55 protein-coding genes, 2 tRNA genes and 1 pseudogene (2 of these 58 running past the window's edge) are annotated in these 56775 nt (G+C 67.2%); 37 read left to right on the top strand and 21 right to left on the bottom strand.

The window, feature by feature from the left end; translation table 11 throughout:
* The 10 genes from QZ258_RS05220 to QZ258_RS05175 all read left to right on the top strand — a co-directional run.
* On the top strand, positions 1 to 585 hold the 3' portion of the coding sequence (locus QZ258_RS05220; RefSeq protein ID WP_294179624.1) for a ParB N-terminal domain-containing protein. The gene continues 396 nt to the left of window position 1, outside the view; 585 of the gene's 981 nt are visible here — the last part of the coding sequence; the start codon falls outside the window, past its left edge; the stop codon is at positions 583 to 585.
* Positions 586 to 621: 36 nt separating this feature from the next.
* Positions 622 to 1347, top strand: coding sequence for a hypothetical protein (locus QZ258_RS05215; RefSeq protein ID WP_294179623.1), 726 nt, complete (start codon positions 622 to 624; stop codon positions 1345 to 1347).
* A 16-nt stretch (positions 1348 to 1363) separates the two neighbouring features.
* The gene (locus QZ258_RS05210) at positions 1364 to 2998 is read left to right on the top strand and encodes a M23 family metallopeptidase (protein WP_294179622.1); all 1635 of its coding nucleotides are present in this window, start codon (positions 1364 to 1366) and stop codon (positions 2996 to 2998) included.
* Positions 2999 to 3008: 10 nt separating this feature from the next.
* Complete coding sequence (locus tag QZ258_RS05205) at positions 3009 to 3275, top strand: DUF6112 family protein (RefSeq protein ID WP_183622372.1); 267 nt, start codon at positions 3009 to 3011, stop codon at positions 3273 to 3275.
* Positions 3276 to 3384: 109 nt separating this feature from the next.
* The gene (locus QZ258_RS05200) at positions 3385 to 3654 is read left to right on the top strand and encodes a DUF6112 family protein (protein WP_017883434.1); all 270 of its coding nucleotides are present in this window, start codon (positions 3385 to 3387) and stop codon (positions 3652 to 3654) included.
* 40 nt (positions 3655 to 3694) lie between these two features.
* Positions 3695 to 5062 carry a conjugal transfer protein TrbL gene (locus tag QZ258_RS05195; RefSeq protein WP_294179621.1) on the top strand — a complete coding sequence of 456 codons (1368 nt, stop codon included), beginning with the start codon at positions 3695 to 3697 and terminating at the stop codon, positions 5060 to 5062.
* 6 nt (positions 5063 to 5068) lie between these two features.
* Positions 5069 to 6538 carry an SCO6880 family protein gene (locus tag QZ258_RS05190; protein WP_294179620.1) on the top strand — a complete coding sequence of 490 codons (1470 nt, stop codon included), beginning with the start codon at positions 5069 to 5071 and terminating at the stop codon, positions 6536 to 6538.
* A 52-nt stretch (positions 6539 to 6590) separates the two neighbouring features.
* A complete protein-coding gene (locus tag QZ258_RS05185) occupies positions 6591 to 7394 on the top strand; it encodes a hypothetical protein (RefSeq protein ID WP_294179619.1) in 804 nt (267 codons plus the stop codon).
* On the top strand, positions 7391 to 8893 hold the full coding sequence (locus QZ258_RS05180; RefSeq protein ID WP_294179618.1) for an ATP-binding protein: 1503 nt from the start codon (positions 7391 to 7393) through the stop codon (positions 8891 to 8893). The genes QZ258_RS05185 and QZ258_RS05180 overlap by 4 nt, the downstream gene beginning before the upstream one ends.
* Positions 8890 to 9345 (top strand): hypothetical protein, encoded by a 456-nt coding sequence (locus QZ258_RS05175; protein ID WP_294179617.1) that lies wholly within the window; start codon positions 8890 to 8892, stop codon positions 9343 to 9345. Before QZ258_RS05180 ends, QZ258_RS05175 begins: the two co-directional genes overlap by 4 nt.
* Here the strand turns inward: QZ258_RS05175 and QZ258_RS05170 are convergent.
* Positions 9342 to 10304, bottom strand: coding sequence for an IS481 family transposase (locus QZ258_RS05170; protein WP_294179616.1), 963 nt, complete (start codon positions 10302 to 10304; stop codon positions 9342 to 9344). The genes QZ258_RS05175 and QZ258_RS05170 overlap by 4 nt on opposite strands.
* Complete coding sequence (locus QZ258_RS05165) at positions 10304 to 10888, bottom strand: TetR/AcrR family transcriptional regulator (RefSeq protein WP_158052111.1); 585 nt, start codon at positions 10886 to 10888, stop codon at positions 10304 to 10306. The genes QZ258_RS05170 and QZ258_RS05165 overlap by 1 nt, the downstream gene beginning before the upstream one ends.
* A 42-nt stretch (positions 10889 to 10930) precedes the next feature.
* Between QZ258_RS05165 and zapE the strand changes: the two genes are divergently transcribed.
* The 7 genes from zapE to QZ258_RS05130 all read left to right on the top strand — a co-directional run bounded on the left by zapE (position 10931) and on the right by QZ258_RS05130 (position 21290).
* Positions 10931 to 11929 carry a cell division protein ZapE gene (zapE, locus tag QZ258_RS05160; protein WP_158052112.1) on the top strand — a complete coding sequence of 333 codons (999 nt, stop codon included), beginning with the start codon at positions 10931 to 10933 and terminating at the stop codon, positions 11927 to 11929.
* Between the two features lie 124 nt (positions 11930 to 12053).
* Complete coding sequence (locus QZ258_RS05155) at positions 12054 to 12524, top strand: hypothetical protein (protein WP_294179615.1); 471 nt, start codon at positions 12054 to 12056, stop codon at positions 12522 to 12524.
* The gene (locus QZ258_RS05150; RefSeq protein ID WP_294179614.1) at positions 12521 to 14311 is read left to right on the top strand and encodes a type IV secretory system conjugative DNA transfer family protein; all 1791 of its coding nucleotides are present in this window, start codon (positions 12521 to 12523) and stop codon (positions 14309 to 14311) included. The genes QZ258_RS05155 and QZ258_RS05150 overlap by 4 nt, the downstream gene beginning before the upstream one ends.
* A gap of 227 nt (positions 14312 to 14538) precedes the next feature.
* A complete protein-coding gene (locus QZ258_RS05145; RefSeq protein WP_294179613.1) occupies positions 14539 to 15087 on the top strand; it encodes a hypothetical protein in 549 nt (182 codons plus the stop codon).
* Positions 15088 to 15146: 59 nt separating this feature from the next.
* Positions 15147 to 20156 carry a helicase gene (locus tag QZ258_RS05140; protein ID WP_294179612.1) on the top strand — a complete coding sequence of 1670 codons (5010 nt, stop codon included), beginning with the start codon at positions 15147 to 15149 and terminating at the stop codon, positions 20154 to 20156.
* A gap of 61 nt (positions 20157 to 20217) precedes the next feature.
* Positions 20218 to 20676 carry a single-stranded DNA-binding protein gene (locus tag QZ258_RS05135; RefSeq protein WP_294179611.1) on the top strand — a complete coding sequence of 153 codons (459 nt, stop codon included), beginning with the start codon at positions 20218 to 20220 and terminating at the stop codon, positions 20674 to 20676.
* A gap of 14 nt (positions 20677 to 20690) precedes the next feature.
* A complete protein-coding gene (locus QZ258_RS05130) occupies positions 20691 to 21290 on the top strand; it encodes a hypothetical protein (RefSeq protein WP_294179610.1) in 600 nt (199 codons plus the stop codon).
* Positions 21291 to 21328: 38 nt separating this feature from the next.
* Here QZ258_RS05130 and QZ258_RS05125 read toward each other — a convergent pair whose 3' ends face one another.
* Positions 21329 to 22276: an integrase core domain-containing protein gene (locus tag QZ258_RS05125; protein ID WP_294179609.1), complete on the bottom strand. Its 948-nt coding sequence runs from the start codon at positions 22274 to 22276 to the stop codon at positions 21329 to 21331.
* Entirely contained in the window at positions 22273 to 22590 is a 318-nt protein-coding gene (locus QZ258_RS05120; protein ID WP_294179608.1) for a helix-turn-helix domain-containing protein, read from the bottom strand. Before QZ258_RS05120 ends, QZ258_RS05125 begins: the two co-directional genes overlap by 4 nt.
* Positions 22591 to 22844: 254 nt before the next feature.
* Between QZ258_RS05120 and QZ258_RS05115 the strand changes: the two genes are divergently transcribed.
* Positions 22845 to 23261 (top strand): sulfate permease, encoded by a 417-nt coding sequence (locus tag QZ258_RS05115; RefSeq protein WP_294179607.1) that lies wholly within the window; start codon positions 22845 to 22847, stop codon positions 23259 to 23261.
* Positions 23262 to 23323: 62 nt separating this feature from the next.
* Positions 23324 to 24433, top strand: a pseudogene (locus QZ258_RS05110) (recombinase family protein); the annotation flags it as partial.
* Between the two features lie 559 nt (positions 24434 to 24992).
* On the opposite strand, the gene QZ258_RS05105 reads toward QZ258_RS05110, so the two are convergent.
* The 9 genes from QZ258_RS05105 to dnaA all read right to left on the bottom strand — a co-directional run bounded on the left by QZ258_RS05105 (position 24993) and on the right by dnaA (position 35105).
* Positions 24993 to 25065: transfer RNA gene (locus QZ258_RS05105), tRNA-Ala, on the bottom strand.
* A 14-nt stretch (positions 25066 to 25079) separates the two neighbouring features.
* Positions 25080 to 25153: transfer RNA gene (locus QZ258_RS05100), tRNA-Ile, on the bottom strand.
* Between the two features lie 79 nt (positions 25154 to 25232).
* Positions 25233 to 25637, bottom strand: coding sequence for a DUF3566 domain-containing protein (locus tag QZ258_RS05095; protein WP_294179606.1), 405 nt, complete (start codon positions 25635 to 25637; stop codon positions 25233 to 25235).
* The gene (gene gyrA / locus QZ258_RS05090; protein WP_294179638.1) at positions 25634 to 28174 is read right to left on the bottom strand and encodes a DNA gyrase subunit A; all 2541 of its coding nucleotides are present in this window, start codon (positions 28172 to 28174) and stop codon (positions 25634 to 25636) included. Before gyrA ends, QZ258_RS05095 begins: the two co-directional genes overlap by 4 nt.
* A gap of 40 nt (positions 28175 to 28214) precedes the next feature.
* Entirely contained in the window at positions 28215 to 30188 is a 1974-nt protein-coding gene (gyrB, locus tag QZ258_RS05085; RefSeq protein ID WP_294179605.1) for a DNA topoisomerase (ATP-hydrolyzing) subunit B, read from the bottom strand.
* Between the two features lie 143 nt (positions 30189 to 30331).
* Positions 30332 to 30880, bottom strand: a complete 549-nt coding sequence (locus QZ258_RS05080) for a DUF721 domain-containing protein (RefSeq protein WP_294179604.1) — start codon at positions 30878 to 30880, stop codon at positions 30332 to 30334.
* The gene (gene recF / locus QZ258_RS05075; protein ID WP_294179603.1) at positions 30877 to 32046 is read right to left on the bottom strand and encodes a DNA replication/repair protein RecF; all 1170 of its coding nucleotides are present in this window, start codon (positions 32044 to 32046) and stop codon (positions 30877 to 30879) included. The genes QZ258_RS05080 and recF overlap by 4 nt, the downstream gene beginning before the upstream one ends.
* 36 nt (positions 32047 to 32082) lie before the next feature.
* Positions 32083 to 33228 (bottom strand): DNA polymerase III subunit beta, encoded by a 1146-nt coding sequence (gene dnaN / locus QZ258_RS05070; protein ID WP_294179602.1) that lies wholly within the window; start codon positions 33226 to 33228, stop codon positions 32083 to 32085.
* Between the two features lie 449 nt (positions 33229 to 33677).
* Complete coding sequence (gene dnaA / locus QZ258_RS05065; protein WP_294179601.1) at positions 33678 to 35105, bottom strand: chromosomal replication initiator protein DnaA; 1428 nt, start codon at positions 35103 to 35105, stop codon at positions 33678 to 33680.
* A 293-nt stretch (positions 35106 to 35398) separates the two neighbouring features.
* Between dnaA and rpmH the strand changes: the two genes are divergently transcribed.
* The 8 genes from rpmH (at position 35399) to QZ258_RS05025 (ending at position 40415) form a co-directional block, all read left to right on the top strand.
* A complete protein-coding gene (gene rpmH / locus QZ258_RS05060) occupies positions 35399 to 35536 on the top strand; it encodes a 50S ribosomal protein L34 (protein WP_022881903.1) in 138 nt (45 codons plus the stop codon).
* Positions 35475 to 35876 (top strand): ribonuclease P protein component, encoded by a 402-nt coding sequence (gene rnpA / locus QZ258_RS05055; protein ID WP_363182074.1) that lies wholly within the window; start codon positions 35475 to 35477, stop codon positions 35874 to 35876. The genes rpmH and rnpA overlap by 62 nt, the downstream gene beginning before the upstream one ends.
* Positions 35873 to 36190, top strand: coding sequence for a membrane protein insertion efficiency factor YidD (yidD, locus tag QZ258_RS05050; protein ID WP_294179600.1), 318 nt, complete (start codon positions 35873 to 35875; stop codon positions 36188 to 36190). Before rnpA ends, yidD begins: the two co-directional genes overlap by 4 nt.
* 9 nt (positions 36191 to 36199) lie before the next feature.
* Positions 36200 to 37180 (top strand): membrane protein insertase YidC, encoded by a 981-nt coding sequence (gene yidC / locus QZ258_RS05045; protein WP_294179599.1) that lies wholly within the window; start codon positions 36200 to 36202, stop codon positions 37178 to 37180.
* The gene (locus QZ258_RS05040) at positions 37177 to 37695 is read left to right on the top strand and encodes a R3H domain-containing nucleic acid-binding protein (RefSeq protein ID WP_294179598.1); all 519 of its coding nucleotides are present in this window, start codon (positions 37177 to 37179) and stop codon (positions 37693 to 37695) included. Before yidC ends, QZ258_RS05040 begins: the two co-directional genes overlap by 4 nt.
* Before the next feature lie 78 nt (positions 37696 to 37773).
* The gene (gene rsmG / locus QZ258_RS05035) at positions 37774 to 38364 is read left to right on the top strand and encodes a 16S rRNA (guanine(527)-N(7))-methyltransferase RsmG (RefSeq protein ID WP_294179636.1); all 591 of its coding nucleotides are present in this window, start codon (positions 37774 to 37776) and stop codon (positions 38362 to 38364) included.
* Between the two features lie 135 nt (positions 38365 to 38499).
* A complete protein-coding gene (locus QZ258_RS05030) occupies positions 38500 to 39462 on the top strand; it encodes a ParA family protein (protein ID WP_294179597.1) in 963 nt (320 codons plus the stop codon).
* Positions 39462 to 40415 (top strand): ParB/RepB/Spo0J family partition protein, encoded by a 954-nt coding sequence (locus QZ258_RS05025; RefSeq protein WP_294179596.1) that lies wholly within the window; start codon positions 39462 to 39464, stop codon positions 40413 to 40415. Before QZ258_RS05030 ends, QZ258_RS05025 begins: the two co-directional genes overlap by 1 nt.
* Positions 40416 to 40445: 30 nt before the next feature.
* On the opposite strand, the gene QZ258_RS05020 is transcribed toward QZ258_RS05025, so the two are convergent.
* From QZ258_RS05020 to QZ258_RS04995, 6 genes are all read right to left on the bottom strand, one after another.
* A complete protein-coding gene (locus QZ258_RS05020; protein WP_294179595.1) occupies positions 40446 to 41396 on the bottom strand; it encodes a D-alanine--D-alanine ligase in 951 nt (316 codons plus the stop codon).
* A 7-nt stretch (positions 41397 to 41403) separates the two neighbouring features.
* Positions 41404 to 42720 carry a PLP-dependent aminotransferase family protein gene (locus QZ258_RS05015; RefSeq protein WP_294179594.1) on the bottom strand — a complete coding sequence of 439 codons (1317 nt, stop codon included), beginning with the start codon at positions 42718 to 42720 and terminating at the stop codon, positions 41404 to 41406.
* Positions 42721 to 42817: 97 nt separating this feature from the next.
* Positions 42818 to 43141, bottom strand: a complete 324-nt coding sequence (gene trxA / locus QZ258_RS05010) for a thioredoxin (protein ID WP_294179593.1) — start codon at positions 43139 to 43141, stop codon at positions 42818 to 42820.
* Between the two features lie 30 nt (positions 43142 to 43171).
* On the bottom strand, positions 43172 to 44146 hold the full coding sequence (gene trxB, locus QZ258_RS05005; protein ID WP_294179592.1) for a thioredoxin-disulfide reductase: 975 nt from the start codon (positions 44144 to 44146) through the stop codon (positions 43172 to 43174).
* Between the two features lie 78 nt (positions 44147 to 44224).
* Positions 44225 to 45928 carry a murein biosynthesis integral membrane protein MurJ gene (gene murJ / locus QZ258_RS05000; protein ID WP_294179591.1) on the bottom strand — a complete coding sequence of 568 codons (1704 nt, stop codon included), beginning with the start codon at positions 45926 to 45928 and terminating at the stop codon, positions 44225 to 44227.
* On the bottom strand, positions 45921 to 47663 hold the full coding sequence (locus tag QZ258_RS04995; RefSeq protein WP_294179590.1) for a DUF6049 family protein: 1743 nt from the start codon (positions 47661 to 47663) through the stop codon (positions 45921 to 45923). Before QZ258_RS04995 ends, murJ begins: the two co-directional genes overlap by 8 nt.
* A 104-nt stretch (positions 47664 to 47767) precedes the next feature.
* On the opposite strand from QZ258_RS04995, the gene QZ258_RS04990 reads away from it, so the two are divergent.
* The 8 genes from QZ258_RS04990 (at position 47768) to QZ258_RS04955 (ending at position 53749) form a co-directional block, all read left to right on the top strand.
* Positions 47768 to 49201, top strand: a complete 1434-nt coding sequence (locus tag QZ258_RS04990) for a CCA tRNA nucleotidyltransferase (protein WP_294179589.1) — start codon at positions 47768 to 47770, stop codon at positions 49199 to 49201.
* 122 nt (positions 49202 to 49323) lie between these two features.
* A complete protein-coding gene (gene rpsF, locus QZ258_RS04985) occupies positions 49324 to 49722 on the top strand; it encodes a 30S ribosomal protein S6 (protein WP_294179588.1) in 399 nt (132 codons plus the stop codon).
* A gap of 3 nt (positions 49723 to 49725) precedes the next feature.
* On the top strand, positions 49726 to 50232 hold the full coding sequence (locus tag QZ258_RS04980) for a single-stranded DNA-binding protein (protein WP_294179587.1): 507 nt from the start codon (positions 49726 to 49728) through the stop codon (positions 50230 to 50232).
* Between the two features lie 36 nt (positions 50233 to 50268).
* Entirely contained in the window at positions 50269 to 50532 is a 264-nt protein-coding gene (gene rpsR, locus QZ258_RS04975) for a 30S ribosomal protein S18 (RefSeq protein WP_294179586.1), read from the top strand.
* Positions 50533 to 50541: 9 nt separating this feature from the next.
* Entirely contained in the window at positions 50542 to 50994 is a 453-nt protein-coding gene (gene rplI, locus QZ258_RS04970; protein ID WP_294179585.1) for a 50S ribosomal protein L9, read from the top strand.
* 439 nt (positions 50995 to 51433) lie between these two features.
* The gene (dnaB, locus tag QZ258_RS04965) at positions 51434 to 52810 is read left to right on the top strand and encodes a replicative DNA helicase (RefSeq protein WP_294179583.1); all 1377 of its coding nucleotides are present in this window, start codon (positions 51434 to 51436) and stop codon (positions 52808 to 52810) included.
* A 52-nt stretch (positions 52811 to 52862) separates the two neighbouring features.
* Positions 52863 to 53510 (top strand): DUF308 domain-containing protein, encoded by a 648-nt coding sequence (locus tag QZ258_RS04960; RefSeq protein WP_294179582.1) that lies wholly within the window; start codon positions 52863 to 52865, stop codon positions 53508 to 53510.
* Complete coding sequence (locus QZ258_RS04955) at positions 53507 to 53749, top strand: hypothetical protein (RefSeq protein WP_294179581.1); 243 nt, start codon at positions 53507 to 53509, stop codon at positions 53747 to 53749. The genes QZ258_RS04960 and QZ258_RS04955 overlap by 4 nt, the downstream gene beginning before the upstream one ends.
* Positions 53750 to 53765: 16 nt before the next feature.
* Here the strand turns inward: QZ258_RS04955 and purB are convergent, their stop codons facing one another.
* Both purB and QZ258_RS04945 read right to left on the bottom strand, forming a co-directional pair.
* The gene (gene purB, locus QZ258_RS04950; RefSeq protein ID WP_294179580.1) at positions 53766 to 55172 is read right to left on the bottom strand and encodes an adenylosuccinate lyase; all 1407 of its coding nucleotides are present in this window, start codon (positions 55170 to 55172) and stop codon (positions 53766 to 53768) included.
* Positions 55172 to 55693, bottom strand: coding sequence for a low molecular weight protein-tyrosine-phosphatase (locus QZ258_RS04945; protein WP_294179635.1), 522 nt, complete (start codon positions 55691 to 55693; stop codon positions 55172 to 55174). The genes purB and QZ258_RS04945 overlap by 1 nt, the downstream gene beginning before the upstream one ends.
* Positions 55694 to 55832: 139 nt before the next feature.
* Between QZ258_RS04945 and QZ258_RS04940 the strand changes: the two genes are divergently transcribed.
* Together QZ258_RS04940 and QZ258_RS04935 are read left to right on the top strand one after the other, a co-directional pair.
* Positions 55833 to 56084, top strand: a complete 252-nt coding sequence (locus QZ258_RS04940) for a hypothetical protein (RefSeq protein ID WP_294179579.1) — start codon at positions 55833 to 55835, stop codon at positions 56082 to 56084.
* A protein-coding gene (locus QZ258_RS04935; protein ID WP_294179578.1) for a hypothetical protein crosses the window boundary here: on the top strand, positions 56077 to 56775 show its start. 780 nt of this gene lie beyond the right edge of the window; only the first 699 of its 1479 coding nucleotides appear in the window; the start codon lies at positions 56077 to 56079; its stop codon lies off the right edge, out of view. Before QZ258_RS04940 ends, QZ258_RS04935 begins: the two co-directional genes overlap by 8 nt.

The following is a 56775-nucleotide window of genomic DNA, read 5'->3' as shown; positions in this document are numbered from 1 at the left end:
AACCAGCCCGGAAACGACGGTGTGGGAAAGTTTCCCGCACCGTCCGAAGCCGCGGGCCGAGCAAGCGAGCAAGCCGCCGCAATGATCCCCGGCGGTGCGTCGTACAAGACGCTCGACAAGATCGACTACCTGCGGCAAGTCGCCGAAGATCCCGATCTGCCCGCGACAGTGCGCGCCGAGGCGGCAGCGGAGGTCGAACGCATCAACGCCGGTGCTCCGGTGCATCCCGGCTTCGAGCGCACTCGTGCCGCTGTCGCCGAAGTGACCAGCGAGGACGCCGATCTGGAGGCCACGGCGCGTGAGGCCGTCGCCCGCGCTCAGGCGGCGCAAGCCAAGCCCGTGCCGGTCATCTCCGCGAGTGAGACCGAGCCTGCGCGGTGGCCGGTGCGCGCGTTCGTCGCCACCTGGACGGAGCTTGCCGACTGGTGGACGCACTACGACGCCGACGTGCTGGCGAACGATCTCACCGACGAGCAGATCGCCTCGTTCCTCGCGACCGCTGATGGCACCAGCACGTTCGCCGACGAGCTACGCGCCGCCCGGCAGTCGCTGGACAACCCGCGTAGGCACCTCCGAGCGCTCTGACCCTCATCGGGTGCGTGGGCGGCGCACCTGGGGGTTATGAAGACGACTCCCGATGAACCCGCCCGAACCCGCCGCCGATTGATCTCCCTCGTCTGCGCCGGGGCCGCGTTCCTCGTCCTGGCTGCGATCGGCGTCTATGGGCTGGTGACCGGCCCGAACGACACCGGTCCGTCACCCGATAGGCCACCGGTACCGACTCGCTCCACTCCCGATCAGCCGACTCCGCGCCTGCCCTACATCCCCCCGTCGACCGACCCCGAAGAGTTCGCACGCTCGGCCGCGCACGCGCTATTCACCTGGGATACCACCAGCGGGTTCCTACCGCTGGACCACACCGCCGTGCTGCTCGACGTAGGTGACCCGACCGGGAATGAGCAAGCGGGCCTGGCCTCCGACGTCACCTCCTACCTGCCGGACCGTGACGCCTGGGTCGATCTGCGCCAGTACAGCACGAGCCAGCACCTGATGATCACCGACGCCTATGTGCCCGAGCAGTGGGCCGGGGCAGTCGAGCAAGCCCGGCCCGGCCAACTCCCGGTCGGGGCGACCGCCATCACGATCGAGGGCACCCGGCACCGCGACGGCATCTGGAACGACGAACTGGTGACTTCTGAGCACCAGGTGGTGTTCACCATCTTCCTCGCCTGCCCACCCGAGATCCCGCCGACCGGCAGCCAGAGCACGACCGACGCACCGGATGCCGGTGCGGTGCCGTCGTGCTACCTGCTGCGTCTGTCGCTCCTCGACCAGCCGCTGCGCTGACACGGAGGCCATGACCATGAAAAAGGTAGCCATCGCGCTGGCCCTGCTGCTCCTGCTCGGCCCATTCGTCGGCCTGCTGGCGATCGGCGTGCTGATGAACCCCGCCGCGAACGCCGCGTGCACCATCGACGGCACCGGCGTCACCATCGGGAACATCCCCGACTCGCTCACGGCGACCACCGCGAACGGCGAGACCATCACGCTCAACCGGCAACAACTCACGCACGCAGCCACCATCATCGAGATCGGTTCCGCCATCGACGGGGTGGGGCGCGACGGCATCCAGATCGCGCTCATGGCAGCACTGACCGAATCCACCCTGCGGATGCTGTCGAACACCTCCGCCTACCCCGAGAGCGCCGACTACCCGAACGACGGCAATGGTGGCGACCACGACAGCCTGGGCCTGTTCCAGATGCGCCCGCAGTCGGGGTGGGGAACGGTCGCCGAACTCATGGACTCCACCTATCAAGCTGAGGCGTTCTACGGCGGGCCCGACGGCCCCAACTACCCGAGTCCGCGTGGCCTGCTCGACATTCCCGGCTGGCAGCAGATGAGCAAGGGCGAGGCAGCTCAAGCCGTCGAAGTCAGTGCCTACCCCGACAGGTACAACAACTACGAGCCGGTCGCACTCACCATCCTGAGCACGCTCACCGGAGCGGGTGGACCGATCAACCCAGCACCGCTCCTCCCCACCGTCGTAGTGGCTGAGGTCGCGGAGTCATCGCGCGTGGTATTCCCCTTGCCGGAGGGCACCTGGGTTCCCACGTCACCGTTCGGATCGCGCATCCACCCAATCACCGGGGAGCAGAGCTTCCACACGGGCGCCGACTTCGCCGCCCCGGACGGCACCCCGATCCTCGCCGCCGCCTCCGGCACGGTCACCGTCGCCGAGTTTTCCGGCGGGTACGGCGGCCTGGTCGTGATCGAGCACCGTATCGGCGGGCGCACCGTGGCGACCGCGTACGCGCACAGTTGGCAGCACGGCATCCACGTCTCGGTGGGCGATCAAGTACGTGCCGGGCAGCACATCGCCGACGTCGGTTCCTCGGGCATGAGCACGGGGCCGCATCTGCATTTCGAGGTTCGTGACGGCGGCACCAACGGCGAGTTCATCGACCCTGCCGCATGGCTGAACCAACACAACGCCGCCGACCTCCCTGAAGCCTCAGTCGGGTCTCCGACCGGATGTGAGAGCAGCACCGGCACCGCCGGTGACCCGGCACCGTTCGACAGCGATGACCCGAACCGGATGGTCGACGACCCGACCTCGACCGGGCAGATCACCGCCCGGATGCTGCACCTGTACGAGCAGACCATCGCCTCGTTCCCCGACACCGGGTGGGGCTGCTACTCACCCCGGCCCGGCACCCAATCGGAGCATCCCCTGGGCCGTGCGTGTGATCTGACGTTCGGCAACGCGATCGGCCAGTACCCGACCGCTGAGCAGCTCGCCTACGGCTGGCAGGTCACCGAGTGGATGCAGACCCACGCCGAAGCGCTCGGCGTCGAGTACCTGATCTGGCAAGGCAAAATCTGGTCGCTCTCGCGCGATTCCGAGGGTTGGCGTCCATACAACGGCGGCGGGATGCACGACCCCGGCAACGTGACGGGTGGGCACTACGACCACCTCCACGTCACAGTGAAGTAGCGGGTGCGTCATGAACGTGTTTCCCGACTTCGACGGACTGGCAGGCATCGGCGATCTACGGGAGGTCGTCGGGGCGCTGCTGATGTTCGCTCTCGTGATCGCCGTGCTGATGCTGATCGTCTCGGCGATCATCTGGGCGGTCTCATCGAGCACCGGCAACTATGCCGCCGCATCCAAAGGCCGCGTCGGGGTGCTGGTCTCCCTCGGCGGCGCAGTCCTGGCCGGGGCCGGTGTCGCGTGGATGAACTGGCTGATCGGCATCGGCCAGCAACTCTGACCCCTACGGCTTCTGAGCGCCCGCCCTCTGGGGCGGGCGCTCTCGTACGTGTGGCGGCGGGGTGCACCTGACGGCAGAACCACCCAACGCTTCATGAAGGAGAACTGCCGTGATCGACATCGACCCCAACTCCAGCGGCTTGCCGGGAATCGAACAGCTGCGCATCATTGTCGGCGCAGTCATGACCGTGGGCCTGATCCTCAGCGTTCTGGCGCTGATCGTCTCCGCGATCATCTGGGCCTACGGCTCCAACTCATCCAACCCGCACCTGGCCGGTCGCGGCAAGATCGGCGTTCTGATCTCGTGCGGTGCCGCTGTTGTGTGTGGCGCGTCCGTCACGCTCATCAACTTCTTCTGGGGCGTCGGCCAGGCCGTCTGAACCCACCCATCAACAACTCCGAACTACAAGGAGGCTCGTGATGGGCGTGTGCGATATCCCCGTCATTTCCAGCGTCTGTGATGTCGCTGGTGAAGCTGCCGCGACGCTGATCTCGGCACCGTTCGACTGGCTTGCCAGCGCGATGGGCGAAGCCGCCGCCTGGCTGTTCGAGGCGGTCTGGACGGTCTTCGACACCACCACGATGGTCGACGTCACCAGCGGCGAATACCTCGGTGTCTACAACCTGATCTTCGGGATCGCCGTGTTCGTCATGCTGCTGTTCTTCTGCCTGCAACTGATCACCGGCATGATCCGCCGAGAACCCGCCGCCCTCTCCCGCGCCGCCCTCGGCTTGGCCAAGAGCGTGCTCGGGTCGTTCGTGGTCATCACGCTGGTGGCGCTGCTGCTGGAGATCACCGACCAACTCGCGATCGGGATCATCCAAGCCGCCGGGGAAACCACCGAAACGATGGGCGACAAGATCGCTATTCTCGTCGCCGGACTGACCGCACTGAACGTCGGCGCTCCCGGAGTCGGGGCGATCCTGACCATCTTCCTCGCGTCCTTGGCCATCGCTGCCGCCGCCATCGTGTGGCTGTCGCTGCTCATCCGCAAGGCGCTGCTGCTAGTCGCGGTTGTGCTCGCCCCGTTTGCGTTCTCCGGTGCTTCCTGGGATGCCACGCGCGGCTGGATCTCCAAGTGGGCGATGTTCGTCATCGCTCTCGTGTTGTGCAAGCTGGTGCTTGTCGTGATTCTGCTGGTCGCGGTGACCCAGGTGTCGGCCCCGATCGACGCCGACCTATCGAACATCGCCGACCCGCTCGCCGGGGTCGTGCTGATGGCACTGGCCGGGTTCGCGCCGTACATGACCTACCGGTTCCTGTCGTTCGTCGGTTTCGATCTCTACAACTCGATGGGCACCGAGCAGGAGGCCAAGAGCGCCCTCAACCGACCCGTGCCGACACCGGGCAGGCCGCAGGGCGGCGAACCGAAGAAGGTACTCGACGAGGGCGACAAGAGCGGCGACAAGAAGGCAAGCGGCAGCGCCGGTGGCGGCCCCAACGCGAAGCCGACACCGCCACCGTCCTCAGCGGGCGGTGCTGGCGCGCGCACGGGCGGGGCGGGTGGTTCCGCGGGAGCCGCAGGCGCCGGGGGTGGTGCAGCGGCGGCAGGGCCGATCGCCGCAGGAGTCGTGGCCGGTGCTGCTGTGGTCAAGGCAGCCGCGACCGCCGGGCCTAAAGCGGGTCAGGCGCTCGCTGGTCAGGCGGATCAAGCGGCGTCCGGTGCCGAGCAGTCGGGGCAGGCTCCGGTCACGCCCCACGCACTGCCTCCCTCCGGGCCGTTGCCGAAGACGCCGGACAGTTCCCCGCCACCACCGTCTCCGAAGCCCAAGCCGACGAAGGAGTGACCTGCGATGCCGAACACTGAAACGGCCCACGAGCGCGGTGGCGAGCTGGTGCCCGTGAAGTTCTCCCGCCTCACCAGGCGCGGCATCTTGCTCGGCCTGTCTCTGTCTCAGCTGATCACCCTCGGTGTCGGCGGGGCGAGCCTCGTGGCCGCGTTCTACGGAGGCGGAGGTGTCCTGTTCCTCATCACCGCGCCGATTTGGATTGTCGCTGCCGCGATCACTTGGATTCCGGTCGCGAGCCGCCCGCTGGTCGAGTGGCTGCCGGTGGCGTGCTGGTGGCTGTGGCGCACCACCGGCGGGCAACTGGCCTACCGGCGCAGGATCGTCACCCCACGCCCGGAGGGAACACTCGCGCTACCAGGCGACATGGCCCGGTTGCGCGAGTACGTCGATCCCGAGACCGGGGCTGGGATGGTGCACGACCCGACCGCCGGCACTCTCACTGTCGTCACCGAGATCACCCATCCCGCGTTCGTGCTGCTCGACCCCGGTGAGCAAGAACGACGCGTGACCGCGTGGGGCAGGGTGCTGGCGACCGTGTGCCGCTCCGGGCGCATCGCCACCTTGCAAGTGCTGGAACGCACACTGCCGGACTCCGGCCAGGGCTTGGCCGAGTGGTGGGCCGCGCACGGCACCGCTGACGGCTCGTGGGCGGCGACGACCTATCAGGAACTCATCGAACGGGCCGGTCCTGCCGGGGAACGCCACGCGACCACCCTCAGTCTGAGCCTGGATATGCGTGCTGCCGCCCGTCAGATTCGCACCGCAGGCGGCGGAGTCAAGGGCGCGGCAAACGTGCTGCGGCAGGAGATGGGCACGCTGTCGGCGGCGTTGCGCTCGGCGGACCTGACGAGCAAGGGCTGGCTCGGCACCGGACAGATCGCAGTCATCCTGCGCTCGGCGTACGACCCGGCGATCGCCGCGACACTGGAACGCCACGGCGACCTCGGGCACGACCTCGCCACTGCCGGGCCGGTCGCGGTCACCGAGTCGTGGGGGCATCTGCGCAGCGACTCGGCCTATCACTGCGTCGTCTGGATTTCGGAGTGGCCGCGCTCGATGGTGCATCCGGGGTTCCTCTCTCCCGTGCTGCTGTCCAGTGGTATCCATCGGGCGTTCTCGCTGGTCTGCACCCCGCTGCGCACCGATCAGGCTGCCCGCGATATTCGCCGCAAGAAGACCGAGTACATCTCCGATGCCGCCCAGCGTGCCCGCATCGGGCAGATCGAAGACGCCTCGCAGACCGCCGAGTACCACGATGTGCTCCAGCAGGAGGCGGACTTGACTGCCGGGCACGGGGTGCTTCGCTACACCGGGCTGATCTCGGTGTCTGCCGACTCGCTCGAGGAACTGGAAGCGGCAGTCGCCGCGATCGAGCAAGCCGCGATCCAAGCCTCGTGCGAGACCCGCGTGCTGGTCGGACAGCAGGCGCAGGCATTTGCCGCCGCCGCGCTGCCCCTGTGCCGCAAGGTCTGAACCGTCGGGCGCACCTCGAAACCATCCCCACTGATTCACCTGGAGGCCCGACATGCCGACGTTCAACGACCCGACTGCCGACGCGGAGGAAGCCCGCCAAGCATTACGTGGTCTCGCGCACGCTACCCGTCGCATCGAGGACCCTGACAAGCTCTACGGCATCGTCGGGGAACTCCTCGGCGCGACCCGCTCCCTGGAGCAATCGCTCATCCAACTCGCCGGGGCCAGCCTCACCCACCAAGGCAGCGCCGCCCACCACGACGGTGACCGTAATCTCGGGGCTGCCGACGCCTGGGCCGCCGCCGACGCACTCCGGCACACCGCTAGTCACGTCAGTGCCGCCGAGAGCGTGCTCGATCAGGCATCCGGGCATCTGGGGCGCATCGCCTGGCATCTCCCGCAGCGGCAATGGGTGACGGTCGTGTTCTTACAGGGCGACGACGCCGGGCATGTACTCGACCTCATCGACCGCGACGGCACCGACGCCGCAATCGAGCATCTGCGCGGCTACGACTACGGCGACGAGACCACCAGCGCCGCGCTCACCAACGGGCACCTCTACGACGAACCGCCCACCGATACGCACTCGCAACGAATCGATGACGGCGACTACGCCCTGATCTACAGTCACGCCCTCGGGCACACCGGGCTGTACCGCGCCCACACCCCACCGCCCGACAGCAGCACGCCGGAGAGCGACGGTCCGCAGAACGTAGGGCCTGCGCAGGACGCGGCGACCGCCGAGGCCGCGCGGCGGGCGCTAGATGAACGCCGCGACCGAGTGCGCGGCGACGGGTCATGGTTCATCCCCGACCGCATCGCGGACATCAAACGCAACCGGGGGCTGGAACGATGAACCGCAACGATGGTGAGAAGCTGCACGCCTCGGTGCTGGTCGCCCCCGCGAAAGAGCGGCGACGCTACCGCAAACAGCGACGCCAGGCCGCGAACCAACTGCACCACGAACAGCAACAACGGAAAAACGCAGAGGCGAAAGCTCGCGCCGAAGCGGAGAAAGCCGAACGCGCCGCACGCCAGTACCTGCCCGCCGCAGGCGAACCCGGCCCATCCATGCTGCGCACACCAGGCCGCTTCCACCTGCCCCGACATCAAGACACCTCCGCCACCCTGTCGGGCGCGTACCCGTTCGTCGCAGAGGGCGGGCTCGGGTCCAGCGGAGTATTCGTCGGCCAAGACCTCTACAGCGGCGGCTCGTTCGTCTACGACCCGTGGGTGCTGTATGCCAACGGCGTCATCACTGCACCCAACGTCGTCCTGGCCGGGATCGTCGGCTCAGGCAAGTCAAGCCTGGCGAAGTCCCTCTACACCCGCAGCCTGCCGTTCGGTAGGCGCGTGTACGTGCCGGGCGATCCGAAAGGCGAACATACCGCTGTCGCAGAGGCCGTCGGCGGACGCGCGATCGCGCTCGGGCACGGCATGGCCAACAGGCTCAACCCCTTGGATGAGGGCTATCGGCCCTCCCACTTCACTGATGTCGAGTGGGAGAGCACCGTGGCCGCTCGTCGCCGTGACCTCATCGGCGCTTTGGCCGAGGTGGTGCTCGCTCGCACGCTGACCCCGCTGGAGCACACGGCGATCGACACGGCGCTGACCGCGACCGTGCGGGAGAACGCGGTGCCGATTCTGCCGATGGTCGTTGACCGCATCCTCGCCCCATCCGACGACAGCGACGGACGACTGGCCGAAGACGGCCGCATTGTCGGCCATGCTTTGCGGCGGCTGGTCGCAGGCGACCTCGCGGGGTTGTTCGATGGTCCCTCGACGGTGCAGTTCGATCCGACGCTGCCGATGATGAGCCTCGATCTGTCGCGGGTGACGGAGAACAGCACGCTCATCAGCGCACTCATGACGTGCTGCTCGGCGTGGATGGAATCGGCGCTGCTCGACCCGGCAGGCGGGCAACGGTGGGTGATCTACGACGAGGCGTGGCGTCTGATGTCACAGCCATCGTTGCTGAGACGAATGGACGCGCACTGGCGTCTCGCCAGGCACTACGGCATCGCGAATGCCCTCATCTTTCACAAGCTGACCGATCTGGAGAACGTCGGCGACTCCGGCAGCGCTATGCGTTCACTTGCCAACAGCCTGCTCGCGAACGCCGAGACGCGCATCATCTACCGGCAGGAGAGCGACCAGTTGGGCGTCACCGCCAAGACCCTGGGCCTGACGACCACCGAGCGCAAACTGTTGCCCTCGCTCGGCGTCGGGCAGGGCCTGTGGCGCATCAAGGAACGCAGTTTCGTTGTTCAACAACAACTACACCCTGCCGAGCTGGAACTGTTCGACACGAGCGCCAGGGCATCGGGTCTGACTCCCGGCGGGAGCACACTGTGAACCAGAGCGAACCCGACCGGGAGCGCCTCACAGCGACCATGAGCGCGCTCGATGACGGACTGAACCAGATCGCCCGGAAGTACGACGGCAGCGTGCAGTTCTTCTACGAGGATCCCGAGACGTTCGGTGCCGGGCACTTCGTGTTCTACCCGGAGAACGACGTCCGCTCACGGTTCGCGATCGAAGAGCAGTACACCGGCACCGACTGGTCGGACGACGAGCGACTGCCGACATCGTGGACATGGACCGCAGAACGCCGAGTGCGCCACCCTGACGGCACCACCGTGTGGGGCATAGAGCGTGAGGGCGAGGCCCGCGCCGAGGACTTCCGACAGGTGCTCGTCGAGGCCGAGAAGTGGGCGCGGCGCACGCAGAACCGCACCGCCTCGAGCAACCAGTTCGGCATCGGGCACAAGCCCCGTGTCACCAACGTCCCTGCCGAGTACATCTAGCTGTATTTCCCCGAGACGTTGCGAACGCGCGATGAGGGGACGTCGCCGCCAATTCCTGAGTGCGGGCGGTGATGGTTGTAGTGGTGCAGCCAGCGCGGATAGTCCGCCGAGCGAGCCTCGTCCGAGTCGTAGGCGGTGGCATAGACCCACTCGGCGGCCAGCGTTCGGTTGAACCTCTCGACTTTGCCGTTCGTCTGTGGCCGGTAGGGCCGGGTGCGACGGTGCATAATCCCGTCGAGGGCGTCCGCAAAAGCGTGTGATCGATAGCAGGAACCGTTGTCGGTCATGACGGCGCTGACCTGGATGCCGCCCTCGGCAAAGAATGCGCGTGCGCGCCGCCAGAACGCGGCGGCAGTCTCCTTCCTTTCGTCGTTCAGGATCTCGGAGTAGGCGAGCCGTGAGTGGTCGTCGACCGCATGGTGGAGGTAGGCGTAGCCGCGACCTTGTTTCTTGTTGTTTCTTGCGCCGGCCTGCCGCCCCAGCACACGGTGGCCGCCTCCGTCGGGGATGCGCCCAAGCTTCTTGATGTCGACATGGACCAGCTCGCCCGGTTTGCTCTTCTCGTAGCGGACCGGTTTGATCTTGCGGACGGGGAGCCCAGTGGCTTGATCAAGATGGGCGAGCAACGGCATCCGATACCGATCGAGCACACGCCCGACCGTGGATCGCGGGATACCGAGGTGATAGCCGATTCGATGTGGCCCCCAACGGCGAGTGAACCGCAGAGCGATGATGCGACGTTCGGCGTGTTGATTAGTGCGGGCCGGTTGCCGATGTGGACGCGAGCTGCGATCAGTGAGCGAAAGTCCGACCCGGTATCGACGCGCCCACTTCGAGGCGGTCGACGGTGAACATTGAAAACGGTCCGCGGCGCGACGTACCGGCCATCCCTTGTCAACGATCAGCGAAGCGAGCCTGCGTCGGCCCTCTGGTGTAAGCGGTGCGTTCGCGTGTGTCATCAGCTACCCGCGGCGGCGACGTTGACCACGAGAAACCGCTGCAATGCCTCGGCAATCGACGTCCTGCCGGCATCCTCCGTTCGCCGTTGACCAAAGAGCAACCCGAAGAGGATTCCGGTGAGGAAGTCGATCAGATCCAGTGAGGCTCCGTCAGCGTCGCTTCCGCCGAGATCGACGAGCAGGTTCGTAGCGAGCTCGCGGGAGAACAGGCAACTCGCCAGCTGCGCACGCGACTCGGGATCCCCTTCGACCTCCGGCAGCAGCGAGAACACCGCTAGTGCGTCATCGCGGCGAGGACCCGCGAGCAAAAGAAGTTGGTCCGCCATGAGAGTCGCAGCCGTCCGCGGAGTGACGGTCACAGGTGCGGGTGACTCGTCGAAAGCGGCGCGCGAGTGCTCTTTTATGCGACCGATCGTCGCAACTACGAGGTCGCGACGGGTGCGGAAGTAGTACGACGTGGACCCCGTCGCGAGGCCAGCCGCCCTGTCAACGGCCTGATGCGAAAGTGCACGCGCACCCCCACTGGCGAGCACACCGATCGCATGATCGGTGATCAACGGACGTCGGTCTCCGGGTCTGGCCATCTGATTCCTCCTCATTACTCTATAGATATAGAGTAATGAGGTATGGGGCTGGGCAATCACCGACGAACCGCGAACGGACCAAACAAGATCGCAAGCGCGAGCAGCGGCCCGTTTCGTGCGGCTATTGGAGATTCAGCGATCACGTTCGATAACGCGCAGATCGCCGCCATTGACGCGCTCAGCACGCCGGCGCGCCACGGCTACTACCTTTGGGGCGACGTGGGGCGAGGTAAGAGCCTGATCAGCGAGACCTACTTCGCGGCCATTCCCACCGACGATAAGCGTCGCTTTCACTTCCACGACTTCTTCCGTGACCTCCAGGCCCAGATCATCCGTGAACGCGAGCCTCTCGAGCGATCGTTACGGCGACTCCTTGGGAACGCCCGGGCAGTGTTCTTCGACGAGTTCCACGTTCACGACGTCGCAGACGGCGTCTACCTGTCTGCCACTCTCAAGAGTCTGCTCGATGGCGGCATACTCGTGCTCGCGACATCGAACTATGCGCCCGAGGATCTCATGCCTAACCCGCTCTACCACGAGCGCTTCCGGTCCGCGATCAACATCATTCGCGCCGAGCTCGACGTCGTGCACCTTGGCAAAGGCGAGGACTACCGCCTGACACATGCGGCATTGACTCGAGGCTTTGGCACAGGGACCTGGCGCACGCAACCACCTGTTGCGAACGACACCCCTTCCATCGAACTCAACGCTGCCGGTCACATCATCAAAGCCCGCAGCGTTGACGGCGACACCGCCGTCTTCACGTTCAGCGACCTCTGCACGCGACCCCTCGGAGTCGCCCAATACCTCTGGCTGGCAGAGAAACTTCGCACAGTCGCGCTGATAGACGTGCCCGATCTGGCGACCGTTGACCGGGACCCTCTCGCGCGATTCGCCAACTTGATCGATGTCCTTTATGACCGAGACATTCCGCTGCACGTCACCGCAGCCGGCGAACCTGGCCGCCTTGTCGAAGCGTCCGAACCGCCACGAGACGCCAAGCGAATCGCCAGCAGACTCTCCGCGCTCAAACTCGCATAGGCGTGTTCGCGCGTTCGCAACGTCTCGGGGAACTACATCTAGCGCGCCTGACTGGGAGGCGGCGGGCGCACCTGATGGCATGAGAAAGCCTCCCGCCAATGCTCCTATTCCTACACCGGTGTCGATGCCGGTGGTCCGTCTGGCCGTGTACGACGACGGCACGATGAGCGCCACCGTCGACGGTGAGCCCCTCGCGCCGCCGGTCGCCGAGGGCGTGTGGCGGCGCGGCTCGTTCGCGCGGATTGTCGATCAGGTCACCGCCGAGCGGATGATCCCGGCACGGGTCGAGGTCACCGAGGCCGATGGTTCGGTGTTCACCGACATCATTACCGCCGCAGCCCGCAAGAACACCCCAGCCTCTGACCTGCCGGAACCCGAACCGGCGAATGCGCCCCGGCTGCTGGAAGTGACCGGGGAGGGCTTTGTGCCCGGTGAGGACATTGCGGTGTGCCGCATCATCCGGCACACCGACGCGGCTCCGACCGGCACAGCCCGCGCGCTCATCGACCTGGCCCATGACCACATCGACGCTGGCGACGAAGTTGTGCTGGTGGGCCGGGTCTCGGGCACGTTCGTCGTGCGGAGCCTGTCATGAGCGCTCCGGCACCGGGCAGGCAGACCGGCTCATTCGGGGACGAGCTGACCAACGCCGCCATGATCGGCCTGATCGGGGTGTTCGCGCTCGCACTGCTGCTGCGCGGGGCCGGGTCGGTGGCCGCGTTCCTCACCGGAACTGCTCAGCCGGCGGCTGGCCCCGCTGCCGGGGTCGGCGTGCTGTTCAACCCCGGCGACCCGGCGGCCGCGCTGGAGGCCGAGGGCCTGAACGTCGTGGCTTACTGGATTGTCGCGGTCGTCCTGCTCGCGCTGCTGGCGGCGGCGATCACCTGGGTCTGGACGCTGCTGCGCCGCCAGTCGCGCAAGACCGCGACCGACCCGCACCGGCTCGTCGGCATCGCCACGAAACACGACGTCGCCGGGGCCGCATCGACCAAGGCACTGCTGGGTCGGGCTACGAACCTGCGCCCCTCGCTGGCACGCCCGGCACCTGCCGATGTGGGATACCGGCTCGGCACTTCCCACGGACATGACGTGTGGGCCAGCGTCGAGGACTCGATTCTGCTGATCGGGCCGCCGCGCTCAGGCAAGGGCCTGCACATCGTCATCCCGTCGATCTTGGACGCGCCGGGCGCGGTCGTGGTGACCTCGACCCGCCCGGACAACCTCACCGCGAGCCTGCGAGCGAGGCAGCGCATCGGCCCGACAGCGGTGTTCGACCCGCAGCATCTGGCCGAGGGCATCCCAGCCGGGCTGCGATGGTCACCGATCAGGGGCTGCGAAGACCCGCTGACGGCGATGATCCGCGCAACCGGCCTCGCCTCAGCGACCGGCCTGAGCTCCGGCGGCGTCGAGGGCGGCGGGTTCTGGGAGGGCAAGACCCGCTCCGCGCTGCAAGCCCTGCTGCACGCGGCCGCGATCGACCACAGGCCGCCCGCCGAGTTGTTCCGCTGGACGCTCGACCCGACCACCGCCGCCGACGCAGTAGCGATCTTGACGAACAGCCCTCTCGCGGCGGGCGGATGGGCCGAGTCCTTGGAGGCGATGATCGACTCCGAGCCGCGCACCCGTGATTCGATCTGGCAGGGTGTCTCGCTGTCGCTCAGCGCCTTGGCCGATCCGCGTGTGCTCGATGCGGTCTCACCGGGAGACGGCGAGGACTTCGACCCCGAGAAATTCATCCGGTCGCGCGGCACCCTATACCTGCTCGCCACCGGCGCCGGGGCCGGTGCCAGCGCTGCGCTGGTCGCGGCGTTCGTCGAAGACCTCGTGGAAGCGGCCAGGCGCGTGGCCGCCCGCTCGCCGGGTGCCCGCCTCGACCCGCCGATGGCGCTCATCTTGGATGAGATCGCCAACCTCAGTCCGCTGCCGAGCCTGCCGACTCTCATGGCCGAGGGCGGCGGTACGGGCATCACGACAATGCCGGTGCTCCAGAGCCTCGCGCAGGCGCGTGACCGTTGGAGCGAGAACCAAGCCAACGCGATCTGGGATGCGGCGATCACCAAGATCATCCTCGGCGGCGCATCCAACAGCCGCGATCTGCAAGACCTCTCCGCGCTGATCGGCGATCGCGACGAGTTCACCGACAGCGTGACCGTGGGCGATCACGGCACCCGCTCGAATCAACGCTCGATCCGGCGCGTGCCGATCATGCCGCCCGACCGTATCCGCACCCTCCCGTTCGGCACCGCCGTCACCATGCTGCGCTCGGCCCCGCCGATCATCACCGACCTGCGCGCGTGGCCAAAACGACCCGACGGTGACCGGCTGAAGTCCGATCGCGCCGAGATCGAGGCGTTGCTGGAACGAGGCTCGAATGGCACCTGAGCAGCACCTATCTCACCGACCGCTGACCTACGACCGACAGCTTCGGCCACGGGCAACGACGACAACGGCCCGAGTGTGGTGGAGGTGATAGCTCATGGCCAGACGCAGGAGCCGGAAAGCGCCGCCCGGTCAGCTGGAGTTCGACCTGTGGGGGCTGGCCGAGCAGACCGCCGACGAGCAGATCAGCGAAGCCGCCGAGAGCACGCCCGGCGTGGAGGGAGCAGAACGTGAACAAGTACGGGGCGCAGGCGATGCGGCACTGGAGGACGCACGCACCGGAGCGGTACGAGCTGATCGAGAACCCGACTCGGTTCTTCACCGAGCTGGGTCTTCAGGCGCAGGGCCAGATCACCGAACTGGCGCGGCAGATCGAGACGAACCCGGCGTTGACGCTGGCGAAGATGGCCTCTTCGGAGCAGACTTACTGGCAGGACGTGGCGCACCGGATGACGGCGCTACGGATAGCGGAGGAGGTCGTGATGCAGCAACTCGCCTGGGTCACCGACCCGAGCCTGCCGCTGGACAAGGCCCGTCAGGAGTGGAACCAGACCTCCCCGAACGACCAGAACCTGATCATGTGGGCCGAGCGAATGCAGGACGCCCCCGATCTGATGCCGTCGACGGTCGACCTGGAGCAGAAAGCCAAAGACTGGGCCGTGCCACTCTGGTTCTTGGAGGGCCTGGTCGAAGCGGAGATCCCGAGGCGGTATCTGGAAGAGCACCAGAGCCTGCTGGCGGAGGCAGCGACGATCCGCTTCCTGCGCGAAGTCCGCTAACTCCCGCTGCTGGCGACACCGACCCGGAGCCACGGTCTGCCGCGCCGGTGTTGCGGTTCGTGCCAGCCACGCACGACGATCTGGCCCCCTCGGGCGCGAAGGCTCGCTTCCACGCGAACGTGGCCGCCGTCGAAGCCGCGCGGCTGCTCGCGGCTCAGGAACGCCCGGCGACCGCCGAGGAGCAGCAGATGCTTGCGCGCTGGTCGAGCTGGGGCGCGGTGCCCGATGTGTTCGACGAGTCCAAGCAGGACTGGAACACGGAGCGCGAGCAGCTGCGGAGCTTGCTCACCCCGGAAGAGTGGGATGCCGCCGCGCGCACGACGATCAACGCGCACTACACCGACCCGTTGATCGTGCGGCAGATGTGGCGGGCCATGACCGGTCTCGGCTTCGACGGCGGCAGGGTTCTGGAACCCGGCTCCGGGCTGGGCACGTTCCTCGGCATGGCCCCCGAGCCGGCGCGCATGACTGGGGTGGAACTCGACCCGGTGACCGCGGCGATCAGCCGCGCCCTGTACCCGCACGCCGAGGTTCGCGGCGAGTCGTTCGCCGACACCCGACTGCCCGAGGGGTCGTTCGACGCGGCGATCGGGAACGTGCCGTTCTCGGATGTGACCTTGCACGACCCGGTGCACAACCCGACCCGACAGTCGATGCACAACCACTTCATTCTCAAATCCCTCCGGCTCGTCAGGCCGGGCGGGATGGTCGCCGTGCTGACGTCGCAGTACACGATGGATGCGCAGAACCCCGGCGCGCGCCGCGAGATGGCGATGCTCGCCGACCTCGTGGGCGCGGTCAGGCTCCCCGCCGGGGCGCATCGGCGCACGGCGGGCACCGACGTGGTGACCGATCTGCTCATCCTGCGCCGCCGCGAAGACGGCCAACCGCTCGCCGACGAACTGTGGGAGACGGTCACCCCGATCGGCCTGGACGGGCAGCGGGCGAAGATCAACGCCTACTTCGACCACCGCCCCGAGCATGTGCTCGGTGAGATGCGTATCCGGCAGAGCATGTACGGCGCCCCGACGCTCACGGTCGACGGCAACCTCGGGCGGCTGGAAACCGACTTGGCTGACGTGCTCGATCAGATCACGTTCAGCGCGCGTCGCACCGGGCTGATGTTCACCGCGCCCACGGCGGAGCATCAGGCGCGGCAAGCCGCCCGTGTGCCGTCACCACCGCAGTTGTGGGATGGCAGCATCGTCGCCACCGACACCGGGTTCGGCACCGTCTCCGCCGGTGCGGTCGAACCGTTGGAGGTGCCGAAGTCGGCTGGGGCGGAGTTGCGTGCCCTGCTGGGGTTGCGCGACGGCGCGCACCGGCTGCTCGAACTGGAGGCCGCGACCGTCGATGACACCGACGAGATCAACGCGGCACGCGAGGGTCTGCACCGCGACTACCGCAAGTATGTCGGTAGGTACGGGCCGCTGAACCGCTACACGCTGCGCCGCACCGGACGCACCAACGATGCCGGGGAAGACACCTACGCCCGCACGGTGCCGACCCCGATACGGCTACTGAGAAGCGACCCGTTCGGGGCGCTCGTGCTCGCCCTGGAGCAATTCGACGACACCGACCAGACCGCGACCCCGGCGGCGATCATGACACGCCGGGTCGTCTCCCCACGAACCGAACCACAAAGCGTCGACACCCCGGCCGACGCGATCGCGGTCAGCCTCGACCGCAGCGGGCGGATCGACCTGCCGCTGATCGCGGACATGCTCGGCATGGACGAGCCCGAAGCTCGGCAGGCGCTGGGCGGGCTGGTGTTCACCGATCCGGTCACCGACGAACTCATCCACGCCCCCGCGTACCTCTCCGGCGATGTGCGCGTGAAACTGGAGCAGGCCACGACACGCGCTGCCGACGACGCCGAGTTTCAGGCGAACGTGGACGCGCTGACCGAGGTCGTGCCCGAAGCGCTCGGGGTGCAGGAGATCAGCGCCCGCATGGGAGCGGTGTGGATCAGCGCCGAGGTGCACGCGCAGTTCTTGAACGAGCTGCTGCGCACCAGCGACGTGAACGTGGAGAACCCGCTGCCTGGCATGTGGGAAGTGCGCGGCGGCCGCCAAGGGCTCATGTCCACCAGCGAATGGGGCACCGAACGTCGCCCCGCCCCTGATATCGCCCAAGCGATCATGGAACAGCGCACCCTGCTCGTCTACGACGAGATCGAAGACGTCGAAGGCAGGAAGCGTCGCGTGCTCAACCCGCTGGAGACCACCGCCGCGCAGGAGAAAGCCGACGCCCTGCAAGAGCGGTTCTCCGAGTGGGTGTTCGAAGACCCCGAACGCGCCCACGCCCTCGTGACCGAGTACAACCGGCGCTTCAACTCCATCGTGCTCAGGGATTACACCGACGCAGGCGAGTACCTGAGCCTGCCGGGGCTGGCGGAGAACTTCACTCCCCGCCCGCACCAACGCTCGGCGGTCGCCAGGATGATCGCCGAACCCTCCGCCGGACTGTTCCACGAGGTCGGAGCGGGCAAGACGGCGGAAATGATCATGGGCGTAATGGAGATGCGCCGCATGGGGCTGATCGACAAGCCCGTGCTGGTGATCCCAAACCACATGCTCGAACAGTTCTCCCGAGAATGGTTGCAAATCTATCCGCAAGCCCGGATTCTCGCCGCCTCGTCCAAAGACCTCACCGCCGACAAGCGCCGCCTGTTCGTCGCACGGGCGTCGGCGAACGAGTGGGATGGCGTCCTGGTCACGCAGGGCGCGTTCGAGAAGATTCCGCTTCGTCAGGAGACTCAGCAGGCGTACATCCAAGCCCAGGTGGACGAGATGCGGGACGTGCTCGCCACCGCGACGGGTGAGAACGCGATGAGCGTCAAACGCATCCAGCGCAAGCTGCTCCAGCTGGAGAACAAGGTCAAAGCCCGCATCGACGTCGGCCGGGATGCTGGGGTGTGTTTCGAGGACACCGGCATCGACTACGTGGTCGTCGACGAGATGCACATGTACAAGAACCTCACCACCGACTCCAACATCGCTGACGCCGCGATCGAGGGTTCCAACCGCGCCAGCGATCTGCACATGAAGCTTGAATACCTGCGCTCCCAAGGCCGAGAGCGAGTCGTCACCGGGGCGACCGCGACGCCGATCAGCAATAGCGTCACCGAAGCGTTTGTGATGCAGAAGTACCTGCGCCCGGACTTGCTGGAGGCGGCCGGGATCGGGGCATTCGATGCGTGGGCGGCGACGTTCGGGCAGACCGTCACGCAGATGGAGATGGCCCCCACCGGCAACAACACGTTCCGCATCAAGACGCGGTTCGCGAAGTTCCAGAACGTGCCCGAGATGCTCAAGCTCTGGTCGATCTTCGCCGACGTGAAGACCGCCGAGGACCTGCAACTCCCGATTCCCCACCTCACCGAACGCGACGACCGACGTCGGGCACCGGCAACGGTGGCGATCCAGCCCACGGTCGAGCTGGAACAGTTCATCGAGACCCTCGGCACCCGCGCGGAGAAGGTCGCGGCCCGAGCGGTGTCGCCGAGCGAAGACAACATGCTCACCATCTCCACCGATGGACGCAAAGCCGCGCTCGACATTCGCATGATCGCCCCGCGTGACCCCTCGGGGCCGACCAAGGTCGATCTGGCCGCCGACAGCATCCACAAGGTGTGGGAGCAGACGAAAGACAACACCTACCTCGACCCGATCACCGGGCAGGAGTCGCCCGTGCGCGGGGCGTTGCAGTTGGTGTTCTCCGACATCGGCACCCCGAACCCGACCCGGTGGAACGCCTATGACGAACTCCGGGCGCAACTGGTCGCACGCGGGATGCCTGCTGAGTCGATCCGGTACATGCACGAGGCCAAGACCGACGTGGACAAGGCCAGGTTGTTCGCCGCCGCGCGCGCCGGGCACGTCGCGGTGCTGATGGGCTCAACCGAGAAGATGGGTGTCGGCACCAACGTCCAGAACCGTGCCGTCGCCTTGTATCACCTGGACTGCCCGTGGCGACCGAGCGATATCGCTCAGCGCGAGGGGCGCATCCTGCGCCAAGGCAACCAGAACGCTGAGGTCGGCATCGTAAGGTTCGTCACCGAGCGGTCGTTCGACTCGTACATGTGGCAGGGCGTCGAACGCAAAGCCACGTTCATCGCGCAGCTCATGCGCGGCAGCCTCGACTCCCGCGAGATCGAGGAAATCGACTCATCCGCGCTCTCTGCCGCAGAAGCCAAAGCGATCAGTTCCGGCAACCCTCTGCTGTTGGAGCACTCCATCGTGCACACCGAAGTGCAGCGGCTGCGCCGTCTGGAGCGCGCATACCACCGCAACGAGTCGATGCTCACCCATGCTCACGACCGCGCCAGCGATCACATACGCCGTGCCGCCTCCGACATCGAAGCCCTCGAAGCGGTCCTGCCGCGTGTCACCGATACCTCCGGTGAGAAGTTCCGCATCGAGCTACGCGGCCACACCTACACCTCCCGCACAGACGCCGCCCACGCGCTCGCGTCCTGGGCGCACGACTCCGACCTGAAATGGGCGCCCCGCTACGCCACCCGCGACTACGGCACGATCGGCAAGATCAGTGGCTTCGACGTCACCGTCTCAACCAGTCCGGCGCTCGGGGCCGAACCGATGGTGACCGTCAGACTCGACGCAGTGCCGCGCAGTGGCTTCACCATGACCCGCCAGTCGCTCCTCGACGGCGGCGTCGGACTCATCCAGCGCATCGAGAACCGCGCCTCCGGCATCTCCGCGCTCCTGGAGCAAGCCCGCGACGACCTCACCAGCGCCGAGCAAGAACGCGACGACGCGGAGCAACGCATCGGCCAGCCCTTCCGCCACGCGGCGGCCCTCGCAGACGCCGAGAACGACCTCACCCGAATCGAGACCCAGCTGGCCGCGATGCAAGAAGACATCGACCACGCAGCACCGCCCGAACCCTCGCCGCAGAGCCCTCCGAGCGGGCTGACTGTCGAGACGGTGCGGGCGCACCGGGCGGCGTTCGGGGTGCGAGCCGACCCGGCACGGACCCCGAGCACCACCGGAGCGTTCACCAGCACTGGCGGCGAATCGCGTGACCTTTCCCCACGGGGACTCTGAGCGCACCTTCCCGTCACACCAGCCGAAGAGAGGCGGTGCGACGCGAACAGGAGGATGCGTGATGGGGATCAAGAACGGCACGATCATGGTCGGTCACATCGCCGGTGACCCGCGACTGACCCACAGCGAGAAGACCGGCACCCCGAGGTTCTACGCCCGCGTCGGCGTCGACCACTGGCGACGCGAAGATGACGGCACCTTCACCAAGACCGACCGGACGTTCCACGACCTCGCGGTGCGCTACAAGGCCGCCGAAGCAGCGATGGAACTGTTCAAGAAGGGCGACGACTTCATCGCCACCGGACGGTTCGAGAAGTTCACCGACCCCACCACCGGGGCCGAACGCGAGGAGTTCCGCGCCGACACCCTCACCCCGAACCCCGTCAGCACACGGCTGAGCATCGAACGCGAACCGCGCCCCGGCCCGGGACGAGACGCGCCCGGCGCTGACCGAAGCCAGGCATTCGAGCGGCCCGAGCAGTCCTCGCAAGCCCGCGAGCCTGCGACGCTTGGCCGCTGAACCGGGAGCAGACCATGAGCGATCACACTCGCGCACCAGCCGAAGAACCTGACGATAGGCCAGACCCCGATCTCGACCCCGCATCGACGCCTGAGCCGCACGGTGACCTCGGACCGGTGCTGGAGGAACCGCCCGGCCCGATCAACTGGAACCTCCTGACCGCTGATGAGGCAGAGCTTGCATGGTTAGAGCTGAACCAGTGGGTGAACTGGCTGCGCACCACCTACGGGCTGCCCACCTCGGTGATTCCTCCGATGTGGCACCGTCACCCCGAGCTGCACTGGGAACTCTCCGCACTCCACACCCACTGGCTCAACGCTTTCGATCCGCAGCAAAACGGTTCGGCCCCGATCGGCTGGCATCGCGACTTCGCCGACACCAGACAACGACTGCGCGATTGGGTCGCCGCCAGCGGCACCCGGCTTGACCGGGACCGGCCCACTCGCCAGACGATCTGGCCAGGAGAGGACGAAGCCACGCCCATCGAAGACACCCCCATCGAGAACCGTGACGAGGACTTCGTAGCGTTCGTCATCGCCGACGTCGAACGCCGCCGCCAGATCGAACACGACTTCTACGCCAGCCTCAACCCGAACACGGGCGAACTCGCCTGAACCTCCAAAGAACACTCGTGGGGTCGAGCTGTCCCGCGTCAAGCTGCTGGCAGGTTCTCGGGCTCGGGAAAGTTGGGCACGAGGGGGTCGGCCAGGCCGAGGTGGACGTCCAGGGGTCGGTTGAAGGCGATGGCCTCGTGCGGGCGGACGGAGTTGTACTCGGCTCGGTAGTCATCGGCGTGGGCGACGAGTTGCAGGACGTCGTCGATCTCTTCGAGGAAGAGGCGTTCGTACTTCAGCGAGCCGAACCCGCGTTCGCGGGACCCGTTCTGCCCGGGCGTTCGCACGCGGGTACGCACGTGTCGCAGCTCGGTGTGGGCGGTGATGAACGCCTCGAACCGGAACGAGCGGAACGGTCCGCCGTTGTCCGTCACGATTGTGACGGCCGGGATCACGTTCCCGGCCTCGCCGCGGGAGCAGGCGTCGATCAACGGGCGGCCAAACATCGCCTCGTAGTCCGCCAGGGCGGCCTCGATCGCCGCGATCGCGTCGTGCTGGTTCGCGGTCGGGGACACGTGCCAGGGATGCTCGTACTTCGACCAGTAGTCCCGGCACCCCGCGATGCGCCACGTGCCGCCGGTCGTGGTCTCGAACTCGGAGAAGTCCAGCTGCCACACCTGATTCGCCCCCGTCGGCTCGGTCGCGAACGCGGCCTTGCGACGCTCGGCGAGCTGACGACGTTCGCGCTGGTAGGCCTGGGTGAGGATCAGCCCCTCGTCACGCAACAGCCGAAGCACCGTGGCCTGGGAGACGACGTGCCCGTCGTGGCGCACCATGGCCCAGACCTTGCGGTGTCCCCACGCCGGATGCGCCAGCGCGTGCCGCCGGGCGGCGTCCGTGACGGACTCGCGGGCCGGGCGCGGCCACGGACCCTTGACCGGGGCCCCAGCCCGGGTCCGGGCCTGCCAGCGTCGCCACGACCTCTCGGGCACGCCGACCAGGGAGCAGAACCTCGTGGTCGGCATGCCCGCCTCCAGACGGATCACCTCGAGGTCCTCGAAGGGCCCAACCGGCCCTCCGCGGACTTCTTCCACACCCGGACCTCCAGGTGCGCCTCACCCAGAGCCTGGGTTAGCTCGACGACCTCGGCCTCCAGCTGCTGCTCACGCGTGGACGGCCCCGACTTCCCAGCGGCGAGCCCCGTCTTGCCGGCCTCGAGGAACTGTCGCTTCCAGTTCCCCACCGACTGCTCAGACACCTTCGCCCGCCGAGCAGCCTCAGCGACAGTGACCTCGCCGGCCAGGACCGACAACACGATCCTGGTCTTCTCCTCAGCCGGAACGGCTGGTGGTCTTGCCATGAACGATCAGACTCCTCACAGGTCAGGCCCGCAAGTAACGGGCCCTGCCACTAAGTCTGACGCGCGACAGAGCCACACAGCTCGACCCCACACTCATGCCCTTCCCGAGTGTCAGCTGACCCGGTAGAATCAAGGGCACAGGCGACATCACATCAGCTAGGCCGTCACCCTCCGTGGAGACGGCATGACGAGCCGGGCACCCCGCCCAGGAGAGTCCATCCCATCAAGGCGTCGCCGCGTGGGAGGACTCCGTCATGCTCCGACTGATCTGGAACACCAGCACCCGCATCCGCACGTTCATGCGCGTCTGGATGCCCACCAACATTCTGCTCGACGCCCTCCGCACCAGGCGAGGGCTGCGCTGGGGAATCCCGGCCATGCTGCTCTCAGTCGGCTACTTTGCCGTCGCCTACTGGTGCACCACTCTCATCGCCGATGGTAGCCCCGGCTGGCTACACCTGATCGTGCTGCTGTGCATCATCGACGCCTTCAAGTTCCTCATCAACGGCCCCATCACAGCCGCCAGACTCATCACCGTCCGTCGCCGTGAACGGAAGCACGACCACCTGAGCCGACAGGCACCGAGCGCACCTGTAGGGCATGAGGCACTACCGGACAACGAACACGGGGCGGCGTATCTCGGCCGAACCTCGGGTGCACTCCACACCTGACCGCGCCCGTCTGGTCGACCTCGTGCTGCACCTCGCCGACGAACTCCACGCCCACGAACTCGATGAACGCCAGCGCCGCATCGACACTCCGAACATCCACGACGCATCACCATCTGCTCCGGCAGATGAGCAAGGAACAGATCACGATGACACTCCTGGCCCCACATACTGAGACCGACTCCGCCCCCTTGTTCACGGCAGTCACCTACCAGCGGGTTTCAACCAAGGAACAAGCAGCCAAGGGCGGACGCGATGAGGGATTCTCGATCCCCGCCCAACGCGAAGCCAACACCCGCAAAGCGGAGGCGCTCGGGGCGCGGATCGTGGCCGAGTTCGTTGACGCCGGTGAGTCCGCGCGTTCGGCCGACCGGCCGGACTTACAGCGCATGCTGGAGTACATCGCCACTCATCAGGTCACCTACTGCATCGTGCACAAGGTCGACCGGCTCGCCCGCAACCGGGTCGACGACGTGGAGATCCACCGCCGTCTCGTCGAAGCAGGCGTCACGCTGGTGTCAGCGACAGAGAACATCGACGAGACACCCTCGGGGATGCTGCTCCACGGGATCATGTCCTCCATCGCGGAGTTCTATTCCAAGAACCTCGCCACCGAGGTCACCAAAGGACTGAACCAGAAGTTCGAGACCGGCGGCACCCCGATGCGCGCCCCGATCGGCTATCTCAACGTCCGTAAACGCGACGAACAGGGCCGCGAATACCGCACCGTCGAAATCGACCCCGAACGCGCCCCGCTGGTGCGCTGGGTGTTCGAGGAGTACGCCACCGGGGAACGCACCGTCGTGGACCTGCTTGCCGAGGTCACCGCGCGCGGCCTGACCACCGTGCCCACCCCGAAGCGCGCCTCCGGTCCGATGGCGCGGTCCGGGTTCTTCAAGTTGCTGCGCAACCCCTACTACATCGGCATCGTCCGCTACAAAGGCGCAGAACAGCCCGGAACCCACGAACCGCTGATCGACATGGACACCTGGCAGCAGGTCCAGACGCTGTTGAACGCGCGCAAGATCGCCTCCGAGCGACGCCGCTCGCACGACCACTACCTGAAAGGCTCGCTGTTCTGCGGCACCTGCGGGTCGCGGATGCAGCTGGACTATCCAGCCAACAAGCAAGGAGTCCGCTACGCCTACTACGTCTGCTCCGGCCGCGCCTCCAAGCGGAAGAACTGCTCCCGACGAGCCGTCCCGGTCGGGGTCGCCGAACAGCTCGTCGCCGACTGCTACCAGGACATCGCGATCACCGAGGCCGAGTTCGCTGCCCTCGCCGCCGAGGTGGAGGCCGCGTTCGATGAACGTCTCGCCTCCCGGTCCCAAGAACTGGCCGAGCTGACCGAGAACCGCAAGCGACTCCAGAACGAGAGCGACAAGCTCCTGGCCGCGCACTTCGCCGACGCCATCGACCTCGACACGTTGAAGCGTCACCAAGACCGCATCCGCGCCGGGCTCGCTGACATCGACCGCAGGCTTGCCAGCGAACACGACCAGCACGAGGGATCACGCAAGCAACTCAGCACGGCACTGAGCCTGCTGGTCGACTGCGCCAACCTCTACGCCCGCACGAACGAGCAGGGCAAGCGGCTGGCAAACCAAGCCCTCACCAACGGCATCGAGATCAGCGAAGACGAAAGGGCGACGATCCGACTCGCCGAGCCCTTCGCCGCCCTCACACCAGAACCGACATCTACCGATGTCAGGTGTTCTAGTACGTCTTCAATTGTGGAGCCTAGGGGAATCGAACCCCTGACCTCCTGCTTGCAAAGCAGGCGCTCTACCAATTGAGCTAAGGCCCCGAATGGGGATGGAGTGGGGCTACCAGGACTTGAACCTGGGACCTCTTCGTTATCAGCGAAGCGCTCTAACCGCCTGAGCTATAGCCCCTCTTTCGGCGCGTTCCGTGGAACGGCCTCGCTTACACTACCTCACGCCATCGGCGCGAGCCAATTCGGCTGGGTACGACTTAGTTGTTCTGGAACCCGACGAGCAGTCCGCCGGTGAGCCGCACGCTCAGGTTGTAGAGCAGCGCGCCGATCGCCCCGAGGATGGTGCCGATGACCGCGTTGAGCAATCCGACCAGGATGGCGAACATCGAGACCTGGCCGAGACCGAACTGGTCGGCGATCTGGAAGCTCGGGTCACCCAGGATGTCCTGGAACAGACCATCGATGGTGCCGAAGATCCCGGTGGAGAACAGCACCACCCAGATCAGAATGGATGCCACGATCAGCACGACCGCGAGGCACACCCACACCAGGAACGACAGCTTCACGGCGGACCAGAAGTCGATGTAGACCAGGCGGAGTCGGACCTGCTTGCTCGGGGCCTGACGCTCAGTCTTGCGCTGAAGACGTGCTGCGACGCTCATTCCTCGGTCTGATCCTTTCCGGTGTCTCCGCCCTCGGCGTTCGGAGATTCGACGGCTTCGACATCGGCATCGCCTTCGGCCACGATCGCGGCGAGGTTTCGCTCGCTGTTGCGAGCAACAGCGATGATGCGATCATCGTCGGCAAATCGGGCGAACACGACCCCCATGGTGTCCCGACCCTTGGGCGGGACCTCGGCCACGGCAGAGCGTACCACCTTGCCACTGGCAAGAACCACGAGAACCTCATCGGCCGCATCGACGATGAGAGCCCCGGCGAGCCGGCCCCGATCATCGCTCAGTTTGGCGACCTTGATGCCGAGTCCGCCTCGGCCCTGCGCCCGATACTGGTCGACCGCGGTGCGCTTGGCATAGCCGCCCTCGGTGACCACGAAGACGTAGCCTTCGTCGTTGGCGACGGATGCCGACAGCAGCTCGTCGCCGCCCCGGAATTTCATCCCGATGACGCCGGAGGTCGATCGGCCCATCTTGCGCAGGCTCGCCTCGGTCGCCTGGAACCTCAGCGACATTCCCTGACGCGAGACGAGCAGCAACTCGTCATCGTCGTCGACGAGCATCGCCGAGACGAGTTCGTCGCCTTCGCGCAGGTTGATTGCGATGATGCCGCCGGTGCGATTGGTGTCGTACTCGGTGAGCGCGGTCTTCTTGACGAGGCCACCACGGGTTGCCAGCACCAGGTACTGGGCGACGCCGTAGTCCCGGATGTCGAGCACCTGGGCGATCTCTTCGTCGGGTTGCAGCGCGAGCAGGTTCGCGACGTGCTGGCCCTTCGCGTCGCGGCCGGCCTCCTGAACCTCGTAGGCCTTGGCGCGGTAGACCCGTCCGGTGTTCGTGAAGAACAGCAGCCAGTGGTGGGTGGTGGTGACGAAGAAGTGCTCGACGACATCATCGGCGCGCAACTGCGCTCCCTTGACGCCGCGGCCGCCGCGGTGCTGCGAGCGGTAGTTGTCGCTGCGGGTGCGCTTGATGTAGCCGCCGCGCGTGATCGTGACGACCATCTCTTCTTCGGGGATCAGGTCTTCGACGCTCATGTCGCCGTCGAACCCGAACATGATCTCGGTGCGCCGGTCGTCGCCGTACTTGTCGACGATCTCGGTGAGTTCCTCGGTGACGATCGCGCGTTGGCGACCGACATCGGCGAGGATTGCCTTGTATTCGGCGATCTCGCGCTCGAGGTCGGCGAGACGATCCTGGATCTTCTTGCGCTCGAGCGCCGCGAGGCGGCGCAGCTGCAGCGCGAGGATCGCATCGGCTTGCAGCTCGTCGATCGAGAGCAGCGCGATGAGCCCCTGCCGGGCCTCGTCCACATCGGGCGAACGGCGGATGAGCGCGATGACCTCATCGAGCGCATCGAGTGCCTTGACGTAGCCGCGCTGGATGTGCGCATCCGCTTCGGCCTTGTCGAGCCGGAACTGGGTGCGCCGGACGATGACCTCGATCTGGTGCTCGATCCAGAGCGTGATGAATCCGTCGATCGCCAGGGTGCGCGGCACCCCGTCGACGATCGCCAGCATGTTGGCGCCGAAGTTCTCCTGCAGCTGGGTGTGCTTGTAGAGGTTGTTGAGCACAACCTTCGCGACGGCGTCCTTCTTCAAGACGATGACGAGGCGCTGGCCGGTGCGGCCCGAGGTCTCGTCGCGGATGTCGGCGATGCCCGAGAGCTTGCCCTCCTTGACGAGGTCGGCGATCTTGATCGCCAGATTGTCGGGGTTCACCTGGTAGGGCAGTTCGGTGACGACCAGGCAGGTGCGACCCTGCAGCTCTTCGACCGTGATGACCGCGCGCATCGTGATCGAACCACGGCCGGTGCGGTAAGCATCCTGGATGCCCTTGACGCCGAGAATCTGGGCGCCGGTCGGGAAGTCCGGTCCCTTCACTCGGGCGATGATCGCCTCGAGCAGCTCCTCCTGCGTGGCGTCCGGGTGTTCGAGCGCCCAGAGCGCGGCCGAAGCGACCTCGCGCAGGTTGTGCGGGGGAATGTTGGTCGCCATGCCGACCGCGATGCCGACCGATCCGTTGACCAGCAGGTTCGGGAACCGGGCCGGGAGCACCACGGGCTCCTGCGTGCGGCCGTCGTAGTTGTCCTGCAGGTCGACGGTGTTCTCGTCGATGTCGCGGACCATCTCCATGGCGAGCGGCGCCATCTTGGTCTCGGTGTATCGGTGGGCGGCGGCGCCGTCGTTCCCGGGGGAACCGAAGTTGCCCTGGCCGAGGGCCAACGGGTAGCGCAGCGACCACGGCTGGACGAGGCGAACGAGTGCGTCGTAGACGGAGGAGTCGCCGTGCGGGTGGAACTGCCCCATCACGTCACCGATGATGCGGGTGCACTTGGAGAAGGCGCGATCGGGACGGTATCCGCCGTCGTACATCGCGTAGAGCACGCGACGATGCACGGGCTTCAGTCCGTCGCGCACATCGGGGAGCGCTCGACCGATGATGACGCTCATCGCATAGTCGAGGTAGCTGCGCTGCATCTCGAGCTGGATGTCGACCTGACGGATCTTGTCGTGGTCGCTCACGTCGGGGGCCCCGCCTTCGGGGCCGCCGGGCGTCGTGATATCAGATGTCAAGGAAACGCACGTCCTTCGCGTTCTTTTGGATGAACTGGCGGCGCGACTCGACGTCGTCACCCATCAGCGTGGAGAACACGCTGTCGGCGATGGCGGCGTCGTCGAGCGTCACCTGCAAGAGGGTGCGGCTGACCGGGTTCATCGTGGTCTCCCACAACTCCTGGTGATTCATCTCGCCGAGACCCTTGTAGCGCTGAACGCCGTTCTCCTTGGGGATGCGCTTGCCGTTCGCGGTGCCCTCCTTAATGAGCGCGTCGCGTTCGGCATCCGAGAAGACGTAGTCGTGCTCGGCGTTGGTCCACTTGATCCGGTACAGCGGCGGCTGTGCGAGGTAGACGTAGCCCATCTCGATGAGCGGGCGCATGCAACGGAACAGCAGGGTGAGCAGCAGCGTCGTGATGTGCTGACCGTCGACGTCGGCATCCGCCATCAGCACGATCTTGTGATACCGCGCCTTCGCGCCGTCGAATTCTTCGCCGATGCCGGTGCCGAAGGCGGTGATCATGGCCTGGATTTCGGCGTTGCCGAGCGCGCGATCGAGCCGCGCCTTTTCGACGTTCAGAATCTTTCCGCGCAACGGCAGGATCGCCTGCGTCTCCGGGTTGCGGCCCTGCACCGCGGATCCGCCGGCCGAGTCGCCCTCGACGAGGAAGATCTCGCTCTCCCACGGGTTGCGGCTCGAGCAGTCCTTGAGCTTGCCGGGCATCCCGCCGCCCTCGAGCAGGCCCTTGCGGCGGGTCTGTTCACGCGCCTTGCGCGCGGCGATGCGCGCGGTCGCGGCCTGGATGGCCTTGCGAATCACATCGCGGGCCTGGTTGGGGTTGCGATCGAACCAGTCGTTCAGCTGGTCGCCGACCACGCGCTGTACGAAGGACTTGGCTTCGGTGTTGCCGAGCTTGGTCTTCGTCTGGCCCTCAAACTGCGGCTCGCCGAGCTTGATCGAGATGACGGCCGTCAGCCCTTCGCGCACGTCATCACCGGAGAGGTTCTCGTCCTTCTCCTTGAGGATTCCCTTTTCGCGGGCGTACTTGTTGACGAGGGTCGTGAGTGCCGCACGGAATCCTTCTTCGTGGGTTCCGCCCTCGTGGGTGTTGATCGTGTTGGCGTAGGTGTGCACCGACTCCGAGTAGGCGGTCGTCCACTGCATCGCGACCTCGAGCGCAATGCGGCGTTCGGTGTCTTCGGATTCGAAGCTGATGATCTCGGGGTGGATGACTTCGGTCTTCTTGGCGGAGTTGAGGTACTCGACGTAGTCGACGAGGCCCTGCTCATAGAGATAGACGTCCTGTCGCGGCTCTTCGCCGTCCTCGATCGGGCGCTCGTCGGCGAGCGTGATGGTCAGGCCCTTGTTGAGGAACGCCATCTGCTGGAAGCGCGTGCGCAGGGTGTCGTAGTCGAACTCGACGGTCTCGAAGATGTCGGAGTTCGGCCAGAACGTGATCGTGGTGCCGGTGCCGTCGGCATCGCCGGCGTTGGCGAGCGGCGCATCCGGAACACCATCGTGGTAGCGCTGGGTCCAGAGCGATCCCTGGCGACGCACGGCGACCTCGAGTTTGTGCGACAGGGCGTTGACGACGGAGCTGCCGACGCCGTGCAGACCACCGGACACGGCGTAGCCGCCGCCGCCGAACTTGCCGCCGGCGTGGAGGATGGTGAGCACGACCTCGACGGTGGACTTCTTCTCCACCGGGTGCTCATCGACCGGGATGCCTCGGCCGTTGTCGATGACGCGCACGGCGCCGTCGGCGAGGATCGTGACCTCAATGCGGTCGCAGTGTCCGGCGAGGGCCTCATCGACCGAATTGTCGACGATCTCGTAGACGAGGTGGTGGAGTCCGCGCGGTCCGGTCGAACCGATGTACATGCCGGGTCGTTTGCGGACGGCTTCGAGGCCTTCAAGGACCTGGATCTGATTCGCGCCGTAGCTGTCGTCGCCGGGCGCAGGGGTAGCGGGTGGTGTCATAAAAAGGGCGTGCTCCTGCCGGATCGACGCCGTCGCCGTGAAGGTCTGACGGACCGTCTGATTCTACCCCAGCGGGGGTAGCGGCGAGGGGCGAAACGGCGATCTGGGGCCTTTTCTCGCGCCCTGTGACCAGATTTGCCTTCTTAGCCGTAGGTATCGCGCGGACCGCGCCCTGGGATTGCTCTGGGGCCACGTTTCCAGGAGGGGGCGTCCGGCCCCAGAAACCGGATGGAGTCGATCTCCGCCGCGGGATAGCGCTCAGCGATCCGAGTCGTGATCGTCGATCGCATCGTGCGAAGCTGCTGCGCCCACGCCGTGGAATCGCAGCGGACGGTGAGCACACCCTCCTCGACGCCGATCGGTTCGGAGTGCGCGGCGGTGTCGTCGCCGACCAGCTCGGCCCAGTCGGCGACCAATTCGGCGCGCGCGATCGGCGACTCCCAGCCGAGAGAGACCGTGAGCCGACCGAGCACGTCGCCGATGCCGTGCGGGTCGCGTCCGGTGCCGTACGGCACACTCGCCCCGTCTTCCGCGGCGCGACTGCGGCGACGTGCGTCACGGCTTCGCGCTCCGGGCGCTCCGAAGACCGTGCGCAACCGGCGATACACCCCGAGGTGTTCGGGAATCGGATCGTGGGCGGCGGGCGACTCCGGTTCCTCGGGTGGCGAGCCCGGCGTGGTGTCGCGAGTCATGTCGTCGCTCCGGGTTCCACGACGCGGCCGGCATGAATCCGGATGGTCGTGCCGCGCAGTTCCTCGGGCACATCATTTTCCACCGCGGCCGTGATGAGCACCTGCTCGAAGCCGGCAATCGCGGCCGACAGGCTGGTGCGTCGGCGCTCGTCGAGTTCGGCGAAGACGTCGTCAAGGACGAGCACCGGATCGCCGAGCGGCGCATCGGTGCGCAGCACCTCCGCGGAGGCGAGTTTCAGTGACAGCGCGAACGACCACGATTCACCGTGACTGGCGTAACCGCGGGCGGGCAGTCCGTTGAGGTCGAGCACGAGATCGTCACGGTGGGGCCCGACGAGGGTCAGGCCGCGATCGAGCTCGGCGCGACGATGGGTGACGAGGCGCGCCCGGAAGTGCTCGGCGGCATCCGCGGCGGTCAGTGCACCCGCATCGGTCGGGGGACCCGGCCCCCCGTCCTCGGGCGAGTCCTCCAGAATGCTCAGCCGCGGTGACAGCTCGGCGTGGTGTTCGGAGCCCGCGATCCGCTCGTACGCATCGCGCACCGGGTTTCGCAGCTGGTTGATCAGCTCGAGCCGGCCCCGCACGATGTCGACACCGAGCTGAACGAGACGCTCGTCCCACACATCCAGCGTCGTGAGTTGATTCGCCGGGGTTCGCGACGCGCGCGCCGACTTCAGGAGCGTGTTGCGTTGACGCAGGACGCGGTCGTAGTCGGAGAGCACGCCCGCGAAGCGGGGCGATTTTTGAACCAGCAGCTCATCCAGGAATCGGCGGCGGCCGGCCGGTTCCCCGCGCACGAGCGCAAGATCCTCGGGCGCGAAGACCACTGTGGCGACGTGCCGCGGAAGTTCGCGCGGTTTGATCGGGCCACGATTGACCTGCGCCCGGTTGGCGCCGGCGCGATTGATCTGCACCTCGAGCAGCACCTGGCGGTCGCCGTGCTCCAGTCGCACGCGCACGATCGCGGAATCGCGACCGAACCGAATGAGCGCCTGGTCGCTGGAGACGCGATGCGAGCCTAGGGTGCTCAGATACGCGAGCGCCTCGACCAGGTTGGTTTTGCCTTGGCCGTTGATCCCGACGATTAGGTTGGGACCCGCCTCGAAGCCGACCTCCGCCGTTTCGTAATTACGGAAGTCGGTGAGGCCGAGGTGAGCGACCCTCACGTATCTCTCGCCTTCCGAATCGGGGGCAGGAGCGAACTACCGCAGCAGCAGGTTCGGCTGCAGCAGGTAACGGTAGTTGTCGGCGCCGGGCGCATCCTTTGACGACTGGCTCGTCAGTAGTACCGGGCCGGGCTTGTTCGGGTTGTCGGTCTTCGTGAACGAGATCCGAACGAACTCGGAGTGCACGGCACCGAGACCATCGAGCAGGAACGACGGCTTGAGCGACACCACGGTGTCGTCGCCGACCAGGTGCGCGTCGATCGTCTCGGACGCTTGCGCCTGCTCGGATCCCGTCGCCTCGAGGGTAACGCCATCGATCGAGAAGCTGAACCGCAACGCGGCTTCGCGCTCGAGTACGAGTGACACGCGCCGGGTCGCCTCGACGAGTTCGGCGGTGTTGATCACCGCATAGTTTTCGACGGTCTCGGGGAACAGCCGCTTGACCGGCGGGAAGTTCCCCTTGATCAGCAGCGAGGTCACGGTGCGCTTATCGGCCGTGAAGGCGATGAGCTCGCGATCGTCGTTGTGAACGATGGAGACCCCGATGGTTCCGGAATGCCCGAAGGTCTTGCCGATCTCCGACAGGGTGCGTGCCGGCACGAGTGCGGTGGCGCCCTCAGCGGATGCGGTGCCCGAATCCCAATCGATCTCGCGGACGGCGACGCGGTAGCGGTCGGTCGCGACGAACGACAGCGTGTTGTCGCCGACCTCGAGCTGCACCCCCGTGATCACCGGGGTGACGTCGTCGCGGGATGCCGCAACGGCAACCTGCGACACGGCCGCGGCGAAATCCTCGGCGGGAAGAACTCCGGTGCGCTCCTCGATCTGCGGCAGGCTCGGGTACTCCTCGACCGGCATGCTCAACAGGGTGAACTTTGCCGAGCCGCAGCTGACCGCGATGCGGCCGTCATCGTGGGAGAAGTTGACGGGTGCGTTGGGCAGACGACTGGCGATGTCGGCGAGAAGGCGACCCGAGACCAGGGCAACACCCGGTTCGTCCACCTCGGCCGGGATCTCGGTGCGTGACGACACTTCGTAGTCGAATGACGACAACACGAGCACACCGTCGGCAGCCTCGAGAAGCACACCGCTCAGGATGGGCTGCGTGGTTCGCTGCGGCAGAAGCTTGACGGCGAACGACACGGCTTCGCTCAGGACGTCGCGATTGACGTGGAACTTCACACCGAACTCCTTGTACGTCGACTCGAGCTGACCCCCGCGGCCAGATGACCACGAGGACAGGTGTCGGCCCGGACCGCCCATCCTGTCACGTCCGATCTTGACACAGGAAGAGCCGGGCTCGAATCGGTGAATCTGCGACGGGCGCCGGCTCTCAAAGTTGTGGGCGAGATTCGGAACGGTTAAAACACATCACAGTCTTAACCGCTGTGGAAGATGTGGATAAGCCGCGGCCGGTCAATGAATGACAGGAAACTACACCGGTGTGAGATGTTGACGAGCGGTGGAGAGTCGTCGCGGCTCCGGTGGTGCGGTCGCGACGCGGGTTTTGTCATTCCACATTTCGACCCGGGGTTGTCCCCACCAGGCATGTCATTCATCCCGATGTTATCCACAGGTTGTACACACTCTGTGCAATAAGGAATTCGCGACGAAATCCGAGGCGTTCGGGCTCAGCTGCGCGAGTAGCGCTGGTTCTGTTTGATGCGGCTCGTCAATTCGGTGACCTGGTTGTAGATCGATCGACGCTCTTTCATGAGCTCGCTGATCTTCTTGTTGGCGTACATCACGGTGGTGTGATCGCGGTTGCCGAAGAGTTGCCCGATCTTCGGCAAAGACAAGCTGGTGAGTTCGCGACACAGATACATGGCGATCTGTCGTGCCGTCGCAACGGCTTGCGAACGACTCGAGCCGTACAGGTCGTCGACGGTGAGTTTGAAGTACTCGGCCGTGTGATTGATGATGTCGACCGGCGCGATGACGTTGTCCTCATCGAGGGTGATGATGTCCTTCAATACCGTCTGCACCAGCTGCAGGTCGACGCGCGTGCGGTTGAGGCTCGCGAACGCGGTCACCCGGATGAGGGTTCCCTCGAGCTCGCGGATGTTGCTCGAGACCTTGGTCGCCATGAACTCGAGGATCTCGTCGGGAACCTGCAGCTTCTCGCTCTGCGCCTTCTTGCGCAGGATCGCGATGCGGGTTTCGAGATCGGGCGCCTGCACATCGGTGATGAGTCCCCACTCGAAGCGGGAGCGCATCCGATCCTCGAACCCCGTCAGATGCTTCGGCGCGACATCGCTCGTGATCACGACCTGCTTGTTGTGATCGTGCAGCGTGTTGAAGGTGTGGAAGAACGCCTCCTGCGTCGAGTCCTTGCCCTGCAAGAACTGGATGTCGTCGATCAGCAGGATGTCGATCTCGCGATAGCGGGACTGGAACACACTCGCGCGGTTGTTGGCGATCGAGTTGATGAAGTCGTTGGTGAACTCTTCGCTCGACACGTAGCGAACGCGGATCCCGGGATACAGGCTCTCGGCGTAGTGACCGATCGCGTGCAGCAGGTGGGTCTTGCCGAGACCCGAGTCGCCATAGATGAAGAGCGGGTTGTAGGCCTTGGCCGGCGCCTCGGCCACGGCGACCGCCGCCGCGTGGGCGAAGCGGTTGGACCCGCCGATGACGAAGTTGTCGAAGTTGTACTTGGGATTCAGACGCGAGTCGGAGCGGCGATTGATGTCCGTGATCGGGGCGAGCGGCGCGGGCGACCCGGTGTTCTCCTCGAAGTCAGCGTCCGTCATCGTGTCGACATCGCCGAGCAGCTGGGGCGGACGGATGTCGGGGTTGACGACGATCGCGAAGTTCGTGAGCTCGGGCTCGTCATCGAGCTGCGCGAGCGCATTGAGCAACGGCACGCGGATGCGCTGCTCGAGCATCCCGCGCGTCAGCTCGTTCGGAACCTCGAGGTAGAGGGTCCCGGCGAGCACGCCCTTCGGCTCGACCAGATTAAGGAAGCCCTGCAGTTGCGGGGTCACGCGGTCGTCGCCGTTGAGTTGGGTCAGTACGGAGTTCCACAACTCGTGGGTCTCGTCCGGCGTCTCGCTCATGTTTCCTCTCGATCCTGTCTGTCAGTTATACACAGGGTTATCCACTTGGTGGGAGGGGTGTGGACAGAACGATCGGCGGGGTATCGATGCTCCGGGGGGCGCCAGTGAGCCTAATCGCACGCGGCGCGTCGTGCGCCGGTGGCCGCGAATCGCATGCGAGTATGTCCGCTTTGCCTGCTCAGGTTTGATTAAGCGGGGTTCAGGCCCTATTTTTAATCAGTTGCCGACGGCGCAGCGTTCCGCAATCAGCCGTCCCCGTTCTTACCCGGATCCCGGGTGTTGGAGATATCACCATGTCGAAGCGAACCTTCCAGCCGAACAACCGGCGTCGTGCCAAGGTGCACGGCTTCCGCCTGCGCATGCGTACGCGTGCGGGTCGTGCGATCCTCGCGGCACGTCGTCGCAAGGGCCGCACCGAGCTCTCCGCCTAGTTTCCTCGTGCTCGCGCGGGCGAATCGGGTGGTCCACGGGGTGGACTTCCGTCACGTCGTCCGCCGTGGTCGTCGATCCGCCACGCCCCACGCCGTCTACTACCGCGTGGCGCGTGACGTGAGCGATCCGATGCGCTTCGGCTTCATCGTCTCGCGAGCCGTCGGCGACGCCGTCACTCGCAATCGCCTTCGCCGGCGCTACCGTGCGCTCGCGCGCGAACTCGTCGACGCGGGTGGCCGCGGCCAGGACGTTGTCGTCCGGGCGCTGCCGGCCGTCGCCGAGCTGAGTTGGCTGGAGCTCTCGCGCGAAGTTCGTGCCGTGCTGGGGTCGGGATCATGACGCCGTCGAGCGTCGGCCGGGCCCTCTGGCTTGCACCGCGGAACGCCGCGGTGCTCATTCTGCGCGGCTACCGCGCCACGATCTCACCGTTGTACGGTCAGGTCTGTCGGTACTACCCGAGTTGCTCGGCGTACGCCCTGGGCGCGATCCAGCAGCACGGGCTCGTCAAGGGCGTGGCCCTCGGCTCGTGGCGGATTGCGCGCTGCCACCCGTGGGCGAAGGGCGGCATCGACGATGTCCCCGAGCCGCGACATGGATTTCTGCACACCACCGAATTCGGCTTTGTCACCGAGACAAGCCACGGAAAGGGTTGAACCCGCACTATGCCTGACATCATCGGCACGATTCTCTGGCCCATCAAGTGGGTCATCGAAGCGATCCTCGTTGCTTTCCATTGGGTGCTGAGCGCCGTCGGCATGGATCCGGCCGCCGGTCTCACGTGGGTTCTCTCGATCGTGGGTCTCGTGCTCGTGGTGCGTGCGGCGCTGATTCCCCTCTTCGTCCGCCAGATCCACAGCCAGCGCAAGATGCTTGAGGTGGCGCCGCAGCTCAAGAAGATCCAAGACAAGTACAAGGGCAAGCGCGATCAGTACTCGCGTGAGGCCATGCAGCGCGAGACGATGGCGCTCTACTCGAAGGCGGGAACGAACCCCTTCGCCTCGTGCCTGCCGCTGCTCGTGCAGATGCCGATCTTCTTCGGCCTGTTCTCGGTGCTCAACGAGGCCAACCAGAGTCGCGCGGGCGTCGGGCTCTTGAACCAGGATCTGGCTGACCAGTTCGGCTCCGCCTCGCTCTTCGGCATCGCGCCGCTGCATGACAGCATCCAGAGCGCCCTTGCGGCCGACCCCGTCGAGGTCGTCGTGATCGTGATCGCGGTGGTCATGGTGATCCTGATGACGGCCTCGCAGTTCATCACGCAGCTGCAGATCATGTCGAAGAACCAGTCGCCGGAGATGAAGGAATCCCCGATGTACCGGCAGCAGCGGATCCTGCTGTACCTGCTGCCGCTGGTCTTCGCCTTCTCGGGCTTCGCCTTCCCGATCGGTGTCATGTTCTACTGGCTGACCTCGAACATCTGGACGATGGTGCAGCAGTTCCTCGTCATCCGGAACATGCCGACGCCCGGGAGCGAGGCGGCGCTTGCGCGTGAAGCTCGCCTCGCGAAGAAGCGTCGCGCCAAGATGGGCGACGACGCCGAGGAACTCGCGGCCGAGACCGTCGAAGAAACCAAGGCACGGATTCAGCGCCAGCAGCCCGTGGGTAAGAAGCGTGCCAAGAAGCAGAGTGGGAGCAAGCGCTCGTGACCGATACCGAAACCACCTCGGTGGACGCCTCCGCCGTCACGGACGAGGCGCCGAGCCAGGACCAGTTGGTCGAAGAGGGCGACGTCGCCGCCGACTACATCGAGGAGCTCCTCGACATCGCCGATCTTGACGGCGACATCGAGATCGACGCGCGCGCGGGCCGTGCCTACCTGTCGGTGACGGCGACCGGGGAATCCAACCTCCAGGTGCTGTCGAGCACCGACGCCGTCACGGCGCTTCAGGAGCTCACGCGCCTCGCGGTGCAGAACCGCACGGGTCGCTTCTCACGCCTGATTCTCGATGTCGGTGGATCGCGCGATGCTCGCGCGGCGGAACTCGCCCGGATCGTGGATCACGCGATTGCACGGATCGACGCGGGCGCCACCTCGGCCTCGCTGCCGCCGATGTCGAGCTACGAGCGCAAGCTCGTGCATGACCTGGTCGCCGGTCGCGGCTTCGTCTCCGCCTCGGAGGGTGAAGGGCGCGACCGCCACACGGTCATCTCGCGCGGCTGATGTTTCACGTGAAACATTGCGCGTCCAGGCGAGTGCGTCGTGGTTGACGTCGAACTCGAACCCGCGGTCGCCGCGACGATGTTCGGCGACCGGATCGAGGTCGCCCGCGCCTTCACCGCCGATCTCGGTGCGCGGGGCGAAGAACTCGGACTGATCGGCCCGCTTGAGCCGGCTCGCCTCTGGACTCGGCACGTGCTCAACAGTGCGCTGGTGGCGCCCCTCGTGGCCCCGAACGCCCGCGTTGGCGATGTCGGCAGCGGCGGGGGACTCCCCGGGCTCGTGCTCGCGATCGCGCGACCGGACGCTCACTTCACGCTCATCGAGCCGATGGAGCGTCGCACCGACTGGCTCTCGGAGCAGGTCGAGCGCCTCGCGCTCGACAACGTCGACGTCATGCGCGCGCGGGCCGACGAGGCCGGTGTCGAGGGGGTGCTCGACCAGGTGACGGCTCGCGCGGTGTCGGCCCTCAGCAAGCTCATCCCCATGACGGCGCCCCTGCTGCGTCCCGGTGGCGAACTGATTTTGCTCAAGGGCGAGCGGGTCGCGGACGAAGCCGCGGCGGCCCAGAAGGTCATCCGGAAGTACCGATTGCGCGATGTCGAGACCCTGGTTCTCGGTGAGGGGATTGTCCCCGAGGTCACGCGGGTCTTTCGGGCTACAGTTGACTGATCTCGGCGCTCGCGCCGGCGTGACCGTCACGATGTTTCACGTGAAACATCGCGAGTCCCGGCCGAGATGCCTGCGGAATGGCCACCGCGCCCGTGCCGCGACCGACCACAAATGCTGCGAGAAGGATCCACTGCGGTGACTGCCGAAAAGAACTACGACGAGACTCCCCTGGCGCGAGAGGTGGCCGAGTTGACTCGCCGCCGGATCGCCCTGGCCGACGCCGTCTTGCCGCGCCCGACGCACACCCGCGTGTTCACCGTCGCGAACCAGAAGGGCGGCGTCGGGAAGACCACCTCGACGGTCAACCTCGCGGCCGCGCTCGCGCAAAGCGGAGCTCGCGTGCTCGTCATCGACCTCGACCCGCAGGGCAACGCGTCGACGGCGCTCGGCGTCGAACACCGCTCCGACACGGCCAGCGTCTACGACGTGATGATCGACGACGTGCCGATGCGCGACGTCGTTCAGTCCAGCCCGGAGTTCACGGGTCTCGACTGCGTCCCCGCCACCATCCACCTCGCCGGTGCCGAGATCGAACTGGTCTCGCTCGTCGCACGCGAGCAGCGCCTCCGGACGGCTCTCCAGAACTTTTTGCGGGATGCGCCAGAGCCGTATCACTACGTCTTCATCGACTGCCCGCCCTCGCTCGGGCTCCTGACGCTGAATGCCTTCGTTGCGGCGCGCGAAGTGCTGATCCCCATCCAGTGCGAGTACTACGCGCTCGAGGGTCTCAGCCAGCTGCTCAACAACATCGAGTTGATCCAGAAGCACCTGAACCAGAAGCTCCGCCTGAGCACCATCCTGCTCACGATGTACGACTCGCGGACGAACCTCGCCAACCAGGTCGTCGACGAGGTCCGCGAGCACTTCCCCGATCAGACGCTCACGACGGTGATCCCGCGCTCCGTGCGGATCTCGGAGGCGCCGAGCTACGGGCAGAGCGTGATCAGCTACGACACCAACTCGCCGGGTTCGCTCTCCTACCGCGAGGCGGCCGCCGAGATCGCCTTCCGCGGCGCGGGCGGCGCGACCCTCAACGGCGGAGTCGCGACGACGGCTCCGACGGATGTCCCGTCGGTTGATGCAGGGGAGATGAACTGATGGCAGCACCCAAGCGCACGGGTCTGGGCCGCGGAATCGGAGCGCTCATTCCGACCAGCAGCGACTCGACCGATCGCCCCGTCGACGTCTTCTTCGCGGGTGACGTCGAGGTGCCCGCCGAGGGACTCGTCGCCGTCCCGGGCGCTCGCCTCGCCGAGCTGTCGCCGGACGACATCGTTCCGAACCCGCAGCAGCCGCGCACCGAGTTCCGCCAGGAAGAGCTCGATGAGCTCGTCGTTTCGGTGCGCGAGTTCGGCGTGCTGCAACCGATCGTCGTGCGCCCCCGACCGGGCGCGGGCGCGGGAGAGCCCCAGTACGAGCTCATCATGGGTGAGCGTCGTCTGCGGGCGACGAAGATCGCGGGATTGGATCGCATCCCGGCGGTCGTCAAGAACACGGCCGACGAGGCGATGCTGCGCGACGCGCTCCTCGAGAACCTGCACCGCGCGGAGCTGAACCCGCTGGAAGAGGCCTCCGCCTACCAGCAGTTGCTCTCCGACTTCGGCATCACGCAAGAGCAGCTTGCCGAGCGCATCGGTCGATCGCGCCCGCAGATCACCAACACGCTCCGCCTGCTGCGCCTGCCGGAGCCCGTCCAGCGCCGCGTCGCCGCGGGCGTGCTGAGCGCCGGTCACGCACGGGCGATCCTCTCGACCGGGTCACCCGACGAGATGGAACGACTCGCCGACAAGATCGTCAACGAGGACCTGTCGGTGCGCGCCGCCGAGGCCGCCGCGGGTTCGTCGCCGACGGCCAAGCCGAAGAAGGCCAAGCCAACGGCCGGCGGGCGTCGGGGTCAGCTCGACGAGATCGCCGAGGCGCTTGGTGACCGGCTCGACACCCGCGTGCGCATCGCGCTCGGGGCGAGCAAGGGAACGGTGACGATCGAGTTCGCGACCGTCTCTGACCTCAACCGGATCCTCGGCGAACTCGGGCAGCCGGGCTTCCAGTAGGGCGGTCGGGCCGCGTCCGCGCGCGACCTGCTAGTCCGCGACGGCCGCTTCGGCGAGACGCGCGTACACCCAGCCGAGATCGTGGCCCGCAGCCTCGAGCGACTGGGGGAGCAGAGACGTCTCGGTGAGTCCCGGCAGCACGTTGGCCTCTAGGAACCAGGGGGTGCCGGCGCCGTCGATGATCAGGTCGACGCGCGAGATATGCCGCAGACCCAGCGCGCGATGCGCATCCAGGGCGGCGGTGGCGGCGCGCGCGGCCACTTCGTCGGTGATTCGCGCGGGAGTGTAGAACCGCGTCTCACCGGCGTTGTAGCGCGCCTCGAAGCTGTAGACGCCCGAGAGCGGTTCGATCTCCACGGCCGGCAGAGCGACCGGGCCGTCGCCGGTGTCGATGATGCTCACGGCGATCTCGGTGCCCGAGATCCGTTGCTCCACGAGGGCGACCTCGCCGTAGGTGTAGGCGTCGACCATGGCGCGCGGCAGTCCGGCGGCATCCGCGACGAGAGTGACGCCCTGGGCCGAGCCGCCCTGGGCGGGCTTGACGACGAGGGGCCCGGCGAGCTCTTCGCTGATGGTCGCGAAGACCGCATCCGCACCCAGCTCGCGGAAGACGTCGCGCGGCAGGGTGATCGAGCGCGGGGTCGCCACCCCGGCGCGCTGGACGAGGGTCTTGGCGGTCGGCTTGTCCCAGGCGAGACGGGCGGCCTCGGCGCGGGATCCCACGAAGGGGATGCCGATGAACTCGAGCAGTCCGCGCAGCGCGCCGTCCTCGCCCGAGGCGCCGTGCAGTGCGGGCCAGACCACGTCCGGGCGCTCGTCACGCAGCCACGGCAGCAGCGACGCATCCGGGTCGCGCAGTTCGACCTTGAGACCGTGATGCTGGAGGCTGTCGGCGACGCGTCGGCCGGAGCGCAGCGAGACGTCGCGCTCGTGCGAGATGCCGCCCGCGAGAACCACGATGCGCAGATTCGATACGGTCATGATTCCTCTAGCCGACGTTCGGGGGGAGCACGCCCTGGCGCTCCTCGGTCTGGATGCTCAGGGGCCCGGTTTGGGCGAACTCGTTGAGCAGCGACAGTTCCCCGTTGATCACGGTGGCCAGCCGTCGCACGCCCTCCCGTATGAACTCGGGGGTGGGGTAGCAAAACGACAGTCGCATCGCGTTGCGACCGCCGCCGTCGGCGAAGAAGGCGGTTCCCGGGGTGTAGGCGACGAGCTCCTTCACGGCGCGCGGGAGCATCGCCTTGGAGTCGAGATGACCGGGCAGCGTGAGCCAGACGTAGAAGCCGCCATTCGGCACCGTCCAGTGGAGGCCCGGGAGGTGCTCCGAGAGCGCGCCGAGCATCGCGTCGCGACGATCCTTGTAGCTCGAGCGGAAGACGTCGATCTGCCCGCGCCAGTCGGCGCTCGCGAGGTATTCGGAGATGACGATCTGGGCGAACGAGCTCGGCGAGAGCACGGCCGCCTCATTCGCAAGAATGAGCTTCTCTCGAATCGCGTGGGGAGCAAGAGCCCACCCGACGCGGAGGCCCGGCGCGAGCGTCTTCGAGAAGGTGCCGAGATAGACGACGCCATCCTCCTCGATCGAACGCATGGCGTGCGGCGGCGCCTGATCGAAGTACAGCAGCCCGTAGGGGTTGTCTTCGATCACGAGGATGTCGTTCGCGCGGGCGATCTCCAGCACCTCCATCCGGCGCTGCCAGCTGAGCGTGACGCCCATCGGGTTCTGGAACGAGGGGATCGTGTACAAGAACTTGAGGCGCTTGCCCGCGCTCTTGAGGTTCGCGATCGTCTCGCGCAACGACTCCGGAATCAGCCCGTGCTCGTCCATCGCGACGTGCGCGACCTCGGCCTGGAACGAGCGGAAGACCACCATCGCGGTGACGTAGCTCGGCCCCTCGGCGATCACGACATCACCCGGGTCCAGGAACAGCTTCGACACCAGTTCCAGAGCGTGCTGGGAGCCCGTGGTGACCACGACGTCGTCGACGCTCGCATGGATGCCCTCGAGCGACATCACGTCGAGGATCTGCTCGCGCAGCCGCGGCGTCCCCTGGCCGGAGCCGTACTGCAGGGCCACCGGGCCCTGGTCGCGGACCGTCCGCATCACCGCGGTCTCGACGAGCTCCTGCGGGAGCGCCGACACGTTCGGCATGCCGCCGGCGAGCGAGACCACTTCGGGCCGGCTCGCGACGGCGAACAGAGCTCGGACCTCGGACACACTCAGGCCCGCGGTGCGGGCGGCGTAATGCGAATACCAGGGATCGAGGTTCGTCCCCCGGTTCGGCGGGGTCGCGGCGGTCATGTCAGGTCCGTTCGTCGGAATGACATCAAGGGTAGCCCGAGCATGGCAGTGGCCCCGTCCCGATGAGGGGGAGCGGGGCCACCAGCGTGCAACTGGCCTAAGCCAGGAACTCCGCCAGATCGGATTCGAGCGCCGGCTTGGGCTTGGCGCCGACGATGCGCTTCTTGATCTCGCCACCCTGGAAGACGTACATCGCCGGGATCGAGGTGATCCCGTACTTCATCGCCGTCTCGGGGTTGTCGTCGACGTTGAGCTTGACGATGTCGATCTTGTCGGCGTGCTCCTCGGCGATCTTGTCGAGGATCGGCGAGACGGCGCGACACGGGCCGCACCACTCGGCCCAGAAGTCGACCATGATCGGCTTCTCGGACGCGAGCACATCGGTGGCGAACGTGGCGTCGGTGACGTCCTTGGCAGACATTGCGTACCTACTTTCTTGAAAGGATGCCCGTCAGGCGGGCTGGGTCTCGGAGCTGGGGCTGACGCGCGTGATGGCGTCACTGTCGGCCAGTGCCGCGAGGTAGTGCTCGGCATCCAGGGCCGCCACGACGCCCGAACCGGCGGCGGTCGCCGCCTGCTTGTACGTCGGGTCGACCACGTCACCGGCGGCGAAGACGCCCGGCAGGCTGGTCTTTGAACTGCGTCCCTCGACCGCGATCGTGCCCTCGGGCGCGAGCTCCAGCTGGTCGTGGACGAGGTGGGTGCGCGGGTCGGCGCCGATCGCGACGAACAGGCCCGTCACGTCGAGCGTGGTCTCGGTGCCGTCCTCGGTGTTCGTGAGGCCGATCCCGGCGACCTTGGCGTCGCCGTAAATGCTCGAGACCTCGTTGTTCCAGATCACCTCGATCTTCGGATCCGCGAAGGCGCGCTCCTGCATGGCCGCCGAGGCGCGGAACGCATCCCGGCGGTGGATCAGGTACACCTTGTCGGCGAACCGGCTGAGGAAGGTCGCCTCCTCGAGCGCCGAATCACCGCCGCCGACGACCGCCACGCTCTGCTTCTTGAAGAAGGCACCGTCACACGTGGCGCACCACGAGACGCCGAAGCCGGAGAGGCGCTCCTCGTCGGCGAGGCCGAGCTTGCGGTAGGCCGAGCCGGTGGCGTAGATCACGGCGCGGGTCTCGTGCACGGAGCCATCGCCGAGGTGGACGCGCTTGACGTCGCCCTCGAGCTCGAGCTTGGTGACGTCGTCGTAGACGATCTCGGTGCCGAAGCGCTCCGCCTGCTGCTGCATCCGCACCATCAGATCGGGGCCCATGATGCCCTCGGGGAAGCCGGGGAAGTTGTCGACCTCGGTCGTTTTCATCAACTCCCCGCCGAACTCGACCGAGCTCGCAATGAGCAGCGGCTCAAGGTTCGCCCGCGCCGCGTAGATGGCGGCCGTGTACCCGGCGGGACCGGAGCCGATGATGATGACCTGACGCATGAGGCGTACTCCTTTGGGGCTGATCATTCAGTGCAACCCATCCTAGGTTCGGCGCATTCCCCGCTCGTGAACGGCAGGCTACGAGCGGGTGCCGGCGCGGCGCCGCAGCAGCTCGATCGACTGGCGGGCGAGCTCACGCACCTCGGGAAGCCCGAGCGCGGCGAGCACGCCGAGGTACACGGCGAGACTGACAAGTCCGACGGCCGCGACCGCGACAATTGCGGTCAGCGGAGTCGCCAGGGCGAACCCGGCGCCCGCGGCGAGGAACGTCGGGCCGCCGAACTGAACGCCGCCGAGGAGCCACAGCACGAGCAACCCGGCGCCGAAGGCGGGAACGGCGGCGACCGCGAACGCGCCGAAGCGACGTGCGACGCGGGCGCCGCCGAGGCGTGATCCCGGCACCGCGAGGCGCCGGCGCAGCACCAGCGCGGCGATGACCGCCTGGATGCCGCCCACGACCGAGGTGACCGCGGCGATTCCCGCCGCCACCCACTCACCCGGGCTCGCGAAGGCGATCACGCTCGCGCCGGCCACGAAGAGCACCGACTGGATGATCTGGATCATGAACGGCGTGCGGGTGTCCCCGAGGGCGTAGAAGGCGCGATGCACCAGGTAGATCGCACTGAACGATCCGAGACCGAGCAGGTACGCCATGAGCACGAAGGCGGTGCTGTTGAGCTCACCGGCGTCGCCCGAGAACAGGCGCAGGAAGGGCAGTGCGGCGGCCGCGAGGGCCGTCCCGGCGCCGACCGTGAGCAGCACCACCGTGCGCAGCGAGGTCGAGAGGTCGGCGCGCACCGCGGCGAGGTTGCCGTCGCGCACGTGCCCGCTCATCCGCGTGAAGTACGGGGTCGCGATCGACACCGTGATGAGGGAGTGTGGCAGCACGAAAATCGCCCAGGTGACGCGGAGCGCATTGACGGAGGCATCCGTCTCGCCCGCGGTGAGCGCCAAGTTGACCTGCACGATGCCCGCCAGCTGGTTGATCACGATCATGCCGAACGCCCAGCCGGCCGCACGGCCCGCGGTGCCAAGTCCGACGCCGCGCCAGCGGAAGTCCGGGCGGTAGCGCAACCCCGAGCGGTGCCAGAAGATCATCAGGATCACGGCCTGCGCGACCACGCCGAGCGTCGCACCACCCGCGAGGACGATCACCTCGGCCGAACTCCAGCCCGCGGGATCGTCGTGGGCGGGAGCGACGCCGAACAGCGCCGCGAAGATCAGCAGCCCTGCGATCGCCACCACGTTGTTGATGACGGGCGCCCAGGCGTAGGGCCCGAACACCCCGCGCGCGTTCAACACCTCGCTCAGCAGGCTGTAGAGGGCGTAGAAGAAGATCTGCGGCAGGCACCAGTAGGCGAGGACCACGGCAAGCGCGGTGCCGGAGGAGTCGAGCGCGTCGTCGGCGAAGGTGTAGAGCCCGACCAGCAGCGGGGCGCCGAGCGTCGCCAGGATCGTCACGCCGAGGAACACGACGATGCCGAGCGTCACGAGCCGGTTGATGAAACGCTGCCCGCCGTCGGTGTGGAGGCCGGCCTTCACGATCTGCGGCACGAGCACCGCCGAGAGGAAGCCGCCGGCGATCAGCAAGAGGATGTTGTTCGGCAGGGTGTTGGCGATCGCGAAGGCGTTCGCGCTCGCGTTGTTCAGTCCGATCGTCCAGGCGAGCACGGCGGCGCTCACGAAACCGAGGATGCGCGAGACGGTCGTCCCGGCGGCGAGCAGCAGGCTCGCGCGTCGGACATTCGCCGGCCGCTGCGGCGACGCGCCTGGCTCAGTCATCCGAGGGCGGGGTGTCGGCCGATGGCGTCTCCGCGGCGTGCGCCACCCGGCGCCGACGCAGGATGTTGTGCACGATCCCCGAGCCGAAGACGACGGCGAGGCCGATCAGCACGATCGTTCCGACGGTCTCCCACTGCGCCTGCAGGTCGACGCGGAGCGTCTCGTCGCCCCCGATCGGTAGCCCGGTCGTGCTGCGCAGCGACACCAGCACCGTCACTTCCCCATTCGTCACGGCATCGGCGGGGAGGTACACCGTGTGCGAGGAGCCCGGCTCGATCGTCACCTCCACGGGACCGCCCGTGAGGCGCAGCAGGGGACGCAGCGGACGGCCCGAGACCGTCACGGTCACCGAGACGTCGAGCGCGTTGCTCACGGTGACCGGGAGCCCGGTGCTGTTGCTCAAGACGAGAAGATCGCTCCCCTCGACGATGTGCACGGCATCCAGGATCTGCTCGGCGCTCTCGGTGGCGGCCGCGATTGCCTCGGTCGTGCCGGAGCGGTCTTCGAGCGCTCCCGCCGTGAGCGAGCGGAGCAGGTCGAGGCGGTGGTCGGCCCGGAAGCCCTCCGGATCGGCGACGATTCCCGCGAACCGCGACACCGCGGCCTCGGCGCCGAGGAGTTCGTCCAGCGCGGCGCGGAGTTCGTCGTCGAGAGCGCCGGTCGTCAGCGCACCCGTGCTCGGCGCGACCTGAAGGGCGACCGAGATCCCGACGAGCTGCAGATCGCTGCGGGCCGTCAGCTCGCGCAGCAGTGAGGCGAGACGTTCCGTTCCGGAGTTGGCATCGCGCGAGGCCGTCACGATGAGCGGTCCGACCGAGGCGGCCAGTTCGTCATCCAGCACCGTCAGGAACGCCTCGCGCGACGTCGCCGAACCGGCCGAAAACGCGCCCACCTCGACGGCTTCGAGCAGGTCGTCGAGATCGGAGCTCGAGGCGAGCACGCTCGTGCCCGAGATGGACAGGTGGGAGGCGGCGGATCCGCCGAGCGAGGCCGAGTCGAGCAGGACGGCGGAGCTGCCCGCGGCGCCGAGGGCGGTCAGGCCGGCGGGCGAGAGGTTGCCGCGGGCGGGCCACTCGATCCCGTCGATTCCCGTCGGCCAGGCGGTCAGTTCCTCATCGGTCGGCGGGAACGCGGGCTCCGGCTCGTCGGTCGCGGTGGGCTCGGGGGTGGTCGACGGCGTGGGGGCCGCCTCCGTCGAGCCGTCCGGTTCGGCGGTGCCGGACTCGCTGGGTTCGGGCACGGCGTCGAAGCGGGAGGTGTCGACGGCGAACTGGAAGCTCAGCGGCTCGGCCACCTCGAGCGCGTCGACCTCGGCGAATCCGGAGACGTCGACGTCGGCGAAGCGCAGCACGAAGCTGTCGTTCGGCAGCGACTCCAGCCGCTGTAGCCACTCGGCCGCGGTGTCGGGAACGCCGGAGCCGAGAAGCCGGATCGACGCCAGGATGCGCGGGTCGATCGCGAGCGTCGCCCCGGTCCCCTCGACGGCATCCAGTCGCGCGGTGAGCAGCCCATCCGGGGCCGTGTACTCCTCCAAGAGCGAGGCGTCCAACAGCGTCGGTGCGTCGGCGGGCACGATCACCGGAACGACCACGACGAGTTGCGAGGTTCCGGCCGCGGGGGCCCGAGCGGCGTCACCGATCGACACGGCCGCGCCGGCCGAAAGCGGGGCGGCGAGGAGCGCGGCGGTCGCGGCGAGCACGGCGGCGCGACGGGCGAGCTTGGCGATTAACGGCACAGAAGTCCTCCTGTGACGTTCGAGCCCGGCATGAGGCGAGTGTAGACCGCGCACGCCGGGTGCCGACTCCGACGCACGCCGCGACCTCAGTAGACTCGGGCCTCATGGAGAGCGTCGCCGGGGCCCTTGTGCGCCTGCGGGAGTTGGCGCAGCAGCCCACGCTGGTGACCCTCGCGGAACGGTTCGCGGCCGCCGGACACGAACTGTCGCTTGTCGGAGGCCCGATTCGGGATGCCTTCCTCGGCCGTCCGGTCACCGACCTCGATCTGACCACCGGCGCCACGCCCGACCAGATCCTCGCCCTCGTCGCGCCGGTCGCGGACGCGCACTGGGACATCGGTCGCGCATTCGGCACGATCGGCGCTCGGATCGACGGGCACACCGTCGAGATCACGACCTACCGCAGCGACGACTACAACGGCGCGAGCCGCAAGCCCGAGGTCGCGTTCGGCGACACCCTCGAACACGACCTGGTGCGGCGCGACTTCACGGTGAACTCGATGGCATTGCGGCTGCCGGGTGCGGGCGGCGAGCCGGTCCTGGTCGATCCGACGGGCGGCGTCGACGACCTCTTGGCGAAGCGACTGCGCACGCCGAGCCCTCCCGAAGTGTCTTTCGGCGACGATCCGCTGCGCATGATGCGCGCCGCGCGGTTCGCCGCGCAACTCGGATTCGAACTCGATGCGGAGGTGCTCCGCGCCGCCCAGGGGATGGCCGATCGCATCGGGATCGTCTCGGCCGAGCGCGTCGGCGACGAACTGACCAAGTTGATGCTCGCGCGCGATCCGGTCTCCGGCATCCGGGTGCTCGTGGACTCCGGGGTCGCCGCGGTCGTTCTTCCCGAGATCCCCGCCCTGCGACTCGAGATCGATGAACACGCGCACCACAAGGATGTCTACGAGCACTCGTTGACGGCGCTCGAGCGCGCGATCCAACTCGAGCACGATCGGGGGCACCAGCCCGACCTGATCCTGCGTCTGGCGGTGTTGCTGCACGATGTCGGCAAGCCCGCAACCCGCAAGATCGAGCCGGGCGGCGCCGTCACCTTCCATCACCACGACGTGCTGGGGGCCAAGCTTTCCGCGAAGCGGCTGCGCGAACTGCGCTTCGACAAGTCCGTCATCCAGTCGGTCGCCGAACTGGTGAGGCTGCACCTGCGCTTCTTCGGCTACGCGGAGGGCGTCTGGACGGATTCGGCCGTGCGGCGCTACGTGCGCGACGCGGGCGAGCAACTCGAACGACTCCACATCCTCTCGCGCGCCGACGTGACGACCCGCAATCGCCGCAAGGCACACCGGCTCGCGTCCGCCTACGACGATCTCGAGGCGCGGATCGCGGAACTGTCGGCACAGGAGGAGTTCGCCGCCATCCGCCCCGATCTCGACGGGGAGCAGATCATGCAGCTTTTGGGCGTGCGCCCGGGGCCGATCGTCGGGGAGGCATATCGCTTCCTGATGGAGCTGCGTCTGGAAGAGGGCGCGCTCGGCGAGGCGGAGGCCGAGTCGCGATTGCGCGCCTGGTGGGCCGAACGCGGTTGAGCCGCGGCACACAAGCGTCTACACTACGAAGGTTGCCCTGACGCTTCGTGGCGTCGTGGGCCGATGCACACCCTCCTGTTGCAGACAGTCTGCAGCCGTTCTAGACCAAAGGAGGTGGGTGAATGACGCATCAGTACGAAATGATGGTGATCCTGGATCCCGAGATTGACGAGCGCACGGTCGCTCCCAGTCTCGACAAGTTCCTCAATGTCATCCGCAACGACGGTGGCACCATCGAGAACATCGACATCTGGGGCCGTCGCCGGTTCGCCTACGAGATCCAGAAGAAGACCGAAGGCATCTACGCCGTCGTCAACTTCACCGCGACCTCGGAAGCGACCGTCGAGCTCGACCGTCAGCTGAAGCTCAGCGAAGCCGTCATGCGCACCAAGGTGCTGCGTGCGGAAGAGGCCGTCGCTCGCGCCGGCAAGATCGCTGTCGAGGACGAGCAGCGCGCCGCCCGCAAGGCCGCCGCTGCCGCCAAGAAGCCGAAGGTCGCCGCCGAGAAGGACGCCGAGTAGGTCATGCCGGACACGATCATTACGGTCGTCGGCAACCTCACGGCCGACCCCGAACTGCGCTACACGCAGTCCGGTCGCGCGGTCGCCAACTTCACGATCGCGTCGACGCCGCGCATCTTCGACCGGGCCACGAACGAGTGGAAGGACGGCGACGCGCTGTTCCTCCGCGCGTCGTGCTGGGCCGAGTTCGCGGAGAACGTTGCCGGTTCGCTCACGAAGGGCACCCGCGTGGTCGCCCAGGGCAAGCTCAAGCAGCGTTCGTTCCAGGACCGAGACGGCAACAACCGCATCTCGATCGAACTGGATGTCGACGAGATCGGTCCGAGCCTGCGCTACGCGACGGCGTCCGTCACCCGCACCTCGGGTGGCGCTGGCGGCGGTCGACCGCAGCAGAGCTCGGTCGGAGGCGGCCAGGCGGCGGAAGAGCCGTGGGCAGCCAGCGGCGGTGCCGCATCCGGCGGGGATGTCTGGAACAGCCCCGGCAACTACAACGACGAGACCCCGTTCTGATCTTCGGATCAGACGTCAACACTTCAAGGAAAACTCATGGCAGGAAAGAGCAGCGGCGGCCAAGACCGTCGCAAGCGCGGCCCCAAGGGTGGCAAGAACGCGGCCCCGGCGAAGGCCATCCGCGTTGGTGTCATCGACTACAAGGACGTCGCGACGCTTCGCAAGTTCATCTCGGAGCGTGGAAAGATCCGCGCCCGCCGTATTACCGGTGTCTCCGTGCAGGAGCAGCGCCTCATCGCCCGCGCCGTCAAGAACGCGCGCGAGATGGCGCTCCTCCCGTACGCGGGCTCGGGCCGATAGGAGCATCGAATGTCTAAGCTCATTCTCACGAACGAGGTCTCGGGCCTCGGCTCCGCCGGCGATGTCGTCGAGGTCAAGAACGGCTACGCCCGTAACTACCTGATCCCCCAGGGCTTCGCCGTGGCGTGGAGCCGGGGCGGCGAGAAGCAGGTCGACCAGATCAAGTCGGCTCGCGCGGCGCGCGAGCTCGCGACCCTCGAAGAGGCGCAGGCCCTCAAGGCCAAGCTCGAGGGCGCGACGGTCAAGCTCGCTGTGAAGTCGGGGAGCGAGGGTCGTCTGTTCGGCTCGGTCAAGACCGCTGACGTCGTGGCCGCCGTCGCGGCTGCTGGTCTCGGCGCGATCGACAAGCGCACGGTCGAGCTGTCGGCTCCGATCAAGGCGCTCGGTTCGCACGAAGCGACCGTGCGACTTCGCGAAGACGTGGTCGCCAACCTCAGCATTGAGGTTGTTTCGGCCAAGTAGTTCACGCACACGAACGGCGCATTCCCCTGGGGAGTGCGCCGTTCGTGTTTGGGCGTGGGGTAGTCCGTTCTGTACACAGGTGGCCGCGAAACTGGCGAAGTCTCAACCGGAACTCTAAACATGTTTTTACACACATGGTGTGAACGGAAAAACCCCAGGTCAGCGGCTCTTTCCGAATCAAAACTGGCGAGTTACTCACAGCACAGTCCACAGGTTCTTCACACCGAATACGGCGTTTCCCGCGTATTGTCCACAGGCCCGTCCACAGCACCCGTGGCGGGCGTGGAGTCGGCTCCCTAGCCTTGCCAAGGTCTCGGGGAGAGGCCGACATCTCGACCCGTGCGTGTGCACATGGGGGGTGTCGGCGGAGCAACCTAGGCTTCGACCACAGGACAACGCATCGCTCGCCGGAACCCGGCAGGAGCGGAGAGAGGGAGACATGTCGATCGCCCATCTGGGGCTCGCGGGCGAACAGCGCGGCGGAGGTGACTCGTGGGCGGGTGAACGCACCCCGCCGCACGATCTGCTCGCCGAGCAAAGCGCGATCGGCGGCATGCTCCTCAGCAAGGATGCGGTGGCCGATGTCATCGAAACCGTGCGCGGCGTTGACTTCTACATCCCGAAGCACGAGGTCATCTTCGAGGCGATCCTCTCCCTGTATTCGCACGGCGAACCGACCGACGTCATCGCGGTTACCGACGAACTCACCAAGACCGCGAACCTGCAGCGCGCCGGCGGCGCCGAATACCTGCACACCCTGACGGGGCTCGTGCCCACGGCGGCCAACGCCGGCTACTACGCGTCGATCGTCGCCGAGAAGGCGGTACTGCGACGACTCGTGGAGGCCGGCACCCGCATCGTCCAGATGGGCTACGCGAGCGAAGGCGAGGTCACTGATCTCGTCAACAACGCGCAGGCCGAGATCTACGGCGTCACCGGCGGCGTCGAGACGGAAGACTACGTCCCCCTCGTCGAAGCGATCTCGAATGCGGTCGACGAGATCGAACTCGCGCGCGGGCGTGACGGTGAGATGGCCGGGGTTCCGAGTGGATTCCGCGAACTCGACGAACTGACCAACGGCCTGCACGGCGGGCAGCTCATCATCGTCGCGGCGCGACCCGGTCTCGGAAAGTCGACGCTCGCGCTCGACTTCGCGCGCTCGGCGAGCGTCAAGCACCAGATGCCCTCCATCTTCTTCTCGCTCGAAATGGGGCGCAGCGAGATCGCGATGCGTCTGCTCGCGGCCGAGGCCTCCATCCCGATGCACCACCTGCGCAAGGGCAACATGGATCAGCGCGACTGGGACAAGATCGCGAACACCCGCGGTGAGATCGCCGACGCCCCGCTCTACATCGACGACAGCCCCAACATGACGCTCGTCGAGATCCGTGCCAAGTGCCGCCGACTGAGCCAGCGCGTCGGGCTCAAGCTCGTCGTGATCGACTACCTCCAGCTCATGACCAGCGGCAAGAAGGTCGAGAGCCGCCAGCAAGAGGTCAGCGAGTTCTCGCGAGCGCTCAAGCTGCTCGCCAAGGAGCTCAACGTTCCCGTCGTCGCGCTCAGCCAGTTGAACCGTGGTCCGGAACAGCGCGCCGACAAGAAGCCGGCCCTGTCGGACCTGCGCGAGTCGGGCTCTCTCGAGCAAGACGCCGACATCGTGATCCTGCTGCACCGCGAAGACGCCTACGAGCGGGACCACCCGCGCGCGGGCGAGGCCGACCTCATCGTGGCCAAGCACCGCAATGGTCGCCAAGACACGATCGGTGTCGCGTTCAGCGGCATGTACTCGCGCTTCAGCGACATGGCCAAGGTCTAGCCCAGCCGACCGGCCTAGAATCGTCGGGTCCGTCTCGACGAAAGAGAGCTCCGTGTCTTCGTTGTCGCCCGCTTCGGCGATCACTCCGCTTCGGGCGCGTGTCGACCTCCCTCTCCTCGGCCGCGGCCTCGTCGCGGTCGCCCTGGGCCTGGTCATCACCTTCAGCCCCGACCACTCGGCGGGCTTCGGACTCATCGCCTTCGGCGCCTACGCCGTCGCGGCGGCCGCGATCCAGCTCGCCGCCCTGCGCGGACGCCGCCCCGATCGGCACGACGGACGCGGCCTGACCGTCGTTCAGGCCGTCGCCACCCTGGTGGCCGGCATCGCCGCGCTCGCCATCCCGGTCGCGGCGCCCGCCGTGTTCGTCGCCATCGTGAGCGCCTGGGCGCTCCTCGTCGGCGGCGTCGATCTGACTCTCGCCGTCCGGGTGCGCCGATCGGGCGGCTCGGCCCGCGACGCGGTCGTGCTCGGGGTACTCGCCCTCGCCCTCGCCCTCGCCGTGCTCGTCGTGCCGCCGGACTACCTGCAGCCGTGGGAGGTGGCCGATCGGACCGGCGCGATCGAGGCCAGCGGTGCCGTGACGGCATCGATCATGGTGGTGGGGCTGCTCGGCGCGTGGGCCGTGATCCAGGGGCTGCTGTTGGTGATCTCGGCGATCCCCGCCGCGCGAGCCGAGGCCGAAACGACGGAGGAATCATGACGGCACCGAGCGCGCGCGACCGGCGCCGCCCCTTCGAGCTGGTCGGATTGGCGGCGGCCGTCGCCGTATTCGTCGGCGCCGGCGTCATGCTCGCCACGCGCGAATGGCTGGTGGCCCTGCAGTTCGCCGGCGGCGCGTTCGTGGTCGCGCTCGTCGTGCTCGCGATGGTGCTCGTCGCGGCCGGGGGCAACGAGGTCATGCCCGACCCGAACGAGGACGACCGGCCGAGCGCGCACTAGGCGCCAGCGCCCGGCGCTACTGCTCCGTGTGCTCCAATTGGTTCACGAGTTCGCTCACGAGTTCGCTCGCGAGTCCGACGTAGCTCGACGGCGTCATCTCGCGCAGCCGAGCCTTCGCGTCGTCGCCGATGTCGAGACCGTCCACGAACTCGCGCAGGTCGGCCGCGGTGACGCGACGCCCGCGCGTGAGCTCCTTGAGCATCGCGTACGGGTCGGCGATCGAGCTACGGCCCGCGGTCACCTCGGCGCGAATCACCGTCTGGATCGCCTCGCCGAGCACCTCCCAATTGGAATCCAGATCGGCCGCCAGCACGGCGGGCGCGACGGCGACCTCACCGAGTCCGCGCTGGATGTTGTCGAGCGCCAGCAGCGAATGGCCGAACGCGACGCCGATGTTGCGCTGCGTCGTCGAGTCGGTCAGGTCGCGCTGCAGGCGGCTCGTGACGAGCGTTGAAGCGAGCGAGTCGAAGAGCGCGCACGAGAGCTCGAGGTTCGCCTCGGCGTTCTCGAAGCGGATCGGGTTGATCTTGTGCGGCATCGTCGACGAGCCCGTCGCCCCCGCCTGCGGGATCTGCGTGAGGTAACCCAGCGAGATGTAGGTCCACACGTCGGTGCACAGATTGTGCAGGATGCGGTTCAGGTGACTGACGCGGGAGAACAGCTCCGCCTGGCCGTCGTGCGACTCGATCTGCGTCGTCAGCGGGTTCCAGGTGAGCCCGAGCGACAGCACGAAGTCGTGCGAGATGGCGCGCCAGTCGGCGTCCGGGTCGGCGGCGAGGTGCGCTGCGAACGTGCCGGTCGCTCCACTGAACTTGCCCAAGAACTCGGCCCGCTCGACGTGGCCGAGGACGCGCTCGAGACGACCGACGACGACCGCGATCTCCTTGCCGAAGGTCGTCGGGGTGGCCGGCTGGCCGTGTGTGCGGGCGAGCATCGGGGTGTCGCGCTCGGCGACCGCCCACTCGTGAAGCGCCGCGATGACCTCGCGCAGCTTGGGCAGCCAGACATCGTGCACCGCACCGCGTACGACGATCGCGTAGGCGAGGTTGTTGATGTCTTCGCTCGTGCAGGCGAAGTGGGTCAGCTCGGCGATCCGGGTCAGACCGAGCTCGGTGAGCTTCTCGCGCACGAGGTACTCGACGGCCTTGACGTCGTGGCGCGTGGTCGCCTCCAGGGCCGCCAGGCGCTCGATTTCGGTCTCGCCGAACTCGCTCGCGAAGCGGCGCAGCTGCCGAGCCTGTTCCGCATCCAAGGGGGTCGATCCGAACATCCCACGATCGGAGAGCGCGATGAGCCACTCCACCTCGACGAGGACGCGCGCGCGGTTGAGCCCTGCTTCGGAGAAGTACTCGCCGAGACCCTCCACGACGGGGCGGTAGCGCCCGTCGAGGGGACTCAGGGGTTGCGGGGGAAGAGGACTCATCAGGCTCCCTGTCGGATTCCGGGTTCGAGCTGGCGAAACAGCGAGAGACTCGCTCGTTCGATCATGGCCAGCACGCTGTCGAAGAGCGCCGCATCCGAATAGTACGGATCCGGCACGTCGACCGGACTATGCGGTTCGGGGTCGAAGCTCATCAGCAACTGCACCTTGCCCCGATCGTGCTCGGTCGTAGCCCATTGTCGCAGGATGCGTTCTTGCCCGCGGTCGAACGCGACGACCAGATCGAACTCGGGGAAGTCCGCCGGGTCGAACTGCCGGGCGCGGTGCGAACTGCCGTCGTAGCCGCGCGCCGCGAGGGCCGCGAGGGTTCGCTCGTCGGCGCGCTCGCCGACATGCCAATCGCCGGTCGCGGCGGAGGTCACGGCCAGGGTGCGCTCGTAGCCGGCGCGCGCGATCAGGGAGCGGAAGATCGCTTCGGCCATCGGCGAGCGGCAGATGTTTCCCGTGCAGACGAAGCAGATGCGAAAGACCGACGCCGCACCACGTGCGTGGTCGTACGACATGATCACTCCGTCGGTCAGTGCGAGGGGTGGAACGAGCGACTCGTTCACCGCGGCAAGAAATCACCGCCGCCCACGCTACTCGTCCGCGCGCGCCATCGGCAGGGGGAATCGAGCCAGAATCCGCGGGGGAGGCGAACGGATGCTGGCAGACGACCCCGGCGCGATGAGCGCGCGGCTTGAGCAGCTGAGACTGATCCGCTCCGCGCGGGACATCTTCGACCACGTCGTGCGCGAGCTGCCCGAGTGGGAGACGACGAACTGGCGCGGGCTCGCGGCGGAGGCGGCGCGCGCGCGGGAGGCGGAGCTCCGGGTGGCGGTGACGAGCGCCCAGACGACGATGGCCGCCGCCGAGCAGTCGGCGGCGCGCGCACTCGGGTTCGGCGATGGCTGACGGTCCGGCGGGTGGCGAGCTGGTCATCCGCTCCCCGGCCGGGAGCGGGGTCGCCGTCGCGACCGACCACCTGCATCACCTGAGCGAGCGCGGGATCGCCCTCGTCGACGTCGCGCGCCGCGCCCGCGCCCTGGTCGCCCAGGCGGCGGCGCACGAGCCGGCGCGCAGCGGGCTGGGCGGCGGTGCGACCGCCGACGAGTTGTTCGCGGCCGGGCACCACCTGGAGCGGGTTGCCGAGCTCGCGGAGGCGTTCACCCGCTCGCTCACGCTCGCCGCCGCGGGATACGAGGCGACCGAGGAGCTGCTCGATCGCGCGATGGGGAGCATTTCGGCGCTCGCCGGGGCGGCGACCGGCGTCGCCGCCCGCGCGGTGATGGTCGCCCTCGTGCTCAACCCCGCGCTCCTCTTCGGGATCCTCGCGCACGACGCGGCCGAGGCCGCGCGCGGTCCCGGCCGGGGCACGCCCGGGCGGGGGAAGCCCGCCGAGGAGGGGGTCGTCGCGGAGTTCCTCCGCACGCATCCCGAACTCGTCAGCTCCCCCTCGCTCGTCGAGGCGGTCCGGTTGATCGCGTCAAGCAGCGACGATGCGGTGCTCGCCGCAGCCGGAGTCCCGCCGATCGTCGCACTCGCGCTCGGCGACCAGGGGCTCGGAATCACCGGCGTCGCGGTCGGCGCCAGCGGAATCATGGCG

This window comes from uncultured Schumannella sp. (genome assembly GCF_905479755.1).
Classification (GTDB): Bacteria; Actinomycetota; Actinomycetes; order Actinomycetales; family Microbacteriaceae; genus DCRR01.
This window is presented reverse-complemented; position numbering and strand designations above follow the sequence as displayed.

What these genes read in the sequence shown, in the direction of transcription:
- QZ258_RS04990 (WP_294179589.1), top strand. Translation starts at nt 47,768, where the DNA reads ATGGAGAGCGTCGCCGGGGCCCTTGTGCGCCTGCGGGAGTTGGCGCAG.
- dnaB (WP_294179583.1), top strand. Translation starts at nt 51,434, where the DNA reads ATGTCGATCGCCCATCTGGGGCTCGCGGGCGAACAGCGCGGCGGAGGT.
- yidD (WP_294179600.1), top strand. Translation starts at nt 35,873, where the DNA reads ATGACGCCGTCGAGCGTCGGCCGGGCCCTCTGGCTTGCACCGCGGAAC.
- QZ258_RS05025 (WP_294179596.1), top strand. Translation starts at nt 39,462, where the DNA reads ATGGCAGCACCCAAGCGCACGGGTCTGGGCCGCGGAATCGGAGCGCTC.
- murJ (WP_294179591.1), bottom strand. Translation starts at nt 45,928, where the DNA reads ATGACTGAGCCAGGCGCGTCGCCGCAGCGGCCGGCGAATGTCCGACGC.
- yidC (WP_294179599.1), top strand. Translation starts at nt 36,200, where the DNA reads ATGCCTGACATCATCGGCACGATTCTCTGGCCCATCAAGTGGGTCATC.
- trxA (WP_294179593.1), bottom strand. Translation starts at nt 43,141, where the DNA reads ATGTCTGCCAAGGACGTCACCGACGCCACGTTCGCCACCGATGTGCTC.
- dnaA (WP_294179601.1), bottom strand. Translation starts at nt 35,105, where the DNA reads ATGAGCGAGACGCCGGACGAGACCCACGAGTTGTGGAACTCCGTACTG.
- QZ258_RS05095 (WP_294179606.1), bottom strand. Translation starts at nt 25,637, where the DNA reads ATGAGCGTCGCAGCACGTCTTCAGCGCAAGACTGAGCGTCAGGCCCCG.
- QZ258_RS05195 (WP_294179621.1), top strand. Translation starts at nt 3,695, where the DNA reads ATGGGCGTGTGCGATATCCCCGTCATTTCCAGCGTCTGTGATGTCGCT.
- QZ258_RS04940 (WP_294179579.1), top strand. Translation starts at nt 55,833, where the DNA reads ATGCTGGCAGACGACCCCGGCGCGATGAGCGCGCGGCTTGAGCAGCTG.
- QZ258_RS05155 (WP_294179615.1), top strand. Translation starts at nt 12,054, where the DNA reads ATGCCGGTGGTCCGTCTGGCCGTGTACGACGACGGCACGATGAGCGCC.
- QZ258_RS05135 (WP_294179611.1), top strand. Translation starts at nt 20,218, where the DNA reads ATGGGGATCAAGAACGGCACGATCATGGTCGGTCACATCGCCGGTGAC.
- QZ258_RS05190 (WP_294179620.1), top strand. Translation starts at nt 5,069, where the DNA reads ATGCCGAACACTGAAACGGCCCACGAGCGCGGTGGCGAGCTGGTGCCC.
- rpsF (WP_294179588.1), top strand. Translation starts at nt 49,324, where the DNA reads ATGACGCATCAGTACGAAATGATGGTGATCCTGGATCCCGAGATTGAC.
- QZ258_RS04945 (WP_294179635.1), bottom strand. Translation starts at nt 55,693, where the DNA reads ATGTCGTACGACCACGCACGTGGTGCGGCGTCGGTCTTTCGCATCTGC.
- QZ258_RS05080 (WP_294179604.1), bottom strand. Translation starts at nt 30,880, where the DNA reads ATGACTCGCGACACCACGCCGGGCTCGCCACCCGAGGAACCGGAGTCG.
- rplI (WP_294179585.1), top strand. Translation starts at nt 50,542, where the DNA reads ATGTCTAAGCTCATTCTCACGAACGAGGTCTCGGGCCTCGGCTCCGCC.
- QZ258_RS05170 (WP_294179616.1), bottom strand. Translation starts at nt 10,304, where the DNA reads ATGACACACGCGAACGCACCGCTTACACCAGAGGGCCGACGCAGGCTC.
- QZ258_RS05210 (WP_294179622.1), top strand. Translation starts at nt 1,364, where the DNA reads ATGAAAAAGGTAGCCATCGCGCTGGCCCTGCTGCTCCTGCTCGGCCCA.
- zapE (WP_158052112.1), top strand. Translation starts at nt 10,931, where the DNA reads ATGGGGCTGGGCAATCACCGACGAACCGCGAACGGACCAAACAAGATC.
- purB (WP_294179580.1), bottom strand. Translation starts at nt 55,172, where the DNA reads ATGAGTCCTCTTCCCCCGCAACCCCTGAGTCCCCTCGACGGGCGCTAC.
- QZ258_RS05115 (WP_294179607.1), top strand. Translation starts at nt 22,845, where the DNA reads ATGCTCCGACTGATCTGGAACACCAGCACCCGCATCCGCACGTTCATG.
- QZ258_RS05120 (WP_294179608.1), bottom strand. Translation starts at nt 22,590, where the DNA reads ATGGCAAGACCACCAGCCGTTCCGGCTGAGGAGAAGACCAGGATCGTG.
- QZ258_RS05205 (WP_183622372.1), top strand. Translation starts at nt 3,009, where the DNA reads ATGAACGTGTTTCCCGACTTCGACGGACTGGCAGGCATCGGCGATCTA.
- rpmH (WP_022881903.1), top strand. Translation starts at nt 35,399, where the DNA reads ATGTCGAAGCGAACCTTCCAGCCGAACAACCGGCGTCGTGCCAAGGTG.
- QZ258_RS05020 (WP_294179595.1), bottom strand. Translation starts at nt 41,396, where the DNA reads ATGACCGTATCGAATCTGCGCATCGTGGTTCTCGCGGGCGGCATCTCG.
- QZ258_RS04955 (WP_294179581.1), top strand. Translation starts at nt 53,507, where the DNA reads ATGACGGCACCGAGCGCGCGCGACCGGCGCCGCCCCTTCGAGCTGGTC.
- QZ258_RS05165 (WP_158052111.1), bottom strand. Translation starts at nt 10,888, where the DNA reads ATGGCCAGACCCGGAGACCGACGTCCGTTGATCACCGATCATGCGATC.
- QZ258_RS05185 (WP_294179619.1), top strand. Translation starts at nt 6,591, where the DNA reads ATGCCGACGTTCAACGACCCGACTGCCGACGCGGAGGAAGCCCGCCAA.
- gyrB (WP_294179605.1), bottom strand. Translation starts at nt 30,188, where the DNA reads ATGACACCACCCGCTACCCCTGCGCCCGGCGACGACAGCTACGGCGCG.
- QZ258_RS05130 (WP_294179610.1), top strand. Translation starts at nt 20,691, where the DNA reads ATGAGCGATCACACTCGCGCACCAGCCGAAGAACCTGACGATAGGCCA.
- QZ258_RS05180 (WP_294179618.1), top strand. Translation starts at nt 7,391, where the DNA reads ATGAACCGCAACGATGGTGAGAAGCTGCACGCCTCGGTGCTGGTCGCC.
- rpsR (WP_294179586.1), top strand. Translation starts at nt 50,269, where the DNA reads ATGGCAGGAAAGAGCAGCGGCGGCCAAGACCGTCGCAAGCGCGGCCCC.
- QZ258_RS04980 (WP_294179587.1), top strand. Translation starts at nt 49,726, where the DNA reads ATGCCGGACACGATCATTACGGTCGTCGGCAACCTCACGGCCGACCCC.
- QZ258_RS05150 (WP_294179614.1), top strand. Translation starts at nt 12,521, where the DNA reads ATGAGCGCTCCGGCACCGGGCAGGCAGACCGGCTCATTCGGGGACGAG.
- QZ258_RS05015 (WP_294179594.1), bottom strand. Translation starts at nt 42,720, where the DNA reads ATGACCGCCGCGACCCCGCCGAACCGGGGGACGAACCTCGATCCCTGG.
- QZ258_RS05215 (WP_294179623.1), top strand. Translation starts at nt 622, where the DNA reads ATGAAGACGACTCCCGATGAACCCGCCCGAACCCGCCGCCGATTGATC.
- rsmG (WP_294179636.1), top strand. Translation starts at nt 37,774, where the DNA reads ATGTTCGGCGACCGGATCGAGGTCGCCCGCGCCTTCACCGCCGATCTC.
- trxB (WP_294179592.1), bottom strand. Translation starts at nt 44,146, where the DNA reads ATGCGTCAGGTCATCATCATCGGCTCCGGTCCCGCCGGGTACACGGCC.